The organism is Lentzea albida, from assembly GCF_900111005.1.
GTDB lineage: Bacteria > Actinomycetota > Actinomycetes > Mycobacteriales > Pseudonocardiaceae > Lentzea > Lentzea albida.
In genome coordinates this window covers 285,931-343,601 of record NZ_FOFV01000009.1, presented here as the reverse complement: position 1 = coordinate 343,601, position 57,671 = coordinate 285,931, and the positions used below count along the sequence as shown (strand labels likewise).

At 71.8% G+C, this 57,671-nt stretch carries 18 protein-coding genes (2 of these 18 only partly in view); 17 read left to right on the top strand and 1 reads right to left on the bottom strand.

What is annotated here, in order from left to right:
* The 3 genes from BMY74_RS23885 to BMY74_RS23875 form a co-directional block, all read left to right on the top strand.
* Positions 1-23,191 carry the 3' portion of a hypothetical protein gene (locus BMY74_RS23885; protein ID WP_177229887.1) on the top strand. The gene continues 8,942 nt to the left of window position 1, outside the view, so the window shows 23,191 of its 32,133 coding nt (coding positions 8,943-32,133); its start codon lies off the left edge, out of view; the stop codon is at positions 23,189-23,191.
* Positions 23,192-23,259: 68 nt separating this feature from the next.
* A complete protein-coding gene (locus BMY74_RS23880) occupies positions 23,260-23,964 on the top strand; it encodes a type VII secretion system-associated protein (RefSeq protein WP_245786321.1) in 705 nt (234 codons plus the stop codon).
* Positions 23,965-24,298: 334 nt separating this feature from the next.
* The gene (locus BMY74_RS23875; protein ID WP_143091684.1) at positions 24,299-24,799 is read left to right on the top strand and encodes a hypothetical protein; all 501 of its coding nucleotides are present in this window, start codon (positions 24,299-24,301) and stop codon (positions 24,797-24,799) included.
* Between the two features lie 33 nt (positions 24,800-24,832).
* On the opposite strand, the gene BMY74_RS23870 is transcribed toward BMY74_RS23875, so the two are convergent.
* A complete protein-coding gene (locus BMY74_RS23870) occupies positions 24,833-25,492 on the bottom strand; it encodes a helix-turn-helix transcriptional regulator (protein WP_089919718.1) in 660 nt (219 codons plus the stop codon).
* A gap of 366 nt (positions 25,493-25,858) precedes the next feature.
* Between BMY74_RS23870 and BMY74_RS23865 the strand changes: the two genes are divergently transcribed.
* The 14 genes from BMY74_RS23865 to eccB form a co-directional block, all read left to right on the top strand.
* The gene (locus BMY74_RS23865) at positions 25,859-26,272 is read left to right on the top strand and encodes a YbaB/EbfC family nucleoid-associated protein (protein WP_177229886.1); all 414 of its coding nucleotides are present in this window, start codon (positions 25,859-25,861) and stop codon (positions 26,270-26,272) included.
* Positions 26,273-26,277: 5 nt separating this feature from the next.
* Positions 26,278-26,751, top strand: coding sequence for a hypothetical protein (locus BMY74_RS23860; RefSeq protein ID WP_089919649.1), 474 nt, complete (start codon positions 26,278-26,280; stop codon positions 26,749-26,751).
* A 43-nt stretch (positions 26,752-26,794) separates the two neighbouring features.
* Positions 26,795-40,504 (top strand): protein-glutamine glutaminase family protein, encoded by a 13,710-nt coding sequence (locus tag BMY74_RS23855; protein WP_089919646.1) that lies wholly within the window; start codon positions 26,795-26,797, stop codon positions 40,502-40,504.
* Between the two features lie 149 nt (positions 40,505-40,653).
* The gene (locus BMY74_RS46680; protein ID WP_281244999.1) at positions 40,654-40,776 is read left to right on the top strand and encodes a hypothetical protein; all 123 of its coding nucleotides are present in this window, start codon (positions 40,654-40,656) and stop codon (positions 40,774-40,776) included.
* Positions 40,776-43,070, top strand: coding sequence for an XRE family transcriptional regulator (locus tag BMY74_RS23850; protein ID WP_089919644.1), 2,295 nt, complete (start codon positions 40,776-40,778; stop codon positions 43,068-43,070). Before BMY74_RS46680 ends, BMY74_RS23850 begins: the two co-directional genes overlap by 1 nt.
* Positions 43,071-43,120: 50 nt before the next feature.
* On the top strand, positions 43,121-45,352 hold the full coding sequence (locus tag BMY74_RS23845; RefSeq protein ID WP_089919643.1) for an ATP-binding protein: 2,232 nt from the start codon (positions 43,121-43,123) through the stop codon (positions 45,350-45,352).
* 105 nt (positions 45,353-45,457) lie between these two features.
* Positions 45,458-46,114 carry an ESX secretion-associated protein EspG gene (locus tag BMY74_RS23840; RefSeq protein WP_089919641.1) on the top strand — a complete coding sequence of 219 codons (657 nt, stop codon included), beginning with the start codon at positions 45,458-45,460 and terminating at the stop codon, positions 46,112-46,114.
* A 349-nt stretch (positions 46,115-46,463) separates the two neighbouring features.
* Positions 46,464-46,784: a WXG100 family type VII secretion target gene (locus BMY74_RS23835; protein WP_089919639.1), complete on the top strand. Its 321-nt coding sequence runs from the start codon at positions 46,464-46,466 to the stop codon at positions 46,782-46,784.
* Between the two features lie 45 nt (positions 46,785-46,829).
* Positions 46,830-47,132: a WXG100 family type VII secretion target gene (locus tag BMY74_RS23830; protein ID WP_143091682.1), complete on the top strand. Its 303-nt coding sequence runs from the start codon at positions 46,830-46,832 to the stop codon at positions 47,130-47,132.
* Between the two features lie 71 nt (positions 47,133-47,203).
* Positions 47,204-47,806, top strand: a complete 603-nt coding sequence (locus BMY74_RS23825; protein WP_089919636.1) for a hypothetical protein — start codon at positions 47,204-47,206, stop codon at positions 47,804-47,806.
* 90 nt (positions 47,807-47,896) lie between these two features.
* Positions 47,897-51,475: a WXG100 family type VII secretion target gene (locus tag BMY74_RS23820; protein ID WP_089919633.1), complete on the top strand. Its 3,579-nt coding sequence runs from the start codon at positions 47,897-47,899 to the stop codon at positions 51,473-51,475.
* Positions 51,472-55,503 carry a type VII secretion protein EccCa gene (gene eccCa, locus BMY74_RS23815; RefSeq protein ID WP_089919630.1) on the top strand — a complete coding sequence of 1,344 codons (4,032 nt, stop codon included), beginning with the start codon at positions 51,472-51,474 and terminating at the stop codon, positions 55,501-55,503. The genes BMY74_RS23820 and eccCa overlap by 4 nt, the downstream gene beginning before the upstream one ends.
* On the top strand, positions 55,500-56,903 hold the full coding sequence (gene eccD / locus BMY74_RS23810) for a type VII secretion integral membrane protein EccD (RefSeq protein WP_089919627.1): 1,404 nt from the start codon (positions 55,500-55,502) through the stop codon (positions 56,901-56,903). Before eccCa ends, eccD begins: the two co-directional genes overlap by 4 nt.
* 3 nt (positions 56,904-56,906) lie before the next feature.
* Positions 56,907-57,671 carry the 5' portion of a type VII secretion protein EccB gene (eccB, locus tag BMY74_RS23805; protein ID WP_089919626.1) on the top strand. Its footprint extends 609 nt past the window's final position, so the window shows 765 of its 1,374 coding nt (coding positions 1-765); the start codon lies at positions 56,907-56,909; its stop codon lies off the right edge, out of view.

Genomic DNA, 57,671 nt, shown 5'->3' with positions numbered 1-57,671 from the left:
GCCGGTGTTCGTCCTCGTGCGCACCGGTCCGGCCGGCTACCGCGCCTCCTCGCGAGGAGCGCTGGACCTCGACGTCACCCCGCAGGTGCTGATGACGGTGCTGCGGAACGACCTGAAGCTGCGGTTCGTCCTCGGCAGGGGGACCAGTGCCGCCGAGGACACGGGCGTGAGGGAACCGTCGGTCGTGTTCGCCGCGGTCGACGGTCCCGTGGTGGGGCAGGACGACCTGACGACGGGCCTCGCCGGAGGCGGCTACTCACGCAGGATCCACTGGTCCGGTGGGCGGACGCGGTTCTCACCCGACGGTGTGGTCGTCGTGGAGGTGCCCCGGTTCGGCAGCGAGGCCACGCCGCCGCTCGCGGCTTCCAGCCTCGTGTCCCACCCCAAGGTGAACGACCTCCAGGGCCTGCACGGTGTGATGTTCCCGTCGTCGGACTTCGACCTGGTCGACGACGTGGACGACGCGCACAGGGCGGGCGCCGGCCACCGCGACTTCTACTTCTCCCGCCGCGAGGTCCCGGGTTCGCCGGGCACCGGCACGACGACCCTGGTGCCGAAGCTCAGTCCCTTCTTCGGGCTCGAGACCTGGTACGCCGGAGCACACGGGTCCTGGTCGGCCATGTACGCGGCGCTGGCGGGGAACCGGCCCTACCTGCTGGGTGACGAGGTCAAGCTGGACCCGCACAAGGCGGCTGCCGTCCTCAGCGGCCACCACCTGTTCGCACAGGCGCATCCGAACACCACTCCGGCCCTGATGCTCGAGATGTGCTACCTGGGCGGGGTCGAACCCGGTCACAGCGGTGAGAGCGTGGCCGGCGCGATCCAGCGGGCGTGGCGGTCGGTCGCGCCGCAGCCAGCGGTCCCGAGGGTGTTCGCGGCCACCCGCGAACTGCTGGTGGGCAACGGCGACAACTACGTGGTCTACGACGGTGGCGACATCGTCGAGGTCGTCGCTCCCGGCAGCCGCATCCGCCCGCCCGTCGAACTGCGGGAACTGGCGGCCAACGACGTTCCCGCGGTCACCGCCGCGTTCGACCCGGCCGGAACGGACGTCCTCGCCGGTTCGGACGCCGACATCGAGACGACCGCTCGTGCCGTGGTGCGGGCCGCCGCGTGGCGGCAGCTGAGGCTTGCGCAGGAGCACTGGGTCACGGCGATGCCGGCCGTGACCATCGTGGGCGGCGGAACGAACCGCGGTCCGGTGCACCCGCGGACCGGCGGGCTGCTCTCGTCCGCGCGGGTGGTCGAGGTCGAGCGCCGGTTCCGCGCGGCGCTGGCCGACGAGGCGCAGGACATGGCCCACCGCGGTATGCCCGTGGACGTCGACCACGTCCGGATCACGATCCGGGGGCCGCAGGGCGACCACGGCGTCGGGCCGCACGAGGTCAGGATCGAGGTGGCGCTGGAGGCACGACCCGATTCGGACGTCGTCGGCACCGGGAACCAGGAGAGCATCCGGGAGCTGTTCCGCGACCGGCGGGGTACCGCGGTCGGCGCGGCCTTCCCCGCGGTGAGCGGCTCCGGCAGCGGACACACCCGAGCGGCGGTCTCGCGCGCGGCCTTCGACAGTCCACAGAGGATGGTGGACCGCTCGTTCCGCGCCGTCGAGGCGGACGGTGTCCGCACGACGCGCGGAGGTGACACCGCACCGCCGGTCGCCCTCTTGCCCCGGCCTGCGACGCCGATTCCCGGTGTGGAGGACGACGACTCCGGTTCGGACACCGCGAGCGAAGCGGGCTCCATCCCGGCCGGGTTCGAACTGGTGCAGCCACCGGTCACGCCCGCGCTGCGCGACGTCGTCGAAGAGCAGCTGGCGCAGGCGAGCATCCTCCACGTCGATCCGGTGTCGAACCAGCTCTCCGACCCCGCCGAGCAGGCGGACCTGGCCGTGCTCAGGTCCAGGCTGGCCACCGCCGTGACGCTCCAGCAGGACTCCGGTCTGGCGATGCCGGTCGTCCTGATCTCCGGCCGGTCCGAGCAGACGGCGGTCGTCGCGGCCATGCTGCGGGACGGCCAGGCGGTGGACCCCTCCCAGCCGGCGCCGGACGTGCTGCAGCTGGCGGTTCCGTCGGCCGCGGTCAGCGTCGTCGTGGACCTGCCGGACTGGCCTCTGGGCCACGAGCACGCACCGACCACGGCCGCGGCAGGAGGCCTGAGCTTCGGTTCCAGCTTGCCGGACGAGCCGCCCTGGGTGTTCCTGCACGCGCGGCAGCCGGTGATCCCGCGAGCGCGCAAGTCGTTCTACGTCTACGCGACGCTCGAAGGGGACCGGTTCCTCGTCCGGGGCGTGCCGGTCACGCCGGCGACCCTCGCGTCCCGCGTCCGGAACTCGCCCGCCTACCGGCGCTGGGTCACCCCCACCACGCCGATCCGGCTCGTCGGTACCGACCCCGACCGTCCCGAGGCGTCCCGGCGCGCGGCGCAGGAGTTCGCGGAAGCGTTGTGGCACGCCGGATCGCGTCACCTCGTGAGCGCGGCCACCGATCCGCTCGGGCTCGGCCCGTCCAACAGCACCGTGGTGCTCAACGACGGTTACTACGAGCCCGTCTCCCAGATCCGGCCGGGCGATGTCGACTGGGTTCCGCTCACGAGGAACGACGGCGGCCTGGTGGGCATCGGGTTCGCCACCCCCGATGTCCTCGACGGGGACGTGCTGCGGTCGATGGCCCTGTCCACCGACCAGTCCCAGCGACTGGTGGCCGAGGAGTTCGAGGACGCGGACGGTCACGTGGTGCACCACTACCGCGCCGGGAAGTGGGCTCCCGCGACGACGGGTGCCCGGACCCGTCCGGTGACGCTGGTGGGCGAACACGGCCAGAACGGGTACACCCTGCCCCTGGTGGACGGTTCCACCCTGCCCGTGGACGCCGAGGTGGCGGCGCACATGTTGGCGGGATCGGCGTTGTTCCGCCAGGCGACCGCCGGTCCGGTGCGCCCGCAGTTGCTGCTGTTCACCCATGACGAGTCACTGCCGACCGGCTCGGCGAGCGGAGCGAACGAGAAGCTGCTGGCCACCCTCCGCAACCTCACCGGACCCGTGCAGGGCCACGACTTCGCGGGCGAGCTCGGTTTCTCCGACGTGGGCGCGCTGGTGGTCCCCCGTGACGCACGGGTCGAGGAGAGCGGGACACCGACCGCCGCCGACGTGGTGAGTGTCGCGGGCGGTCCGGTGACCGGGTTCCCCGTGCCGGGCCTGGACGCCGCGACGATCCAGGACTTCGCCGACGCCGTGCGGACGGGCCGCACGGAAGGCCCGACGGGTCCGTGGGCACCCGACTCGCCCCTGGTCGTCGTGGTGGACTCTCCCGACGGCACGTTCGCGCGCGTGCGGTCCAGGGCCGGGGCGGTGCTGGAGCTCGGAGGCGGGGACCTGGGCCGGTTGTGGCTGTCCGACAGCGGTTCCCGGGCCGCGCTGGAGGCCGATCCGAGCCGTCCCGTGGTGCTGCTCGCGAACTTCGCCGGCACCGAGGCGAACTTCGGCCAGCTGGGGTTCGACTTCGCCGGAGCGTTGCACGAGGCGGGTTTCTTCACCGACGTCTACGCCCCCGACGGTGCGGTCGAGATCAGGGACGACGCGGTCAGCCACGACCCCGCCACCGAGTTCCCCCTCGTGTCCCCGCTGCGCGCCGGTGATCTCCAATCGGTGGTGCTGCGCAACCGCGACGAGGTCGCTGTGGCCGTCTACCTCAGAGCTCCCGGCGACGAGGCCGAGTTCGAACGGGCGAGCCAGTGGGCGGAGAACGTCACCGCGGACATCGTGCAGTCGTTCCACGGGGCCCGGGGCAGCGAGCAGTCACCGTGGCTGGACAGGTTCCCGGTCTTCCTGATCGCGAGCTCCGGCAGGCGCGGGGTCCAGGCGGTGCGCCGTGACAACGCGGCTGTGGACCTGACCCCCGCGGCTCTGGCCGAGGTGATGCGCGCGGACGACGAGCTGCGCGCCGCGCTGAACACCGAGACCGGCGAGCAGAACGGCCGCGGTGTCGTGCTGATCGCGCTGAACGGCGTGGCCGGTGACTTCGACGCGTTCTCCATCGTCTTCGCGGCCGGTGGGTACTCCAGGTGGACGTACTCGCCCAGCGGTGTCACCACGCTGCACCAGGACGGCACGATCTCCCTGCAGGACGGGGAGTTCCTCTCCTCTCCGCCTTCGAAGGCGTCCTCCGCCGACGTGATCACCCGTCCCCTGGTGAGCGACCGGCTGGGCGAGCACGGCCAGTACTTCCCGCTCACCCTGACCGACGACCACCACATGTCCGCCGCCGCGCGGCACAGCGACGAGGTGGAGCTGCAGTACTACCTCCGCGAGCTCATGACCGGACCGGGCGGCACCGCCGTGATGAAGGCCTACGTCGCACCGTGGGCGGGCTCCAGGCGTGTCCCGTGGCTCGTCGACGGGCACGGTGGGCGCCGTGGGCTCATGTTCGGTCTTCGGACCGATCGTCCTTTCGTCTTCGGTGACACGCAGACGTTGAACGGAATCGACAGCGCCGCGGTGGTGGCGGGGACAACGCTCTTCGCCGAGGCGGCGCCGGATTCGGACACGCCGGTCGCGCTGGTGCAGTGCTGGCTCAACTCCTCGAACTCGACCACGACCCCCACCGCCGCGGAGCTGTTCCAGCGGGAGTTGGACCGGAACCACGAATCCCAGGTCTTCGCCGCCACGAACGTCGTCAGCGTGCACACGACCAACGCGGTCAGGGCCGTCAAGGACGAGGGGAGCTTCGCCGCGGCCGACCCGCGGGCACCGGTCCCCGAGGTACCGCTGTCCGACCTCGTGGCGTACCGGATCGACGACACCACCGTGCAGTTCGACCCTGGCCAGACCTACCTGTCGTACCTGCAGGACGCGGACGTGCGGGAGACGGCGCGCCTGGCGACGCGCGCGGCCGCGTGGCGGGCTCTCAAGCAGGCCGGTCTCCCCACGGTGGAGATCATCGTGCACGAGACGCCCCTCACCGGTGTGGACCGCGCGCTGGCGGAAACGCGCGCAGAGGGCATCGAGCGGGTGGTCCGCGCGGCGGTGGCGGCGGAGAGCGCGCAGCTCGACCGGCTCGGCCTGGGCGTTGACCCCGGCGTCATCGGGGTCAGCGTGACCGTCGACGTCGCGGCACCCGGCTCGGAGCCGCCCGCCCGCGTCGTCGTGACCCTTCCCCCGGAGATCCTCGGCGCGCGGCAGCTGGCCGAGGTGGAGGCGAACCCCGGCTCCCTGCGGGCGATCCACGACATGAACGAGGCGTTCGCGCCGCTCGCCCGCCGCGGTTCGGCGACCGCCCCGTCACCGCAGCCGGTCGAGCTCGACGCCGGTGCCCAGTCGCAGCCCGTCGGGCGCGGTCCGGCGGTGGACGAGAACCCGTCCGGCGTCGAACCCACCCTCCGGCGTCCGGTGGTCGAGGACGAGCGCTGGCGGCATTCCGCTGCCGCCCGCGCGCCCTGGTTCGACCCCCAGGACGTGCCACTGCGCCCGGCGGACTGGGAGCACCTGCGAGCGGGTGCCGAAGTCCGCACCGTCGACACCGAGCTGTTCGACCCCGCGCGGTCGCGTTCCGGACCGGCGGGGTACGTCCAGCGCGTGCGGTACGACGTGCGCCGGATCGAGGTGGGGGACCGGCACGTCCGCGAGCTCACGGTCCGGCTGCGGCCGGTCGGTGACATCACCCCGGACCTCCGGCTGGAGGTGGAGGCCGATGTCCAGCGCGGCCTCGACGCCATCGCGAACGCGGGGTACCGGCTTCCCGGCGGCGACCAGCTGCACGTGCGGGTCGAGTTCGCGGGGCCGCACGAGCTCGCGCACTCCGACGTCGAGCTCCGGCCGCGTGGCGACGACGACGCCAGTCGCCAGACGCGGTGGCGTTCCGACGACCGCGAGGCGCTGGCCCACGAGGTCCTGCACTTCGTCGGGCTGGTGGACGAGCACGTCGACCAGCACCGGGTGTTCCTCGCCGACGACTCGCGCAGCCGCGTCGTGGCCGACGACGGCCCGATGGGACCGGCCGTCCACAACGGACTGTCGGCGCTCAAGCCGCGGCACGCCTGGATGATCGAGCGGACGATGGTCAGCCAGCTCGGGTCCGTCGAGGGCTGGAACCCCGTGCGGCCCGACCGGACCTCGCCGCTGGTGGACTCGGCCGCGCGGACCGCGGACGTATCGCTGCCAAGGGACAGGTCGGTGCCCGAGCTGCTCCGGTCGATCTCCGACGGGCTCGCCCAGCTGGACCGGCACCTGACCGCGTTGCCCGGCGCGTTCGGTACCGAGCTGCGCGACCGGGCCGCGCACTGGCGGCAGGTCGTGGCCCGGCCGGCGGAGACGTTCCCCCCGACGGCGGCCGAAGCGTTGCAGGACCGGCTGGACGCCCTCGGCGCCCTGCTCGTCCGTGCCCGAGCCGTGCGGCTGCGCCACATCACCGGCATCTACGACCGCGCGCGAGCCGTCGTCGAGCGGGGCGGCAACCCGCTCGGCTTCCACCCCGCCGGCATCCCAGGCGGCCTGACCGCGGCGCCGGAGGCCAGGTTCGGGCTGGAGGTCGAGTTCGAGACGAGTGTGCCGGGGAAGATCGGTCACCGCCTGGAGGAGCAGGGCTTCCTGAGGTGGGACGACGGCGCCCGCTTCTACGACGACGTCCCCTCCGCGTCCGACGGGCTCTACCGGTTGGTGGCGGAACACTCGGAGGACGACGGTGCCGAGCTGGTGTCACCGGTGCTGCGCGGTGGCAGGGAAGCGTGGGAGGGCCTTCGCGCCGTGCTCAGCACCGTGCGGCGGCAGACCGACGCGGACGGTGACACGCCCGACGCGAGCGCGATGGGCGGCCACGTCAACGTCAGCCTTCCCGGCGGTCTCACCGCGGAGCAGGCGGTGCGGCTCGCCCAGCTGGCCAAGGCCAACGAGGAAGTCCTGTTCTGGCTGGGGAACCGCGTCGAGGCGGACGGCCGGGACCGCAGGATCGACCTGCTGGGACCGAACCCGATGCCACCGCACTCCGTCGACGAGTACGCGGACGGTGCTCGTGCGGAGACCCACGACCAGCGCGTCGTGTGGTCGTTGAACGCGAACAGGAACGAGGCCGTCAACTTCGAGCACCTCGGGGAGTCCGACGAGGCGCTGCGCCGCGTCGAGTTCCGGTTCTGGACGGGCAGCCTCGACCCGGCGACGTGGCAGGTCCAGGCGGAGATCAGCGCGGCCATGTACCGGGCGGCGACGGACGCGAGCACGCACGACCGGATCGCCGCGATGATGCGCGAACCGCTCCTCCTCGCGCCGGGCGGCCGGGTGGAGAACCGCGAGTTCTGGCTGGACCGCCTGCTGTCCTTCGCGGAGCTCCTGCCGCTGAGCCCGGTGGCGCAGCAGGAGCTGGTCAAGCGCGCGGCGATGAGCGGACCGTGGCACTTCAGCCCCGAGGTCGACGCCACGCTGCGTTCGCAGGAGGTGGGCAGGAAGGACGCGATCGTCTTCCCCGCGCCCGAAACCGATCTGAGCCAGGTGCTCGCCCTGCTGGACCGGTTGCCCCGCCGCCGCGACGACCTGCTGCTGTCCGTGAGCCTCACACCGGACGGCCGGCACGTGCGGCTGTGGAACGGTCAGACCCGGACGGTCGAGGACTTCGCGGCCGCTGCCGAGGAACGCGGGATCGGTGAGCGGCAAAGCGTCGACTGGCAGGGAGGGACGGCCGCCGGTCGAGTCGTTCTGCTGACCTCGGGAGGAACCGAGCTCGCGCGGCACATGGCGAACCTGATCGGCGCGCCGGTGCTCGCCACTCCGGGGGACGTGCGGTTCGACTCGACCGGTGAACTGGTGGCGGTGGGGGAGAACGGCCCCGTCGAGTGGGTCGAGTTCACCCTCGCGAACGAGCCGTCCGGCACCGGCACGGACCGCCTGGAGGTCGCGCTGCGCGTCGGCGATGGCTCCCTGGACGACGAGGCCCTGCCCGCGACGTCCTTCGTGCCGATGCCGCCGAAGCCCTTCACCGGCGACGTGGTGGCCGACGCGGTGCACGGACGCGAGGCCGAGCCGGATCTGAGCGGCACGCGGGAGGACGCGACCTCGCTGCTGCCCGACCCCGAGGCCGAGGAGATTCCGCTCGCCACCCTGGCCAGGTCCGAAGTGGACAGTGTCGCCGTCGAGGACGGAGCACCCTCCACGGAGGAGTCCTCGACCGCCGGAGGCCTCGACCTCCCCGACGACCGGTCCTCGGGGCTCTTCACCCAGCGCGGTGAGCTCACGGGCGGCGCGGCGGTGGACGCCGCGATCGACGCGCTGCTGCCCGAAGGCGAGCGCACGGGTGTCGAGCACTTCGTGACGGCGTTGAAGACCGGTGGCGGCGGTTTCCTCGGCGACGGGCGGTCGGAGGACGTCGAGATCGGCGGCAAGCACTACGAACTGCACGCCAGGGCTCACTACCGCTGGGACAACGCGACGGAGAGCGGAACGGCGTCGCGGTCGGTCAGGCTCGACGGTCCCACCGGCAGTGCGACGCTCTCCGCGGCGTCGAGCGCGGCCCAGGCCAACTCCGCGCTGGCGCTGGTCCTCATCCCCGCCACCCCGGGCTTCACCGCGGTCGGCACTGTCGGGGCCTCCACCGACGCCAGCAACTCGGTCGCGGTGGGCGCCAGTGCGACGGCGAGCGGTGGCCGGCAGCTGGCCGTGGCGTTCCCGACGCGGGACGTGTCGGTGCCGGTGTGGATCGAGCTGACCCTGCGCGACGCTCGAGGCCGGGTCGTCGGCGACCCCGTCCAGGTCGGGGAGGCCGGGGACATCGTCGTCGACCTCTCGGTGCCCGACCTGCCAGGCGGGGAGCCGGGAGGCGTTCTCGCGGACGGCCCCGTCTTCGTCGAGTCGGTCCACATCGGACGAACTGGGGCGGGCAGCTACCGGGGCAGGCCGTTGCCGCCGGACGCGGACGGCGAGCACCGGCTGTTCGACAAGGTCGTCTCCGCGCTGCCGGGCTCGCTGGTGAAGCCGGGCCGTCCCGGACGCAGGAACCTGCGGGAGTTCCTCGACGACAGCACGTTCAAGAAGCGCTACCAGGACATGGCCGTGACCGCCGAGCAGGCCGAACGCGGGCGCGGCTGGGTCCGGTCCGAGATGCTGTTCACCGGAAAGCACCCGTTCGCCGCGTGGCTGCACACGCCCAGCGCCGTCGAGATGCGCCTGGTCGAGCGCGTGGAACCGGTGGTGCTCCGCACGGTCGACCACGTCACGTTCACCGACGTCGAGTCGATCGGTGCGGAGGTCTCCGACTCGGGCGACGCGAGCCGCGGTGCCAACTCGAAGATGATGGCCGGCCCCGGGTTCGACCTCGGCGTCGCCGGCCTGGTCGCCGGTCCTGTGGTCATGGGCGGGGTGGAGAGCGCGCACAAGCAGTCCACCAGCCGGTCCGGCGAGGTCAAGCACACGAGCACCCGGCGCGGGCGGGCCCAGCAGGTCGAGCACGTCTTCGACCTCGAGGTGCGGGTGCCGGGCAAGCCCGCGATGACCTTCGCCGGCGACGTGCGCGCGGTGGAGTGGCGAGAGGTAAGGGCCGAAGTCGCGCCGGAGGCGGAAGTCGTGCCGCCGCGCCGCCTCTACGGGCCCGAGGCGCTGGAGTCCGGCCGGGCGCTCGCGGGAGCGTCGCTGGAGGTGTCGCGGGTCGCGTCCCAGGTCCTCGACCTGATCGAGAACTCGGTCCGCACCGTTCCCGGTCACAAGCGGTGGTACCTCAGCAGCGACCGGTTCCTGTCCCAGTTCGACGACCCCTCCGCGGGCAGGACGATCGGCCGCAAGCTCCAGGAGGCGCTGGGCCGCAGGGACGCCCTGCGCCGCCTGCTCACGGACCGCGAACTCGGTCTGCTCGCGGACCGGGCGTTGTCCGCGGACGGTCTGCGCATCCCGTTGCTGCCCAAGCACGGCTGGGGTCACGACTACCACGTGTCGTTCACGCTCAAGGCGTCGCTGTCGGACCTGCGCGACACCGGGGAGGTGCGCACCGCCGCCGACCCCGCCGTGGTCACCACCTCCGACACGCAGGCGACCCAGCACACCAAGTCGCGCACCAGGTCCACCGGCGTCGGTGCGGCGGGCCGCGTCACCGCCACGATCACCGAACGCGCCGTCGTCGTCGTGGCCTCGCTCTACAGCGCCTTCGGCTGGACCAGGTCCGGGCTCTCCGGCGTCACCGCGAAGCGGGGCGAGGAACGGCGCGAGGGCGGCGCGCTCGACGACACCGGCGCCGTCGTGGCCGAGCCGAAGCACCGCTTCACCGCCACGGTCGACTGGACGCTCAGCGGCCAGACCTACAAGCGCCACAACGCGATGGTGCGCGGCCTGAGCATCGGCCGGCCCGGCCTGCACGTGCCGTGGACGGAGCCGGTCACCCTGGTCGACCCGGAATCGGGCGCCACGTCGGAGGAGACGACGTTCCGGGTCGAAGCCGACGTGTGGGTTCCCGAGGCACACGTGTCGCGCATGCGACCTGATCCGGTCGTCGTGGAGCGCACCGCCGGGCGCCAGGACCAGCCGCACATCACGTTGCGACCGGAACCGGACGCCCCGGTGTCCGCCGACCCGTTGCGCCGCGGTCTCTCCCGGGACCTCGACGGCATCAGGGTGCTGAGCTTCGAGGGGCTGGCGCACGTGCGCGCCGCCGTGCGGGACGCCCTCACCCGCGCCTCGGGCGACCCGGCCTTCTCCTTCGCGGAGTCGGACAACAGCGTGCTGGTCGACACCGTGCTGTCGCCCGACGCGGTCATGGCCGACCAGCGCGTCTTCAGCCGCACCACCGGTGTCCGCGGGCTGCAGTGGGCGCGGCGCCGGGTCAAGCGGTTCGCGGCGGCCGAGGTCTCCTTCCAGCCCCGCGACGTCGAGGTGCTGGGCGAGGGCTGGCGGCAGGCGGTGACGTCCGCCGCGGTCGAGACGGGTGTCGGTGCCGGCAAGGAGTTCACCGCGGCGGTGACCGCCGCGGCCGACCTGACGGCGTTCGCCTTCTACAAGGACGTCACGACCGACGGCAAGGAGGGCGCGACCGTCAAACCCGGCGCGCTGCTGGTGATCGAGGGCGACCCGATGGTGCTGGAGAAGTCCAGCACCGAGGACGTCGCCACGGACGTCGTGACCGGCACCTCCGCCGCGCGGCAGCCCGAGCGCCTGCACCTCGTGCGGTTCGGCGTGCGGACCACGGTCGTCGCGGAGGTGCGGTCGCGCCGGTGGCGCAACGCCTGGGGCGTGCTGCGGCCCGCCGCACCGGCGACGGCCAACGAGCAGTTCGACCTCCCGCGTGCCGTCACGGCCTGGGTGACCACCGCGCAGCTGGACGCCATCCGCACGAAGCAGGCCGAGGAGGACGCCCGCGTCCGCGACCTGGCCACGAGAACCGATCCCGCCTCGTCCGCGCTCGCGGCGCTCGCGGTCACCACGCTGGCCGGCACGGCACCGGCCGCGCCTTCCGCCGTCGCCGACGCGCTCGCGGACGACCCGGTCGCAACCGTGGACGACGAGACCGGGGATACGGCAGGGGACCGGGTCGTCGCACCTCCCGCGTTCCTGCGTCCCGGTGAACCGCTGTCGGTGGGCCTGGGTGTGGTGGACGGCGTGGTCGACATGCGGTCCGTGCTGCCTGAGCTGCGCCGTGACCTCGAACGCTCGCTCGGTCCCAAGCGCGCCCGCCGGCTCATCCCGCTCTCACCGTTGAGCACGGGTCACGACAACTACGCGGCCATCAGCTCGTGGCTCTCCGACGCGCAGACCACGTTGGAGGACTCCGCACGCGGCGGAGTTCCCCGGCCGCTGCGCCTGGAGGACCGGACCACCGGTGAGACCTACGACGTCGTCATGACCAACGAGGTGCTGGACCGGCCGGTGTTCGCCGGCCTCGAACACGGTGACGTCAAGCAGACCAGGGGCACGACGACGCTCGGCTCCCGCGTCCGCACCTTCGCCAGGACGGTGCTGCGGCTGGAGCCGGTGGTGCTGCCCGCGCTCCAGGCAGGTGGCCCCGCGCCGGACGAGAACGTCTCGCGCAGCAACCCGTACGCGATGATGGGCGGCGGCGTCATCGGTGACGTCCTGCTGGGGCGCAAGAAGAGGACGACGAAGAAGACGCACAAGGTCGTGCGCGAGAGCAGCGCCGAGACCTCCGGGACGTTCGCCAGGTTCCAGGTTCCCGTCGGGTTCACCGTCGCGGTCGAACGCCACGGCCGGCGGGTGGCGGAGGCCGGTGCCGCGCACGACGTCTCGATCCTGCACCTGCCGGAGGACACGGTCCACGCACGCCCCGCCGCGGTCACGGCCCCCGTCGTGCGGCCGGAGGAGGAAGCCGAGCCGGACGCCCTCACGCGCTGGCGCGGCGACGCCGGCCTGGGCCGCGGCTGGGCCGGGCACCTCAGGTTCGGCGCCGACGACCTGGTCGCCGCGGCCGAGCTCGCCTACCGCGAGGCGACGGGGCAGCGCGAGGTCCCCGCGGACGTCCGCCGCGCCCTGCGCACGACGCTCACCGGGTCGCGCTTCAAGGCGTTGCTGCCGCTGCACGCCACGACCGGGACGCCCCTGGAGATCCCGCTCGCCGGTGGTCAGTCGCTCGAGCTGCACGTGCGCAGGACCGGCACCCCGACGCTGACCGGCGTCTCGGCGCGCACCACCGTCTCCACGCACGGCAACAGCTCCGGCACCGAGACCGTGGCGGAGGAGTCGGCCGCGGAGTTCGGCATGGCCGCCGGCCCCCTGCTCGGTCCCGGCGGTACGCAGCCGCCGGGCCACGAGAAGTTCGGCGAGCAGAAGACCCTGGGAGGCGGTGCCGCGTTCGCGGTGCCGCTGCGGGTGGTGGGCGGCATCGGCTCCGAAGGCGAGGCCGAGGCCGAGCACCACCACGACGGCGAGTCCGTTCCCGCGTCGAGCTCGACGGGCCCGGCGGGACTGTGGCTCAACGACATCGAGGTGCGGTTCGTCGCCAGGACCAAGGGCCGCAGGAGGAACCACGACCGTGCCGCGGTCGTGGACTTCGAGGTCCGCGACGCGGTGGTGCTCGTCGACGACGACCACCGGGACCGGATCCCCGCCGACCTCGCCGACACCGCACGCGCCCTCGCGGCGGCCGACACGACGCTCGTGGCCGCGGTGTCCGCACTCGCGGGAGCCCTCGACGCCGCCCAGCGCGGCGTCGAGGGTTCGGCGGAAGCGTTGGCACGGGCGGAGAACGCCCACGCCGACGCGCTCGACGCCTGGTGGGACGCCCTGCACGCGCACGAGGCGCAGGTCGGCACCATCACCGAACCCGCTGACGAGCACCTGTTGCCGCCGCTCGACTTCGGCCCCCGTGACACACCGGCCGAGCTGCGGGACCTCGTCGACGGCACGACAGAGGCTCCCGTTGTCGTGGACGAGTCCGGTGCACGGGTGCCCGCACCGCGCCCCGAGTCGCGTCCGAGCCCGAACCGGAACACCGAGCTCCGCCTGTCCCCGGCAACGCCCGGGCTGACCCCCGCAGACCGGGTCCGCGTCGGCCGGGTCCTCGGGTGGGCGGGTGAGGACGAGTTCGCCGGTCTGGAGGTCGTCGCCCACGGCGACCTCACCGGTCCGGCACCGGCCACCGCGGTGTCGGCGGTGATGGCGGAGATCACGCGCTCTGCCCGGCGCGGTGCGGGAACGACGCCGCGCCCGCCCGTCCAGGTGGAGATGAGGCACGTCGCGGAGGCCGGGGACGTCCGGGTCGAGCTGAGGGCTGTGTTCGCTGAGGACGACGCACCGCCTGTCTCCGGTGACGTGCCGCCGAGCCCGGAGGAGGTGCGGCCGGCTTCGGTGGAGCTGCCACCGGTGCCGGAGGAGGTGCCGCCCGTCTCGGACGACGTGTCGTCGTTGTCGTCGGAGGACGTGCTGCCGGTACCGGACGACGTGTCGTCGCTGTCGTCGACGGATTTGTCGCCGGTGTCGGGAGATGTGTCGCCGTTGTCGGAGGATCTGCCGCCGGTGTCAGGTGACGTGTCGCCTCTCTCGGCGGACTTGCCGCTGGTGCTGGACGACGTGTCGTCGCTGTCGTCAGGGGATTTTTCACCGGTGTCGGGTGACGTGTCGCCGCTGTCGGAGGACGCACCGCCGGTCCCGGAGGACGCGCCACCCGGCTCGCACGAGGACGTCTCCACCTCGGCCGGGCCTGAACAACGGCCGGAGTGGACGGACCCGCAGCAGCCGGCTCCGGTGTGGTGGCAGAAGATGCCCGCCCACGCGTTGAGCGCGTTCCACGACCAGGCGCGCAAGATCGTGGGACGCCACTCGGTGCCGCCCATGTCCCTGGGAGAGCCCAGTGCGCAGCAGGTGGAGCAGCGGAACAAGCACGAGCTCGCCGTGGAGGTGGTCGCCCACCACCTCTACACCACGGACCAGGGGGTGTCGGCGGTTCCGGCCCTGAGCCCGGACGACCTGGCGCGCACACTGGCCGGGGACCTGGATCTGGCGAGCCCGCGCGGGCCCCGCGGTGGAGCGCCCGGCGATCAGGACCTCCCGGTACGACCCGGTGCCTCCTCGTCGAGCGCGCAGGACTCCGCTGCCAGGGGGCTCAGCGACGAGGAAGTCGAGAACCTGATCCGGCTGCGACGTGCAGAGCATCCCGATGAATCGAAGAAGGACACCATCGACGCTGTGCGCCGGCAGGGTGCCAGGCGCAGGGACGCGCGGTTCCTGGAGCTCTACAACAAGACCACGGGTGCCGTCCCCAGGTCGGAACGGGCCTGGGCGGACGAGCAGATCGAGGAGCTGATCCGGAAGCACCTCCCCGGTCGGAGCACCGTCGAAGGGGTTCGTGATGCACTTCGCGCGGAGGGCGTCCACGTCGGGAACAAGCGGTTCCTGAACCTGTACCACGAGGTCACGGACACCGATGCCCGGCCTTATCGGGTCGGGCAAGACGAGGAAAAGATCGAGTTCATGCGGAGGCAGATCCTCCTGGGCAAGAACATGACAGACACCATCAACGCGGCGCGCAACACGGGCATGACCGGTGGGAGGAAGAGGTGGCGGGACCTCTACTACCTGGCCCAGGGAAGGGCTGTCCAGGACTTCAGGAGAGCGCGGCACGAGTCGGGAACGGCCGGGGAGCAGGGCGCCGGGTCGAAGCGCCCGGCGGCTTCCGTCGAAGGTGTGGTGACCTCACAGCACAAGCGGAGCAGGCCATCGGTCGCCGGCGCGGTGGCGAACGAGCTGGTGGCCCTGTCCCTGGAGGAGAACAGCTCCGCTGCCACTGCCGCCGCACTGGGGTTGCGCGTCGTCGGCATCGCACCCGACGGCGACCACTTCTACGCCGCCGTGCTCGCGTCCGTGCCTGAGTCGGTGTGGTCGGACCGGCTCGACGAGCTCGGCGTGGACGCGTCCGTGGCGGGGTTGCGCCAGGCCACGGCGGACGCCTACCGCCGCGTGAAGCTGCCCGAGCTGGGTGGACGGAGCCTGGAGGGCATGGGGCGCCCGGCGGACGCGGTCGAAGACGGTCTGCGCACCCCAGGGGAGTGGGACGGCGAGAGCGTTGCCGTCGCTGCGCAGTTGGTGCCCGGGGTGTTGAAGATCAACCTCAAGACGATCACCCACGACGGCCGACTGTCGACCAACGGCGTCGCCGTCGACGACAGCCTCGACACGTATTACGTGGTCCACGACGGTGTAAACCACTACCAGGCAACCGCATCGGACGTCCCCGCCCAGGAGAGGCCGGACGACGAGCAGGACCTCGAACTCGTCCGTGCACGCATCGCCGGTCATCCCGATGACGACGACAGCGCGATCCTCACGATGGTTCGTGCATGGGGCGCCACCAGTTCCGACCACCGGCTGCGCGAGCTGATCGGCGAGGTGCGGAAAGAACGCTTGCAGCGTCTGATGCGCGTTGTCAGGCAACGGGCGGACGAGTCGAGGGCGGTCGCGGAGCACGGCACCATCGAGCGTTCGATCCACGAGCACCTCGTCGAGGATCCTCTCGCCGACAACGAGTCGATCGTTCAGGCCCTTCGTGACCGGGGTGTCGTCCTCGAAGGCTCGGAACTGACGGAACTGGTCAACGACACCAGGCTGTCCACCGTCGCGAGCGACCTCGGGCTGCGCGTCGTCGACGTCGTCCCTGGCAGGGACTCCTTCTACGAAGCCGTGCTCAGGTCCGTGCCCGGCGATGTGCTGTCCGCCAAGCTCGGCCGGGAAGGGTCCGTGACCGCGTTGCGCCACGCCGCGGCGGATGCCTACCGTCAGCTGAAGGCGCGCGAGCTCGGCGTGCACCACCCGGACGAACTGGAGCCGGACGAGGTCGAGAACGGACTGCGCACGTCGAGGCACCAGAACGAGCAGAGCACCCAATGGGCTCCGCAGCTGGTGGTCGACGTGCTGGGCGTCAACCTCAAGACGATCCGCGAGAACGGCTGGGTCTCAACGCATCCCGGCTTCGACGACGGGCTTCCCACCTACTACGTCGTCCACCGGGACGGCGACGACTACCAGGCGACCGAGCGCGCGACTCTGCCTGACGAGGTGCGTGAGCGGATTGCCGCTTTCGCGCCGGCCGCTCCCAGCAAGGACACGCTGCTCGACGCGTTGAAGCGCGTTCAAGCCCGCGAGTACCCCGCCCTGAACTTGACGAGGGAGCCCGGTGGCGTCCCGGTCAGTCCCGTCACCCGGGAGCTGGTCGGTGAATGGGTGTCGGCCATGCGGGAGAACCGGCCTGCGCTCACGCCGGCGGAGATCGCGCGGCTCTCCGGCGGCCTGGTCACCGCGGAGGCGGTCGAGCGCGTCCACCGTGCTGCTCGCGACACCACGCCTGCCGCACCCGCTGCGCCTGCGGTGCCGGGGGATGCGGACCTGCCGGGTGACGACCGGCTCAAGGACCTGGTCAAGGAATACCGCGACAGTCACCCCGACAGCAGTCCGGAAGACGTGAAGAACGCGGTCGTCGACCTGGGCGTCGTCATGGACGACGAGCGCCTGCGCGCCTTGGTCTACCAGGTCGTGGCGGAGTCGTTCGAGCGTCGCGCCCAGGTCGGCGACGGCCGGGTCAAGGACTTCGTCCGCCGGCACCTCGACCAGTACCCCCACGACACCAAACGAACGGTTGAACTGGCTGTTCGTGCGCACGGCTTCGCCATCAAGACATCGCGGTTCGCGGACATGATCCGCGATGTCAAGCAGTCCGCCACCGCCGCCGCACTCGGGCTGGGCATCGTCGACGTCCCACCCGACGGGGACTCCTTCTTCGCGGCCGTGCTCAGGTCCGTACCCGAAGACGTCCTGACGGCCCGGCTCGGTCGGGGAACGTCCGTGATGGTGCTGCGCCACGCCGCGGCGGATGCCTACCACCGCGCGAGGCTGCGCGGGCTGGGAAAGGAGCCGGGGGACGACGTCGAGCCGAACGAGATCGAAACCGACCTGCGCACTCCAGGGCGCCTGCCCGAGCACAACGAACTGTGGCTCCCGCGGTTGATGGCCGAACTGCTGAACGTCAACCTCACGGTGATCCGCAAAGGCGGCCAGCAGTCGCTCGACGGCGCCGTCGATGACAGCCTTCGCACCTACCACGTCGTCCACATGGGTGGCGAACACTACCGAGCGGCTGTTCCGCTCACTGCCGTCCAGGACGTCCACGGCGGAAGTGACGACCAGCTCAAGGCTGTGATCGAGGACTACCGCGACAGTCACCCCGGCAGCAGTCCCGAGGACATCGTGAGAGCAGTCGTCGACCGTGGAGTCGCGACCGCCGGCGACCGGCTGCGCGCCTTGGTCCACGACGTCATGGCGGACTCGTCACAGCGTCGTGAACTGCCCAGGGACGACCGGCTCAAAGCTTTTGTCCGCAAGCACCTCGCCGAGTATCCGAACGACAACCGCGACATGATCGCTCGCGCTGGCCGTGCCCGCGGCATCCGCATCGGGAAGTCGCAGTTGGCAGATGCGATCCACGAGGCGAAGCGGTCTGCCGCTGCCGCCAGGCTCGGGCTGCGCATCGTCGACGTCGCGCTCGACGGGGATTCCTTCTACGCGGCCGTGCTCAGGTCCGTGCCTCAGGACGTGTGGTCGGACCGGCTCAGGGAACTGGGCAGGGAAGCGTCCGCGGCGGGTTTGCGCCAGGCCGTCGCGGACGCCTACCGCGCGTGGAGGTTGCGCCAGCTCGACGAGCCGCGCCCAGGCGAGCTGGAGGCGGATGCCGTCGAGATCGCTCTGCGCACTCCGGGGCACCGAGCCGGGCGACACGACCTCTGGGCTCCACAGTTGGTGGCCGAACTGCTGGGCATCAACCTCAAGACGATCGAGAAGGACGGCCGGCTGACGACCAGGGCTAGTTCCGATGACCACCTTGCCTCCCATTACGTCGTCCACGACGGTGACAACCGCTACCAGGCGACCGTTCCGCTCGGCGCCACCCCGCCCGCCGCGGTCCCCGTGCCGGCGCCTCGCAGGAAGCTCGACGACCCGCAGATCCTGGACCTGGTCCGCGACCACCTCGCCCAGCACCCGGCTGACAGCGACCAGGCCGTTGCCGACGCTGTTCGTGCGCAGGGTGTCGCCGGCAAGAACACGCGGTTGCGGCACCTGGTCCACATCGTCAGGCAGTCGGCCGTCGCTGCCGACCTCGGGCTGCGCATCGTCGACGTCCCACCCGACGGGGACTCCTTCTACGCGGCTGTGCTCAGGTCCGTGCCCGAGGACGTGTGGTCGCACCGGTTCGGCAGGGAACCGTCCGTGGCGGATCTGCGTGCGGCGACGGCGGACGCTTACCGGCTCCTGAAGCTGCGCGAGTCGGGTGGCCCGAGCCTGGACGAGCTGGAGGCGGACGCGGTCGAGAACGGCTTGCGCACTCCGCTGTACTGGGACAGCCGGAGCGGTGTCCTCGCTCCGCGGTTGGTGTCCGAAGTGCTGGGTGTCACCCTCATGACGATCTTGAGCGATGGTGGGCTGTCGGCCGACGGCGTCGTCATCGACGACCGCCCCGTCCACCACGTCGCTGTCGACGACGCCAACCGCTACCGGGCGACCGTGCCGCTCGGTCCTGGGACGTCGGACGACGGGCAGCTCCCGAACCTGCGCGAGGAGGCCCGCGCCCGGCACGCCGGCAACCGGGCGGTTGCCGGAAGTGCTCCTGCACGGCGCATCATCGTCGGCGGCGAGGGGGTGCGGCCTCGGAAGAGGCTCGATGAACACCAGATCACGGAACTGATCCGCGCGCACTTCGCCAAGCACCCCGACGACGGGGACGATGCGACCGCCGACGCTGTTCGGCTGCAGGGCGCTTCCCTCAACAACATGCTGTTCCGGGACCTGATCCACGGTGTCCGGCGGTCTGTCGCCGCTGCCGGCCTCGGGCTGCGCATCGTCGACGTCCCACCCGGCGGGAACTCCTTCTACGAAGCCGTGCTCAGGTCCGTGCCCGCGGAGGTGTGGTCGGACCGGCTCGGCCGGGAACCGTCCGTGACGGTGCTGCGCGAGGCGACGGCGGAGGCCTACCGGCTCCTGAGGCTGCGCGAGTCCGGTGGCCGGAGCCTGGACGAGCTGGAGGCGGACGCGGTCGAGACCGGTCTGCGCACTCCAGGGCACTGGGACCGCGACAGCGGTGAGCTCGCCCTGCGCTTGATGCCGGGGGTCCTCGGTGCCAACCTCGTGACGATCGCGAACGACGGCCGGCTGCGGACCAACGGCCTTGCCGTCAATGACGACCTCTCCATGTATTACGTCGCCCTGAACGGGGTCAACGGCTACCAAGCGACCGTTCCGCTCGCAGCCGCCCGCGACGCCGCGGCCCTCACCTCGCCGGGCACGACATCACCCGCCGTGCTGCCGGGTGTGGTGGAGTCGAACACCGAGCAGATCATGGCTTTGGTCAAGGAGCACCGCGCGGCGCATCCCCATGACAGCGTCAACGCGGTTGTGGAGGCTGTCGGTCGCGCACGGGGCACCACCGCCGGCAGCGCGCAGGTGCGCGACCTGCTCCACATGTCCGTGAACACCTCGAGCCGATCTCGCAGGAAGCTCGACGACCAGCAGATCATGGAACTGATCCGCGAACACCTCGCCGCGCACCCCCATGACGGCTACATGGCGGCCGGCGCCGCCGTCAGGGCGAAGGGAGGTGCCGTCAAGGACACGCGGATGCGACACCTGTTCTTCGCCGTCCGGCGATCCGTTGCCGCGGCTGACCTCGGGCTGCGCATCGTCGACGTCGCACCCGACGGGGACTGCTACTACTCGGCTGTGCTCAGGTCCGTGCCCGAACCGGTGCGCAGCGCCTGGAGCGAGCGGTCCGGCCGGGAGTGGTCCGTGAGGGGTTTGCGCGCGGCCACGGCGGCCGCCTACCGCCTCCACAGGCTGCGCGAGCTCGGCGTCCGGAACCCGGACGAGCTGGAGGCGGATGCGGTTGAGATCGGTCTGCGCACCGAGGGGCACTGGAACAGCGACAGCGGTGACTGGGCTCCGCAGCTGATGCCGGGGGTGCTGGGCGTCAACCTCATGACGATCACGAGGAACGGCCGGCTGTCCACCAACGGTGTCACCCTCTACCGCGAACTTCCGACCTACCACGTCGTCTTCGACGGGGTCGACCACTACCAGGCGACCGAGGCCGTCCAGCGCGAGGTCGCACCGGAGACCCGGACCCGGCGTCCTGAGAAGCTCACCCCCGACCAGATCAGGGGTGTGATCCGCGAGCACCTCGCCGCGGACCCCTTCGACGACAGCAGGTCGACTGCCGCGGCTGTCAGTGCGCGGGGTGTCGTCCTCGGCGACGTGGAGCTCGCGAACCTCATCACGGACGTCAAGCAGTCCCTCGCCGCCGAGCGGCTCGGGTTGCGCGTCGTCGACGTCGCGGCCGGTCCGGCCTCCTTCTACGAAGCCGTGCTCAGGTCCGTGCCGGAGGACGTGTGGTCTGCCCGGCTCGGGGAGCTCGGCCGGGAAGCGTCGGTGACGGGTTTGCGCCAGGCCACGGCGGATGCGTACCGCCGCGTGAAGCTGCCCGAGCTGGGCGAGCGGAGCCTGGAGGAGCTGGGGCTCCCGGCGGACGAGGTCGAGACGGGTCTGCGGACTTCGGAGCGCCCGATCCCGCGGAGCGGCTACTGGGCCCCGCAGCTGGTGGTCAAGGTGCTCGGGGTCAACCTGATGGCGATCCTCAAGGACGGCCGGTTGTCGACCAACGCCGCCTTCGACGACGACCTCCCCACCTACTACGTCGTTCACGACGGCAATCACGAGTACCGGGCGACCGAGCGCGCGGAGATGCCGGTCGTGGTGCGGGAGCGGGTGATCGCTTTCGTGCCGCCCGCGCACGGCCTCGGCACGTTGCTCGACGCGCTGGAGGACGTCAGGTCCAACGCGTACCCCACCTTGGACCTGGCGAGGGACTCGAACGGTGCCCCGACCGACCCCACCACCCGTGCGCTGGTGGGCGAGTGGGTGCTGACCATGCTGCGGCACCGGCCCGCGTTCACGCCCGCGCAGATCGCGGAGCTCTCCGGTGGCCTGGTGACCCGGGGAATCGTCGAACGCATCCACCACGCTTCTCAGGGCACCACCGCACCCGATGTCGCCGTTGCGCCTGCCGCGCCGGTGGACACGGCCCTGCCGGACGAGGTGCGCGACCGGATCGTCACCCTCGTGCCGCCCGCGCACGGCATGGCCACGTTGCGCGATGCGTTGGAGCACATCCAAGCCACCGTGCACCCCGCCCTGGACCTGACGAGGGACCCCAGCGGCATCCCGACCGACCCCACCACCAGGGAACTGATCGGCCAGTGGGCGTGGACCATGCTCAAGCGCCAGACCGGGTTCACACCCGCGCAGGTCGTGGATCTCTCCGGCGGCCTGGTCACCGAAGCCCTGGCCGAGCACGTCCACAACCTCCCGCACGAGACCCCGTCCGAGGTCGCACCCGCCGCACCGGTGCGTGCTGATCTGCCGGACGAGGTGCGCGACCGGATCGTCACCCTGGTGCCGCCCGCACACGGCCTGGCCACGCTGCTGGAGGCGTTGGAACACGTCCAAGCGAATGTGCACCCCGCCCTGGACCTGACGAGGGACTCCAGTGGTGCCCCGGTCGACCCCGTCACCCGCGGGGTGGTGGGCCAGTGGGCGCTGGCCATGCTGGAGCACCCGTCCGGGTTCACGCCCGCGCAGGTCGCGGAGCGCTCCGGCGGCCTGATCGCCGCACATCAGGTCGCGCACCTCTACAACATCGCCGACGACGCTCCACCCGACGTCGAGGGCATGACGTGGTTGGACCAGGGACGGCGAAAGCAGACCTTCGCGGTCGAGGAGGGCGCGCTGTCCCAGGACCTGTACGTCTCGCACGCGATCGCCCACGGCCTGCAGCCGGTCATGGGGATGGACGAGCAGTTCCCCTGGCGCGACCCGGCCAACCCGCTCTACGCGGTCACGCCGATGCTCGCCGGGCCCGACGGCGACATCCACCCCGTGATCCGCGCCGAGGTCGACCAGATCACCGTCCGGGTCGCCAGGGGCAAGAAGCTGGTCGAGCGCATCGCCAACGACCCCGACGACCACCGCCTGCCCCCGATGACCCCGCAACAGTTCCGCGCGCTGTGGAAGGAGCTCGAGTACAACCTGACCGAGCGCCTGCGCCACATCGTCGCCACCACGGTCAACCCGACTCCGGAGAGCATCACCATCGCAGCCCCGCGGCCCCAGCGCCCGACCGACCTCATCTACGTCGGCCGTGTGAAGCAGCGGCACGTCCGGCCCCGGGAGGAGGTCCTGGTCGGCCAGTACCAGCTCCTGCTCGCCAACCCACCCGGCAGCGTCCCGGTCGAGCAGCAGCCGCTGCTCAGCCAGGCGAAGTTCCTGGAGTTCTACCTCGGTGGCATGTTCGACTTCCGCAAGGACCACCACGGGCAGCTGGAGGAGGAAGCCCAGTGGAGGGGACTGCACCCGCACTACCCGGGATACCTGTTCCACGGAGGCTCGAGGACGAAGCAGAACCTCATCAGCGCCGAAGGAGCAGGTAACTCGACCGCCTTCGCGAACTCCGTCCTCACCCCTGACGGCAAGATCGACCACGATCGCGTCAACGTCGTGTTCCTCGGCATCGAAGCCCTGTTCCCGGACCCGAACAACCCCGACGGCCTCATCCAGGTCGGTGGCGGTGTCCAGGTCGCGTTCGACAACGCCGTCGACCCCGACGCGAACCCCTTCGGAATCCTGCTGGCCGACTACTCCGACGAGTACGAGTTCCCCAAGATCAAGGAAGAGCCGCAGGACCAGTGAGCACGAGCGCTTCCGGGAACAGGGCGTCGGCACCGCCGGCGGAGACGTGAGGGACGAGGATGGAGAACATGACCGACACCACCGAGGACACCGGGGACAGCGGACCGCTCGAGAACTGGTTCCTGCTCATGGACCCGGCGTGGGCTCCGTCCGAAGAGGACGAACTGCCGCCTGCGGAGGCCGTCGTCGGGCTGTGGCCGGTGGAGGCCGACGGCCGCGTCGGCCGGTTCCGCGCCAACCCGGACTACGTGCCCGCCGACGAGCACTCGCCGACGGACCCGCTGGACGCCGTGCTGAGACTGGTCCTGCACGGTGGCGCCGAGGTGGAGCACATCCAGCTGATGCTGCGCGACTGCCTGTTCGACATCGCGATGAACGGGGACGGCAAGCCGCTGGTCGTGCAGTCGCCGGACGACATCGCCTGCGTCGTCGTGGCCACCGCGGAGCCGCACCGCAGGAGGGTCAGCTCTCCGCAGTGGCGGCGCATCGACCTCGACGAGCTCGTGATGCTGCTGGCCGACGGCGTGGATGTGCTGTTCAACCCCGGCGGCCCGGCCTCCGTCCGGCTCACCGGCGACTTCATGCGCGAGACGTTCATGATGAGCGACGACGAGGTGTCCGCCGTCCACGAGCGGTTCCGGCAGGAGTCGGGCGTGCGCGTCGTTCCCTGGGGGCCGGGGCAGGACGAGACACCGGCCGCGCAGGACTCCGCCGCACCGCGGTTCAGCACGGAGACGGAGGCACCGACCGCTCCGGAGGCGCGGCGGTCGTGACCGGGGTGCGGGAGGACCGGTCCCCGCTCGTCAGTTCCGCCGCCGGCTCGCCCTGGAGTACCGATCGCGGGCCCTTCTGCTGCTCCGCGGCGCAGCGCAGGAGCAGCCGGGGGTCGATTCCGCTGGGCGACACGGTGTCTCCGTCCACTGACGAGCCTCTCCTCGCGTGCCCCGCGGTGCAGCTTTCGGAGACTGGAGGGGCCGATCACGACTTCGGGTCTCGTTTGGTCGTTCGCCGCCCGTTAGCTTGATCTTTCCGCGCCCCGGCAGACCCCGGTCCGCCCGTGCGGCGGAGGGAAGAGGCAGAGAGCACGCGCTGCGAGGAGACGAAGCGGTGAACCGTTGGGGCCGATGTGGCGACGAAGGCATGATCGGTGTGCTGTCCGGGGGTGAGGCCGAACTGCTGCGGTCCCACGCGGACGGCCTCGTCCTGCTGGCGGAGCGGTGGCTGGCCCGGTGCCGGTGGGTGGACGGCAGCACCCGCGGATCGGGTCGCCTGGTCGCCGGCGAACCGGTGGACGACGAGCGCATCACCGCGATCGTGCGCGAGCACGTGCCCGCGGGTGCCGCCGACTGGGAGATCTCGTGGTGGGCGCCGGTGCACCTGGCGGAGACCGCGGAGGCGGCACGGCGCGTCCTGCGCACGCTGCCGGAGTCCGGCGGCGTGGTGCTGCTCGAGACCGCGCGGGACGTCGACGCCTGGTGCCGGCTGATCGGCGACGTGCTCGCCGCCCTCCACCCGTGCGGTGACTGCTGCGAGGACGGGCACACGAGCGCTCAGACGTGGCTCGAGTCGTTGCTGGGGCCACTGCTGGTCGGCGTCACGGCGCTGTGACCGCGGACGGCGGGAGGCCGTCCGCGGCCGGTCTCAGATGAGGCCGTGGCGCAACGCGTAGGCGACCGCGTGGGCGCGGTTGCGCAGGTTGAGCCTGCTGAGCAGGTTGTGCAGGACGTTCTTCACGGTGCGCTCGGAGTAGATGAGCCGCTCCGCGATCTCGGCGGTGTCGAGGCCGTCCGCGAGGAGCCTGATCACCTCGGTCTCGCGCAGCGACAGACCGGCGAGGGTGAGGTCGCGCGGCCCGAGGGTCGTCTCCTGCAGCTGCTTGAGCCCTCGCAGAACGTTGCCCAGTTGCTCGGCGGGCAGATCGCCTCGTCCCTCGCGGGCGTCGGTGATGGCGCGCAGCAGCCTGGTCCTGGCCGTGGCCTCCGCACGCGGCACCAGCACGACCAGTCCGTGCTCGATGGCCGTCCACAGCTCCGCCTGGCGGAGCTCGTCCGCGATGAGGACGAGACGGGACGTACCGGGCTGGAACGCCTCCTGCAGGCAGTCGTCCGCGACGGCCACGGTGACGTCGGCGTTCTGCGGGTCCGTGACGATCTCGATGCCGGGCGTCGGCCGCAGCATCGCGAGCAGGCCCGATGCGATCAGCGGGTCTGAGGCGTGGACCAAGACCCGGATGGCCGTGCGGCTTGCGTGCCCTGGTGCCAGGGGGCGCCGGCCGTCCGGCCAGGCGGTCTGCGAAGTCATGTTCACAGGAGACCGTGCGAGCCGCGCGGAAGGCCAGCGAGAACGGGGGGCAGGTTTGCGAAACGACAAAGCTGCCTGTCGGCCGCCGGTGCCCGAACGCGGCTGCCGGGACGCTCGAACCTACCCCTGGTCCACCAGGTTCGGACACGGCTGTTCGGAGCCGTACCGCCCGGCGGTAATCGATTTCCCGCTTCGAACTCTGCCCTCTCGCCGGTCGCGTCTCAATCGGTACGGCGGTATCGGGTGCGTTTGGGCACCATGCGGTTCCTTTCAGGTTCGGAACCTGTCAGTTCGTCTCGGACGCTGTGTTTTTGCCCGTTTACTGCTGGTGTCCGGTCACGGCGAGCAGGCCGAGGGAGGCGTGCGGTGTCCCATCCCCAGTCCGAACAGATCGAGCAGCTGAAGAGCCAGTACGAGCAGCAGTTCGCCGAGCTGCGCGAGACGCAGCGACGGCTCAGCGAGCTGTCGTGCACCGTCACCGCTCCCCGCCGGGTCGTGGCGGTGACCGTCGGGCACGGCGGCGTGGTGAAGGACGTGAAGTTCCCGAGCGGCGCCTACAAGCGCATGACACCGGCAGAACTGGAGTCCGCGGTCCTGAAGACCATCACGGACGCGCAGCAGCAAGTGGCGGACGAGGCCGCGGACGTGATCGCGCCGACGCTCCCTCCCGGGGTCGACGCGCGCAAGCTCTTCTCCGGGGACGTGGACCTGCAGTCGCTGCTGCCCGCCACGCCCGAGCTGCGCCCCACCACCCGTGACGTCATGAACATCAGGGACTGAGCGCGATGATCAAGTCAGAGAACCCCGGCGAGGACGCTTCCGGCGATGACCGGAGTCAAGGTGGCAGCAGGCCGGCCCCGTTCAACCTCGGGGACGGTTCCGGGCGGATCTCCGTCGACACCGACCAGCTGAACCGGGGTGCGGCGGGCTTCGAGTCGGCCGCGGACCGGTTCCGCCACTACGCGAACAGCAACAGGGAGCTCGCCTCCTACGCGCCGTTGCCGTCCGGTGAGGGCGACGAGAGCTGGAACGCGTTCGCCCCCAAGTACTACAAGCGCTCGGAGGAGTACCTGAACGGCCTCGCCGGGCTGGCGAAGGCCATGGGCATCATCACCACCAGCGTGAAGCAGTTCAGCGCGTACTGCGCGGGCGTCGAGGCGAACGCCACGGACATCGCCCTGAAAGCGCTGAACCTCGAGGGCACCCCTGACCCCGGGAACGTGCCCGGCCGGCAGGCGGACGGTGACGGCCGCCGCTGACACTGCTGCTGCGAGGGTTTCGACGGACGTCTGTTGAGGAACGGTGAGTCTGCACTTCGATCCGTCGTTCGACTGGCTCTGGGTCCTCGTGGCCGGGCAGCAGGCACCGAAGGTCGACGTGGCGGCCACGCGTGCGCTCGCGCAGAACTGGCTGGACAGCGGCCGGACGTTGCAAGAACTGGCGGACGGCGTCGCGCAGCTGGTGGGGTCGGTCGAGCACGCCATCGGTGGCCGCGCCGGGCGCGCGTTCCGCGAACAGGTCACCCGCGTGCTCGGCCAGGTGCCCCGGATCGCGCAGATCACCGGGGCGCAGTCGAGCAGCCTGCTCGACCTCGCGTTGAACGTCGAGCACTCCGTCTACGCGATGATGGTGGAGATCGCCTTCTTCGCCGCGTCGATCCTGTGGGCGCTGTCGAGCCCTTTCACCGCGCCGCTCGTCCCGTCGTTCATCACCTCCGCGCGCATCGCCGTGCAGCAGATCTCGATGCGGCTGCACTGGACCATCAGGTTGATCGGCGAGGCCGTCGAGGGCGGCGTGGAGGAGGTCGCGCAGGACGCGATCGCGCAGCTCTCCCAGGTCGCCGAGGGCAACCGCCACCGCTGGGACGGCACCAGCTCGTTGATCAGCTTCGTGGCCGGTGGCGCGGCGGAGGGCCTCGCCGGCGGCATGCACCTGGGTGCGAGCCGGTGGAAACCGCGCGTCGAGGACACGGCGGCGTTCCACGGTGCGGCGGAAGCGGTCGCCGACGTCGTGGTGGGCGCCGGCACCGCGGGGGTCCTCGGCGGCAGCCTGAACGGCCTGTGGGCCGGTGCGGTGGGTGGTGCTTTCAGCGGTGCGGCCGAGAAGAAGGCGCACGACGCCGGGGACGCGATCGACCGGCTGGTCAACGGGGACGCGGTGAAGGTGCCCGTGCTGGGGGCGATCGGCGATCCCGGAGCAGCGTCGGCAAACGGGTCTGTTGCCGATGAGGGCGGAACAGGGGCATCTGGTTCTGTTGTGGTGGAAGGAAATCCATCGGCGACCGGTGGAGCCGGGACGTGGGCGGGTAGTGGTGGCGCCGCTCGTGGTGCGGTTCCGTCGGGTCGAGGGAACGGGACGTCTGCCGGGGGAGGCGTCCACGCGGACGGAGGCGCGCGAGCGTCCGGAGGTGGTGGTTCCGGTGCCGTGACGGGTTCGGGGTCCGGGCCGGGGCGGAACGGTGGCGTCGACGCGCCGTCCGGTGGGCGGGTGACGCCTGTGCGAGGCGGCGTTCCCGCTGCGGTCGAGGTTCCACGGGATGTTCCCGCCGGTGGGCCTCCCGCTGTGCGGGGGACCGGGGACGGGCTGCGGGTCGGACCTGTCACCGGATCGTCTCCCGGGGTGGTGGCTCCGGTGGCCGGGTCGTCTCCGGCAGTGGTCCATCCGGCGGCCGGTTCCTCTCCAGCGATCGTGCCTCCGGCGGCCGAGTCCTCCGCCGCGGACGTGCCGGCTGCCGGACAGGTCACCCCGCCGACTTCGCCCACCTTGCGGAACGAGGTGCAGACGGCACCGATCAGCGGCGGGCAGGACGCTCCACCGGCGACGCAGCCGCGTGCCGAGCACGGGCTCACCGCCTCCCCGCCGTCCGGGCAGACGGCTCCGGAGTCCTCCGCCGCTCACCCGGCGGCCGTGAACGACCCGCGGTCCGCGCCGTCGGCTCAGCAGACCGGCGACGACCGGGCCAGCGGACGCGACGTCGCCGCGGTAGGCGCCGACCTCTCCCGGCAGCACAGCGATGAGGCGCACGTGGGCGACGACCACCGCATCGACGCGAGGCAAGTCTCCGCAGACGAGACGCGACCCGTCGAGACCGGGGGAACGTCCACTGGTTCCGGCGGCCGGGTCACCGCCGCACTGCCGCCGAGCACCGAGGTGCCACAGGCGCCGGGCCAGGCCCCGGACGCCGTCAGCCAGGTCGTACGCGCCCAGACGCCCGTGGCACCGGAGCAGGCCACGGACATCGCACACCGGTCCGTCGTCTCCACGCTGGAGCAGCCCGCCGTCAACGGCAGGCGGTTGCTGATCGAGTTGCACCGGCTCATGGAGGTGCCGGGCGCGCAGGAGAGGTCGTACCAGCTGGCGCAGGCGCTGTCCGCCGCGCACGAGGACGGGCGGCTGTCCGGCGTCGACTACGAGCGCGCGTTGCAGGTCATGGGACGGGTGACCACGTTCCACGCCGACCCCGCCGACGAGAGGCCCATCGGCTCGATCGCGGTGGCCCCGGACGCCGACCCGGCCGAGCTGCCGTCGGTGCGGGAGCTGGTGCGGGAGGTCGATGCCCACGTCCGGCGCCACGACTTCGAGGGCGCGGTGACGTTGCTGGACGGTCTGGGCAGGGACCCCCAGGCGGTCAGAGTCGTCGAGGACGCCTACTGGGACGAGTTCCGCGAGGACCTCGGCACCGAGCTGCGCCGGCTGCGGCCGGACGAGTCCGCCTACGTCGACCACCTGCTGGGCGACGTGATCACGGATCCCGTGTCGCGGGAGCAGGCGGACGCGTGGTTCGCGCAGCTGCGCGAGCTGACCTTCGACGACCACCTCTTCGGTGAGCGGCGCCTGCCCTACGACTACGCGGACGACGGCTGCACCTACCGGGCTCACCGGATGGCCGTCGCGCTCCAACAGCGGGGTGCCGACCCGCGGAAGGTCGTCATCGGGGGACCGGGGCTGGGCACGGCCGAAGTCGAGTGGGACTTCCACATCGCCGTCGCCGTCGCCGTGGTGACGCCGAGCAGTCGCGAGTGGATCGTGTTCGACCCGTCCGTGAACGCCGAACGGCCGTTGAGCATCGACGACTGGGCTCGTGCCGCGGGCGCCGACGAGGTACGGCGGTACCAGGGCACCGCCGAGGTGGTGCAGCAGCAGCTGATGGACGACCAGCGGAACTTCCCGATGCGGTGGGACGACGGCTATCCCGTCGACGTGCCGGTGCTGGTGCTCACCGACTCGCACGTGTACGGCTTCCCCGACCTGGTGGGCCCGCACGACACCTCGTGGGCACACGCCGACGCGGAGTCGCGGGCCGCCATCGTCGAGATGCGCGAGTTCTACGCCCTTGCCGCCGAACGACGGGTGGACCGCGCGCTCGCCGACATCGCCGCATGCGTCGACCTGGAGACAGCCTCCGGTGCCGACGTGTCCATCGACCTGGTCCACGACGCCCTGTCCACCCTCGCGGAACGGGATCCCGCCGGCGTGAACGGTCTGTTCGACCGGGAACCCGAGCCGCTGCGGCGACTGCTCCGCCTCCTGCCCGACCACGCCGACGCCATCGAGGACGCGGTGACGCCCGGCGGGGCGCTCGCAGCCGGAGCGCAGCCGGAGCGCACGGGTGTGGTGCAGCGGGGCCGGATCCGCGCGCTGCCCGGCCACGACGCGGTCGAGAGGTCGGCGTTCGAGGTGCGCCGGTTCGCGACCGGGGACGGGCCGATCACCGAGGTCACCGTCCGCGTCGCGCTCGACCCCGAGGGGCGCCACGACGAGGCGACGCGGGAGGCGTTGCTGCGCAGCGCCCAGGCCGGTGTGGACCGCTACTTCAACAGCGGACGCGAAGGGGGGCCGCTGCGCAGACCGGACGGTGAGCCGCTGTGGTTCCGCCTCCTGCCCGCCGACGGGACGTCCGCGGTCCACCACGTGGTGACGATGGACCCCGGCCGCCTCATCGACCAGACGAACTGGCACCCCGGTCAGTCGCAGGAGCACAGCGCACACGAGTTCGGCCACATGCTGGGGCTCGTCGACGAGACCACGAACCAGGGCGGCGGGCTCGACGTCAGCGGAACGCTGATGGGCCGGTGGAGCCCGGACGCGGTGCCCGCGCAGGGCTTGAGCATGCCGCGGCGGTTCACCGACGTGCTCGACCTGTTCATCGGTGACGTGCCGCTGGACGACTTCGCCACGGTGTTCCCCGGCCGCCCCGTCGCCGGCCTGCCGCAGCACACCGTCGTCCCGGCAGCGCCGCGGCTGCGGGAGCCGGCGGACCTCCGGCTGGCGGGTGACGGCACCCTCGCGGTCAAAGCCCTCCACTCCGCCGAGGTGGACCACACGCCCGAGTTCTTCGCCACCACCGACGTGCTCGACCGCGCGCGGGAAGTGCTGCGCGGCCTCGGCAGCGGCGTGGCGCTGGACGTCGGGAGCACGACGGTCGCCGTGGGTGATCCCGGCCGCGAACAGGTGCTGCACCGCGTCGTTCCGCTCGTGCCGCCGGACGTCGCCGACGTCAGCAGCGACTTCGCGGGCGTGGTCCACGGTGCCGGCTTCGACACGGTGCTGTTCACCGGGCCGGACGGCACCACGGCGACGGCGCCGATCAACGCGGACGACGGCTTGGAACTCACCGCACTGCTGCGCCTGGCGGACAGCCTGACGGTGAGCGCGGAGTCCGGTGAGGTGTCCGATGTGGACGTCCGGATGGCGGTGTTGTTCACCGGCCGTCATCACGCCGCGGCACCGGGGCTCACCGGCCACACACCGGAATCCGCCGGGCGGATGGACGACCTCGCACGCCGGGTCGGGGTGAACCGGTACGCGTGGGCGCGGCCAGGACAGGCGTACGTCAACGTGACCATGAGTGGAGGAGCGGACGGACGGCACTTCGGCTACCACTTCGCCGCGGTCGTCGCCGAGAGCGCGGACGGCCAGAGCCAGATCACGCTGGAAAGCCACGCGCGTGCGGGAAAGCACGGCACGGCGGCGAGGCGCCGGCACTTCCGCATGTACGGCAAGGGGCCGGGGGAGACCTTCCACGACCAGCGGCCGGAGGGCGCGCTCACCGTCGTCGTGCTGGGAGGTGTGCAGCCGCCGTCCCCGGCGTCCGTGTGGTTCGACGAAGGGGCGCGTACCGCACCGGCGGACGCACTCGCTCCAGTCCGGGCGGTCGCGCGCCAGGTCGCCCGGACCGCACTGCTGCGCGCAGAACACGGCCTCACGCCGCCGACGGCGGTGATCACGGGCCGGGGCAACGGCCGGTCAGGACCCTTCGGGGTGCCGGTGCCCACCACGGCGGCACGAGCGAGAGCGGAGCTCGTGCGGGACGAGTTCCTCGCGGCGGTGCAACGGGAACTGGTCGTCCTGCGGGGTGAGGACGCACCGGGCTCCACAGCCGAGGTCGAGGTCCGGCTCGTCACCGAGATCGGCACGGCCGACGATGGTGTTCCCGCGGAGGAGATGCGCCGCGCCACCGTCGAGATCGACCACGACGGCTCGCGGGCCGCACCGCAGCGGGCCGAGGCCGAGTACGACCGGGCCGTGCACGGCCTGACCGCGCTGGAGGTGCCGCGGACCGAGGTGCGTGCCGTGGCCGCCGAGTACGCCGCGCTCGCGGCCGGCGGGAGGCTGGAGCACCTGGCCCTGCCGCCGGGCACCCGTGAGCGGCTCGTCTCGCTGAACGCCGCGCTGACCACCTCGGTCGAGCCGGTCGAGGCGGCGCAGGTCCGCGCCTTCGTCACCGAGGCGTTGCTCGCCGCGGCACTGGTGCCGACGCGGGAGGTTCCGCTCGGGCCGAAGCTCACGGGCCGCGGACGCGCCGTTGACCCGAAGGAGATCCGGCCCATCACCGCGGACCGGTTGACCGCGGTGCTGGACGACCTCACCGCAGTGGTGTCCCGCGGCGAGAACCCCTTCACCGCCGCGAGGTCCTCGCTGCGGGGACTCCACCTGCACGCGGGGACGACGTTGCCGGTCCGCCTCGCCGCGCTGGGACTGGTGAACCTCAGCGCCGCGGCCAGGACCGCCGTCGTCGCCTCTCCGCTGTTCGCCGCGTTGCGGGACAACCCGTCCGCGCTGGCCGAGTCGCTGTTCGCGGGTGCCGGCCACGAGGAGCAGTACTTCATCACGACGTGTGTCGCGGCCGCGATGAACGCGGCCGTGCGCAACCGCGTCCCCGGCACCGCCGCGCTGCTGCACCTCGGCCGTTCCGCCGCGGACTCCGCGGAGCTGGTCATCAGCAGGACCGCCGCAGAGGTCCGGTCGGCCGCGGACCGCCCGTTCGGCCGTTCCCTGGAGGACATGGCACGCGGGCGGATCGCAGCGGCGCGATCCGAGTTCGACGCCATCGAACGCCGGGCCTTGCAGCTGGTGGCCGCCGACCAGGCCGATCCGGGCGTGCGCCACGACTGGCGTGCGCTGACGGTGCGCTGGAGCCGGACGATGCAGAAGCTCGCCGCGGCCGACCTGAGCCAGGACGTCGTGCCGGTGCTGACGAAGAAGGTCGTGGCGGGCCACTGGTGGAGCAGCGCGCTGCTGGCCGCACCGGCGCTCGTGGACCGAGGTCCTCGGCGGCTCTCCGGTGTCGCGCCCAACCGGTACCCGGCCCTGTTCCAGCACGGGCTCGCACCGGAACCGGACGCCACCCTCTTCGGCGCGGAGTCCGCGACCACCTCGCGCGTGCCCTTGGCGGAGTACCTCGCCCTTCCCGCACAGCGGGCGGAGTTCTGGAGTCGGCTCGCCTCCTCACCCGGCCATGTGGTCCTGACACCGGACCACGCGGTCCACCTCCGCGCAGGTGTGGTGGGGGGACGCCGCGTGTTCGTGCTGAGCGACCCGATGAGGAGCCACCCGTCGGTGCTCACAGCGGCGGAGCTCGTCACCTGGGCAGCGGACTGGGGAGCCGAGAGCCCGGCCTTGCTGCTGCCGGGGGACCACCCCGGCTCCCGGCCGGTGTCCGCCGAACGGACGGAGTCCAGGCCGCCGCAGCCCGTCTCGTCGTTGCCGGAGCTGTCGAGCGTCGCGGAGGTAGGCCGGTTGCCGCAGCAGTGGCGGCAGCTGTCACCGGAACGGGTCGCGTCGCTGCGGACACTGGCGACGCTGACGGTGAACCAGTTCGCGGTGCCGGGGTCGCGGTTCCAGCGGGCTCACGACGACGTGGTGGAGCTGGTCGCGTACCGGTTGTACCAACTGGAGGAGGGCCGGCCCCCGGGACAACCGGTCCGGGCACTCGCCGAGCAGCTGGCGCGCGAGGCCGGGCTGAAACCCGCGCTGAGAGGGGGAGCGTCGAGGCCCCGGCGGGGTACGAGCCTGCTCAGTCCCCTGGAAGTGCACCGGACACCCGGTGGTCCGAGCAGTCCGAGGCCGGGCAGGCGGAGGTCGGGCCCGCACCGGCGCAACGCGAGCCTGTCGACGACCGGCTCCTGGGTGACGGCCGCGGAGGAGGCGCGGGCCTGGCGGGCACAGGTCGACCAGCCGCAGGTCGACGGGGAACCGGACTTCGCCCACCTGCGCAGCACGCTGCGGGACCAGCTGCGGGAGCTCGGCGAGGACTCCGCGGAACTGGGCCGGTGGGTCGACGTGACGTTCGCCGACGCGAAGCTCAAGCAGCTGGACCGCTCGCTCGAAGGCATCCGCGAGGTGTGGGAGGACTTCGAGGTCGAGGTGCACGCGCTCGGCATCGGAGCACCCCACCACCACGCCGTCAGCACGACCGCGGACCTGACGAGGTCGGAGACGGTCCGGGAGGCGGAGGACGGCACGTCGGCCGAGGTGGTCTCGACGCCGGTGAACCCGGTGCAGGGGTCGGTGCCGGCCGGGCCGGTGACCGTGTCGTTCTCGGTGCAGGGCCTGCTGGGCACCGCGTCGGAGCGGCGCACCTCGGCGACCGGGACGACGCGGGAGACCGTGGAGATCACCCAGGCGGGCGCCAAGGTGACCCGGACGTCGCACGACGTGCACCACCGCCTGCGGATCCAGCCACCGAAGCGGCACCTCCACCGCGAGCGGCCGGAGCCGGTGGAGTGGAAGCAGTCGGTCACGATGACGTTGACGTGGCCGCAGTTCGGCGCCACCGCGAGCGAGCCGGGCGACCCGCTGCCGGAGACCCCGCTGACGGCGGGTCCCGCGCTGAGCTACCCGGACCTCGCCGCCACCCCCGACGCCCTCGCGAGGGCGCGCAGCCACGCCGGTTTCGAGCGTGCGCGCGAAGCGCTCGAACACGTCCGGTTCGTCGGCATCGACACGGTCTTCAGCGCGGTCAAGTCCACGCTGCGGCTGTCCGGGTCGCACCAGGAGATCACCCGGCTGGAGAGGTGGCTCGACGACCTCGGGCCGAAGCAGGGCAAGCGCCTCGTCACCGGCGAGCAGGTCGAGGAGACGTTCCGCTTCCCGGGGCACAAGCCCGTGAAGGTCGTGGTGCGCCAGGGGAAAGCGCTGGAGGGGCAGTCGTTCGCACCCGGTCTGGCGCAGGCGGCCGCGCGGTCGCTGGGACGCACCGTGGCGGCGAGCCACCGGCACTCGCTGGGCGCGGCGGGCACCCACGAGACCGGGTTCGAGCTGGGGGTGAGCGCCGGTGAGGAGCTCGCGGGCCTGGTCGGGGTGAAGATCGGGGCCGGTGTGTCCTTCAGCAGGGTGAACCAGAACCTCTCCGAGCGGGTGTCGCAGGTGCGGCACGAGCTGACCGAGCGGATCAAGGGTGACTTCGTCGACGACACGATCAGCTTCCCGTTCCTGGTGGTGATGGCGGAGGAGGGCAAGACGTACCGGCTGGCAACGTTGTCGTCCGACGATGCGCACCGTTCGTTCGGGTTCCTCCGACGTGAGGACAAACCGTTGGTGGCGTTGCACGTCGAAGCCGCAGCGGTGCTGCTGTTCTCCCCTGTGGACAATGACAGCGGCGACGACGCCGGTGTCCGTGACGAGTCGGCGCCCATGGTGCCGGCTCGGGCCGCCGGCGCGCGGGACCGGTCCGGGCTGCGCGCGGACGAGGTCGCCGGCTACGCGCGGAGCCGGTGGAAGCTCAGCGACGTGTCCCGTGAGGCGGTCATCGGCCGGGTCGTGCGGAAGCTCTACGCCGACGGGCTGGTCTCCGGCGCGCAGGACGCGCAGGCCGTCCAGCGGAGTCTGCGCGACGCCCTGGGCGACGACCCGAGGGCGCTCTTCGGCGGCGACCCGAAGCGGATCTCCTTGCCGGGAGCGGAGAAGGACCTGTTCCTCGGCGGCGTGGTCACCCCGGGCGGTGGCGAGTACGTGAGGAAGGTGTCGACGAAGGAGCTGCAGGGGTTCGTCGCGACCAGCGAAACGACGAAGCTGACGGCGGAGCGGACGCGGTCGAAGGGCTTCAAGGTCGCGGTCGACGGCGACGCCGGGCCGGTCGAGCTCGGCGGCACGGCCGGCGTGACGCGGTCCGAGCAGCGGCGCGGCCGGATCAGCGAGACGACGGAGGAGGAACGCGCCTGGACCGGGAAGGACGTCCCGGTCCACCTCTACCGGCACCCGGTGGAGATCGAGGTGCGGACCGGCACCGACTGGTCGGACCTGGACCCGCCGATGACGTGGTCCGAGCGCCCGGACCCGGCGGCCGGCGCGGAGCTCCGCACGGGCATCGCGGCGGACCTGGAGATCGCGGTCGCCCAGCGACCGGGTCGTGCGGTGGACGCCGAGCCGGTCGAGCCCAGGACCGAGAGCGACTGGGTCGACGCCGGGACACGACCGAACGGTGCCACGGAGTTCGAGCGGGCCGCGGACCTGCCGAAACGGTTCGAGGTCGACTCGATGGCCGCGATCACCCGCCTGGGCGCCGAGACCGCCGGGCTGCTGGCGGTTCCCGAACCGGAGGGCCTCCGCGCCAGGGCCGAGGAGCTGGCGAAGCACCGGCTCGTCGGCGCGCGCCCGGCACAGCTGGGCAGCCCCGGCGAGGACGACGCGCAGGACGTGTCGCGCCGGGCGCTGGAGCAGTGGGTGAGCTGGCAGTCGCGGCAGGGCAGGCTGGGGCTCGCCGAGGGACCCGGCGACGAGCTGCGGCTGGAGAACTACACCAGCGAGAGCGGGTTCGCGCCGCCGGCGCTCGGCAGCCGCAGGATCACCGGCACGGCGACGTTGACGAGCACCTACGGCAACGCCCGGATCATCGGTGTGGACGAAGCCCATCAGTTCACCCGCTCCAACGCCACCCACACGACGCTCGAGTCGCACCGGCGGCGGCGCACCGGGCCGAACGCCGGGCTCACGGCGAAGGTGAAGCTGGGAGAGGTGGCCACGGCCGAGGCGAAGGCGGCGACCGCCTACCTGCGCGGTCCGGAGACCACCGAGACCACCACCGTGGACGCGCGCACGAAGGTCGCCTGGGTCGAGCGCGGCTACCTGGTCGAGTTCGACGCGCGACACCGGCTGACGACGTCGGCCCGGCACACGTGGACCGGTCCGTTCGGCGAGCAGCACGACGGTCCGGTGGTCGGCGGCGACCGGCGGAAGTACGTGCCGCGGGCCGTCACCCTGTGGATCCCGGCGAGCGAGGTGCCGAGGATCGGTGAGCTCAGCCGGCACGACCTCGACCACGTCCTGCTGCCCGACGACCTCCGGGCGTACGAGGCCGCGCACACGGCGGACGCGGTGACACCTCCGGCGACCGCGATGAGCGAGGCCGGCATCGAGCTGGGGATGCCGGAGCCGCTGCGCCCGGACCTGGCTCTGCGGATGATGCAGGACATCCGGGAGCTGTTGCGCGACTACGAGAAGACCATCACCGATCCCAAGGTGCGCAAGCAGTTCGCCGGGCTGCACGACGAGATGGTGCGGGCGTTCGGCAGGCGGCTGGAGCTCGGCGGGGACCAGGTGCTGGCCAACGTGCTCAACGGCGGTTCGCCGATCTTCGGCGAGCGGCTGGGGGAGTCGGGCAAGCTCGAACAGCTGGTCGTTGTGAGCGCGCAGCGCGTCGACGGCGCGGACCTGGGCGTGGAGGAGGACTTCCTGGTCGACTCCGAGGTCACGACGACGACCCGGAGCACGAGCCGGGGCGAGCGGTCGGAGTGGACCAGGTCCGCGGGCGTGGCCCTGCCGCCGGCCATCCCGACGTGGATCGGGTCGGCGCTGACCGGCGGCCTGGTCAACCCGGCGGCCGAGCTGGCCGCGGAGTCCCGCCGCGGTCAGGACGACCGGGTGCTGTTCCGCAGCACCGTCGGCTACCGGTGGTCCGGTAGGGCGCGGCGGCACGGCCACGGCATGCGGGTGACCGTGCAGGTGCGGCCCTGGGCGCGTTCGGGCGTCTACCGCAGGCACCTGCCAGGGCTGCGGCAGACACCGGTGCGGGACATGCAGGTGCTGCCGGGCTTCACGGTGGGGTCGGCGATCCAGACACCGGTGCCGTCCGTCCTGGACCCCGCCAGGACGCCGCTGGAAACGGTGGACACGCCGTTGAGCGACCTGACGCACGGCACCGGCCTGCCCGTCGACGCCACCATCAGCGCCACGCCGTTCCACGCGGAGGGGCTGCACGCCCGGCTCGCGGAGCTGTGGCCGGAGCTGAACGCGGGCCGGGCGAACGGGCTGCTCGTGTCCACGACCGCGACCCAGCTGGCCGGCCGCGTCGTGGCGGCCCTGTCGCCCGACGGCTACCAGGTCGACGTCGGCAGCAGGACCGTGTCCACGGCGACGATCACCTTCGACCTGGGCCGGCGGCAGCTGTTCGGCCCGATCCCCGGCGCGTCGCTGCGCAAGACGACGGCGGAGGGGTCCGGCCCGGTCGTCACGACGGAGGAGAACGTGACCGCGAAGGCCGCCCTGCTCGACGGTCCGATCGCGGAGAACCTCATCGGAAAGGGAGAGGTCGAGCGGACGCTGGCCGCCTCGCGGTACACCTCCCGCGACGCCGAGCCGGTTCCCGCCGGGGTGCAGCGGGACAACGTCCACCTCGTGCTGGCGGAGCTGCGTCCCACGCTCACGCTCGAGTACCGGGACGGGAGGACCGCCGCCGTCGCGACCGGGCAGAACGGCGTGGACGGCGAAGTGTGGCTGCAGGTCGACCTGGCGGGAGCGCGCGCACTCGGCTTCACATCGCTCGACACCGACACCGGCCAGAGCGCTCCGCCGACCACTCAGGGACCGCCGGCCGGCCAGGACTCGCCCGCGACCGATCGCCCGCAGCCCGTCGCGGACCCGCGGCAGCGCAGCAGGCTGACCTCGGCGTACCGCGGCGTGACCCGCGGACGTGCCCAGCTGCCCCTGTCCGAGACCGACCTGGCGCACTGGGTGGACGAGGCGGTCGCACTGTCGTCCGGCGCGGTCGAGCAGCACGACCTCGCGGACGGCACGGCGGAACTCCTGCGGAACCTGGACGACGCGCTGGGGGCCGTGCCCGGCGTGGCTCTGCGCGACCAGGTGCGCGCGGTGCTCAACGACGCCGTGCTCGCCGCAACGGTCGTACCGGTCCGTGACGCCGACGGGCAGTCCGGTGATCACCAGGCCGTCCGGCCGCTCAGCCCCGACCGGCTCGTCCACCTGCTGACCGACGTGGCCCGGCACCTCGAACGGGGACATGACCCCTTCACCACCGAGGGGTCCCTCCTGCACGGGATCTCCTACCCCGTGGGCGCCCCGTTGCAGTCGCGGCTGGCGGTGCTCGCGACCGTGAACCTCACCGGCCCGGCTCGCGCGAAGGTGCTCGGTGACCCGCTGTTCACCGCGTTGCTCGGCAGCCCGGACGCGCTCGCGGAGTCGCTGTTCGCCTCGGCCGGGCACGAGTCCCGGTACTTCCAGACGACCGGTGGTGCGGCTGCGGTGAACATCGCCGTGCGGGACCGGGCGCTGACGATCGTGACGATGCTGCACGCCGGCGACGCCGTCGTGAGCGCCATGGCAGCCGCGCTGCCCACCACGTCCGCCGGCTTCCGCACACACCGGGACAGGCCACTGGGCCGCGTGCAGGGCAGCCGCGTGCGCGACCGGATCGCCTTCGCGCGAGAGGAGTTCGCGGAGCTCCGCACGAGTGCCGGGGAACTGGCCGCCGCCGCGGACCGGAACCCGGCGGCCTGGCGCGACCTGACCGACCGGTGGTCGAGGACGATGCAGAAGCTCGCGGCCACGGACCTCACCCGGCCCCGGCTGCCCGTGCTCACCCCCATCACCGCACCCGGTCGTCTGCACGTCAGCGGGCTCGTCGCCGCGCTGAAGCTCGTCGACATGCCGGTGCGCCGCAGGCAGAACCCGGAGCTGACCGGGTACCTCACCGCACTGGGCGCCGTGTTCGCGCCCGAGCCGGACGGAACGGCCTTCGGGAGCGGGTTCGCCGAGGTCGCGGGGGAGCCCCTGGTCCCGGTCTCGACGAAGCTCACGACCGCTCGGTCGCAGTACGGCTTCTGGTCGTGGCTCGCCGCGGGACCGGGGCAGGTGCTGCACGGCGGGAGCACCGCCGTGCACGTCAGGGCGGTCCGGCACGACGGCAGGAACCTGGTCGCGCTCGGCGACCCGCGGCGGACGGGGCAGCGCCTGCACGCGTTGCCCGAGTTCCGCGACCTCGCCCACCGCCACGGCTGGTCCGCGCCGGAGTCGCTGTTCGCCGACGACGCCGCGTTCCACCGGCACGAGCGGCTCGGCGTCGACCTGCCCGCGGCGAGCGCGGTCCGCGTCGACGCGGGCGTGTTCGTCGGGGCCGACCCGGATGGTCCGCTCTCTACCGCGGCCCGCTACCTGCCCGACGAGGACGACGTGGTGGCGCTGGTGCTCGACCACGGCGTCGCGCTCGACGCGGACGACGCGCGGCGCGTGCTGCTGGCCGCCGGGTGGAACGGAGCCGAGGCGGTCCGGCTCTTCACCGCGCACGACGCGAACCCCGGCGCCGATGCCGCCGCCCTCGCCGCGTGGCTGGGCGTCGCGGTGATCCGGCCCACCGCCGACGGCTGGCGCTGGTACTGGCCGGACGGGAAGCAGAGGGCAGGCTCGTACGCGCTGGAGGTGCCGGAAGAGGTCGCGGAGCGGCTCGGTCTCCCCGCACCGCAGGAGCCGGCTGTACCGGTTCAGCCGCCCAGGCGGTGACCGGAGAACGGCGGAAGAGATTCCGTGGAGCCTTCCGGAGAATTCACTGAAAGGGAGTAATGCGGCGCCGGAGGGTGTGTACGAACGTACATCGATCATGGTGTGGACGTGCAGAGTGAATTCACCCCACAAGGCGCCACGGTGCCCTCGTGGAACTGATGGCACGAGTATTTTACCTGGTTGAAGGCTCTGTCCGCGTCGATGCCGATCTTCTCGGCAGTCATCATCCGGGCGAACATCAAGGAATTATCAAGCCGCTGTTCTATGTCTAATGCTGACCGTGAGCGTCCCGGATGATGCGATTCCCGCCTTCGGTCAGATGCTGCTCGGACTCCGGCGGGCGTCCGGTTTGTCCCAGGCCGATCTCGCCCGTTCGTCGGGGATGAGCGTGCGCGCCCTGCGGGACCTGGAACGGGGCAGGGCGAGCTCGGCCCAGGAGCGCTCGGCCGCGGTGCTGGCGGACGCCCTCGACCTGACCGGCGAGGACCGGGAGGTCTTCCTGACGCTCGCCAGGGAGGGTCGTCGCCGCACGGCCAAGCCCGTCGACCCCACCATGCTCCACTCGCTGCCCGCGGTCACCGAGCTCGTCGGCAGGGAACGGGAGCTGTGCGAGCTGATCGGGCTCGGCACCGCGGAACCCGCCGGCGTCGTCGTGGTCACCGGGCCGCCCGGTGTCGGCAAGACCTCGCTCGCCGTCGCGGCGGCGCACCGGCTGGCCGCCCACTTCCCCGATGGCTGTCTCGCGGTCGACCTGGGCGGTTCCGGTGACCGGCCGAGGGCGGCGGACGAGGCGCTGGAGCGGATGCTGCGGGCCCTCGGCGTGCCCGCCAGGGGTGTTCCCGAGTCCGCGGCGGACCGCGTCGAGCTGTTCCGTGCACTGCTGCGCGACCGGCGGGTGCTCGTGCTGCTGGACAACGCCGTCGACGAGGCGCACGTGCGGCCGCTGCTCGGCACGGGCAACCGCGGCGTGACCCTGGTGACGTGCCGCCGCGTCCTGGCCGGCCTGACGAGCGCGAGCTGGGTCTCGCTCTCGCCGCTGACGACGGAGAGCGGGGTGGCCCTGCTCGCCTCCATCGCGGGCCACGACGTCGTGTGCGGGGAACCGGGTGCGGCCGCCGAGCTGGTGACGCTGTGCGGGAACCTGCCGCTGGCGATCCGCATCGCGGGCAACCGGCTGGCTACGCGGCCGCACTGGTCGCTGTCCTACCTCGTGTCGCAGCTGCGCGACGAGCGGATGCGGCTCAGCTCCCTGTCGGCGGGCGACCTCCAGCTGCGCTCCGCGTTCGAGGTGTCGTTCAGGCGGCTGTCCCCGATCGCCCGCCGGGTGCTCCGGCGCCTCGCGGTGATCCCCGGCGAGCACTTCGACGAGGCGCTCGCCGCGGTGGCCACGGGTGCGCCGCAGCCGGAGGTCGGCGCACTGCTCGACGAACTGGTCGAGGCGTCCCTGCTGGACACCGCGCGGGCGCCGGGACGCCTGCGGTTCCACAACCTGCTGCGGCTCTTCGCCGGCGAGCGGCTGGCCCAGGAGGAAGCGGAGGACGTGCGCGAGCAGCTGCGCGACCGTACCCTCCGGCACCTGCTGGGCATGGCGACGGCCGCGGGTGCGTCCGTGTTCCAAGGCCCGCCTGACGCGGACGGTTCGCCGTTCTCCTCGCAGGCGAACGCGGGGGACTGGTTGGTGCGGGAGGGCACGAACTGGTCGGCCGCGCAGCGCGAGGCGGCGGCGCTGGGCTGGCACGCCGAGGTGCTCGGTCTGGCGCGGGCCATGCACTGGTTCGCGGACAGCCAGGAGTTCGACTACCGCTGGGACGAGGTCTACCGGCTCGGTCTCGAGGCCGCGCGGCGGCTCGGTGACCAGGTGGCCGAGGTGGACATGCTCAACCAGCTCGGCTGGGCGCAGTACATGTGCCGCAACGACAACGAGCTCGCCCTCTGCACCAGCTCGCGTGCGCTGGCGCTCGCGGAGGAGATCGGCGACCAGCGCGGGAAGGTGTTCGCGCACTGCTACCTCGGCGTCGAGCTGACCCGGCTCGGGAAGGTCGAGGAGGGCATGGCCCACCTGCGCGTGGCCCACGAGATGTCGGCGGAGTACGGCTTCTTCGAGATGCGGTACTGGATGCGCAGCACCCTCGGTGTCGCTCTCCAGGAGGCTGGCCGCTACGAGGACGCGCTGGCGGTGCACCAGGCCCTGCTCACCGAGGCGCACGAGCACCGGCACGAGGCCGACCAGGAAATGGTGCGCTGGGTGATGATGCTGTTGACGGAGAACATCGGTCTCTGCCTCACCGGTCTCGGCCGGTGGCGGGAGGCGGCCGAGAGCCACCACGAGGCGCGCCGGCTGTCCGCCGAGAACGAGTCGACCCACCACGAGGCGGACCAGGCGGTCAGGGAGGGACTCGCGTGGCGCGCGGCAGGGGAACCGGACCGCGCCCGGCGCTGCCTGCTCTCCGCCCGTGCGCTGCTGGACGGCCCGGTCTCCCGCGCCGATCGGGACCGGGTGGACGCCGAGCTGACCGCGCTGGTGGAGCACCACGAATCCGGGTGTGATGGAAACGGACTGGTCTGAACGGGTGTAGGTGTCTCGATCGGCTCAGAGCGGGCGGCTACGTTCACCTCGTGCGCGACTCGGGTGGCCAGACGACTTTTGGTGAGCTGTTGCTGGGGTACCGGCGTGCCGCTGGGCTGAGCCAGCTGGGTTTGGCGGAGCGGTCGGGCATCAGCGTGCGGGCGTTGCGGGAGCTGGAGCAGGGGCGGGCCCGTGCGGCGCAGCGCCGGTCGGCCGAGGTGCTGGCGGACGCTTTCGGGCTGGGCGCCGAGGAGCGTGAGGAGTTCCTGCGGGTCGCGGAACACGGACGCAGGCGGCGGTCTTCGCTGCCGGCCGCCGGCTCGGCCGAGATGCCGCCGCTGCCCTCCCACCCGGTCGGGCGGGTAGCGGACCTCGAAGAGCTGCAACGGCTGTTGCAGGCGAACCCGACGGTGGCGATCGTGGGGCAGCCCGGCGTGGGCAAGACCGTCCTGGCGGCGTACGCGGCGCACCTCAGGCGCGAGGACTTCCCCGACGGCTGCCTGGCCGTCGACCTGCGCGGGATGGACGAGCGGCCGCTGTCCGCGGAGGTCGTGTTCGACCGGTTGCTCCAGGCGCTGGGCGTGGGACCGGGAAACGTCCCCGCGATGGTGGACGAGCAGTCGAGCCGGTACCGGGCGCTGCTGGAGAAGCGGAAGGTGCTGGTGCTGCTGGACAACGCCGCCTCGGAGGCCCAGGTCCGGCCGTTCCTCGCGGCGGCTCCGGGCTGCCGGACGCTCGTGACGTGCCGCCGGACGCTGGCGGGGCTCGAGGGTGTGCGGTGGTTGCACCTGGAACCGTTCGACGACGGGGACGCGGAGGCGTTGCTGCAGGCCGTCGTCGGGGTGGACCGGGTGCGGGCAGAGCCCGGTGTGGCGGGCGAGCTGATCGAGCTGTGCGGGAACCTGCCGCTGGCGTTGCGGATCGCGGCGAACCGGCTGGCGAGCCGGCCGCACTGGACGTTGAGGTACCTCGTGGGCCAGTTGCGTGACGAGCGGACGAGGCTGTCGTCGTTGTCCGCAGGCGACCTGCAGGTGCGGTCGGCGTTCGAGGTGTCCTACCGGGGGCTGTCACCGGAGGGCCGGACGTTGTTCCGGCGGCTGGCGGCGGTGCCGGGCGCGGACTTCGGCGTGGAGCTGACCCAGGTCGTCGGAAGCCTGACGGAGTCGGAGGCCTTCGGCCAGCTCGACGAGCTGGTGGACGCGAGCATGGTGCTGGCCGGTCCGGCGGAGGGCCGGTTCCGGTTCCACGACCTCCTGCGGCTGTTCGCGCGTGAGCGCTGGGAGGCTGAGCACGACGAGGCCGACCGCGCGCTGACGACCGAAGCGGTGGTGGAGCACCTGCTGGACATGGCGACCGCGGCGGGGAGGAGGTTCTCGCCGGAGGAACCCGCGAACGAGGTCTTCGACACGCTGGACGAGGCGCGGTCGTGGCTGGAGCAGGAGCGGTCGAGCTGGCTGGCCGCGTTCCGGCAAGCGGTGCGCACGGGCTGGCACAGCGAGGTGCTGACGCTCGCGCAGGCGATGCACTGGTACTCCGACGACCGCTGGCAGGTGGTCGAGTGGGTCGAGGTCTTCGGCGCCGGTGTCGAGGCGGCACGGGCGCTGGGCGACGTGACCGCCGAGGCGCAGCAGCTCAACTTCCTGGGGTGGGCGCATTCCATGGTGGCCGACACCAAGGCCGCGCTGGAACAGCACCTGCTCGCCCTGGGCCGCGCCGAGGTGGCCGGCGACCGGCTGGAACGGATGTGGGCGCTGGCCTACGCCTCCTACTTCGAGTACTCCCAGGTCGACCGCGCCACGGCGATGGAGCACGCACGGGAGTCCGTGGAACTCGCCGCCTCCTACGACTTCTGGGCCGTGCAGCTGCCGGTCCGATACCGGTTCGGTGCGCTGCTGTTGCTCGACGGACAGCACGAGCAGGCGCTTGCTCTCATGGAGGCGCTGCACGAGGAAGCGGTGCGCCGCGGCCAGGCGGGCGAGGAGACGAAGTCCCGCAACCGCCTGACGGCCATTCTCGTCGAGGGGATGGCCCGCTGCCTGCACGCGATGGGCCGGTGCGACCAGGCCGTGCCGCTGTTCGCGCGGTCCCGCGTCATGCAGCAGGAGGTGGGGGCCACGGGGCTTGCGGCCGATGCGGCGCTGTGGGAGGGCCGGTGCTGCATCGACGCGGGTGCGCTCGACGAGGCGCGCGAGCTGCTCGAGTACGCGTGGACCGTCTTCGACGAGATGGCGATGCCGACCCGCTGCGCCAACGTGGAGATGGAGCTGGCCCGGATCTCTTGACCTCATCGCCCGTTTTCTGACCGGGTGGGAAGGACCGGGCGATCGAACGGGCTCAAACACGGGCGGCGGACTGCACGGCGGCCCGTCGCGGTGTTGACTCGTGGGATGCGCATGCCGCAGTTCCCGCTGTCGACGTACGACTTCGAGGTGCTGTGGGCGGACGTCTGCCCCGGCCCGATGCCGTACCCCCTGATGGTCCCGAAGACCGGGGGGTGGTCCCAGTGCGGTGCCGTGCTGGTCGAAGAGGTCTACCGGGAGCTGGTCAACCGGGGCCTGGCCGACCGCGGGCACCGCGCGGACGCCCGCCTCACCCGGATGCTGCACCTGCTCGGGGACTACCGCGAGGCCGTCGACCTGGTCGCCTTCGTGGGGTACCCGCTGCAGGCGCTCGCCGCTCGCGGTGCGGACGACGCCGTTCTCGCCGTGCTCGCCGGCGGTGAGCTGTGGCTGTCCTCGATCAGGCCCGACGAGCTGGCCGAGGCGATCACCGACCTGTTGTCGGAGAGCCGCTGGTCCGCTGCTCGCTCGGGTGCCGCGGACGGACCTCCCGCGACCGGCCGGATCGGGTTCTCCGGTCGTGGCCTGCCCTCTGCCCTCCCCGCTCTCACGTGGTGCGGCACGGACGGCGAGCACTACCTCGTGGCGGAGACCGGGTCGAGCGAAGCCGAGCTGATGGCGCACGACCACGTCACGCGCAGGGTCGGCGAACTGCTCGCGTCATGCGACGTCGGCGAACCGGCACCGGTGACGTCCTGGGTGTGATGTCCTGGGCGTCCGGTGGGAAGAGCGCCGGATTCGGTCTTTCGCCCGTGCGCGATCTTTCGCTGTTCTCATTGCTTTTCGCGCATTCACATCGGTGTCCCCGGTGAATGGTGAAGTGGCGCCGGTCGGTTGACTGCAAACGCTTTTGTCCGGATCCGGACAAGCCCGTCACCTGCGGTTCACCGAAGGTGAGGGCGAACGCGCCACCAAAGGTGTGTGGAAGGGAAAGAACGTCCGCAGAGTGCTGATCGGCCCGGCGAGTGGGAGCAAGCTCGTCTGCGGCGGGGCGCTGCTTGAGCAAGCTTCGTTTGTCAGCGACCACTAGCTCGTTCACATAGGGAGACAGCCAATGGCCGGAGTGTCAACTACTACCCCGGGAATGCAGGCGGCGGCAGGCCACCTCGGCAACACGCAGAACGTGGCCAAGAGCGGTGTCCAGACCGTCGGCGACGCGCTCGGTGCCCTGAAGTCGACGTGGAGCGGTGACGCCTCCACGGCCTTCGACACCTCGATGCGGGCCTGGATGGACGACTGCACGTTCATCGTGAACAAGCTCGGCGAGATGATCGAGGTCATGAACGGCAACCGGCAGGTCATCACCGCCGGTGAGAGCTCCAACACCGAGACCGCGTCGAACATCCCCGTCGGTCCGGGTCTGGCCGGCCTCTGATCGCCGCCCCACCCCACCCCGCTCAGCCACTGAAAGGACAGTGCTTTGCCCACTTACACCTTTGACCGCGGCATGGCGGACTCGGTCCGCGACCAGATGGCCGCGGTCACCAAGCGCCTGCAGACCGAGCTGGAGAGCATGCACCAGCAGATCCTCCAGAGCCTGGGGGACTGGCAGGACGGCGCCAAGGACCAGTACATGGTCGCGAAGTCCCAGTGGGACGCCGCCGCCGCGCGCATGCCGCACAGCCTGAACTCGGCCGAGGTCGCCCTCAACAACATCACCGGCGGCTACCTCAAGATCGAGCACACCGGCATGAACGCCTGGGGCGGCTACAGCGTGAAGTAAGCCCCCGGGGCGTCGCCGGACGTCCCGGCGACGCCCCCGTTCCGCTGTGACACCGATCGAAGAGAAGGGCTGTGACCATGCCGGGTACCACGCGGCAGCTGACCGAGGACGAGAAGAAGACGGTCGTGGACCGCATCGAGAAGAAGGAGTCGTACGAGGAGGCCAAGAAGAACCCCGAGGAGTACGACGCCAAGGGGCCCAGGGACGGTCTCGGCGACTGGGGCGGTCCCGAGGGGGAGCACTTCGCGAACAAGTACCCGCCGCCCAAGGTGCCGCGCAACAAGGACCACTCCGGCCGCGGCATCCGCGTCAGCACCGAGGCGCTGAAGACGTTCGCCACCAACATCCGCTCCCTGATCCCGACCCTCAAGACCGCGCTGGAGCAGATCGAGAAGGTCAAGGTCGCTCCCGGCATCTTCTACGACGCGCACCAGCTGCAGGTGAAGGTCATCAGCGGCGGTGAGGGCACGGCGATCCAGCCCACGACCCGCGAGTTCCTCCGCAGGAGCATCGACGCGATCACGACGGTCGCCGACGAGCTCGAGAAGCTCGCGCGCGCCTACGACACCGCCGAGGAGCTCAACGCCGCCACCGGCAAGGACCTCAACGAGCACATCGCGGGTGCGAGGGCCGAGGTCAGCAAGGCGATCAGCGGAGCAACCCCCGCCTCCTAGGGCGTCGTCCGAGCAACGGCCTCCCCGGCGTCGCGTCCCACCCCTGTCGGCCCTGCGGGCAGTGCACCCGCGCAACACGAAGGCACCACCATGGCTGAAGATCCGCCCAAGCCCGGCGGCCAGGAAGTCGAAGTCAAGGACAACGGTGCCGTGGTGGCGACCGGTGACGGGTCTGGTTCGTCCACATCGGACTACGACTCGTGGGGCTGGAAAGAGATCATGGCCCGCATCACCGGGTCGGCCGCGATCGGTGCCGAGGAGCGCACCGAGCTGGGGACGAGCGCCGCCTCGGACCCGCAGACGCTGTGGGACGCCGCGCTGAGCTTCCGCATGGTCAAGGAGATCCTCGCCTCCACGGGCAGGAGCATCGCCGAGCAGGCCAAGGCGCTGGGCGGAGAGGGCGGCCCGTGGCAGGGCGAGGCGTCCAAGGCCTTCATGGGCCTGATGGAGGAGTTCTCCAAGTCGTTCACCGCCCACGCCACGCAGATCGACGGCGGCTCGGCCCGGCTCTCCCCGGTGCCCGAACAGCTGTGGGCGGCGGGCAACCACCTCGCGTGGGCGATCAAGACGGTCCACGACATCGACCAGTTCTACGCCCGTGAGGCGCAGCGCATCGCCGCGATCAAGGGCGAGGACGTCATCATCGAGAGCGACAAGGGAAACCTCGTCCACATCAGCAAGTTCCCCGAGATCGTCAAGCTGCTCGACCGCGACATGCGGCAGGTGCTGAAGACCCTCGCGGCGGAGTACGAGAAGCAGTCCTACGACACCACGCTGACCACCATCCCGAAGCCGGACCCGTTGGGTGGTGGGCCCGACTCGAAGCCCCCGAAGATCAAGGTCCCGCCGCCACCCGAGATCAAGATCCCGCCGCCGCCCAAGATCAAGACTCCGCCACCGGCCAAGATCGAGGTCCCGCCGCCACCGAAGTCCGAGATCCCGCCGCCGCCCAGGGGCAAGGGCCCGGACGTACCCGAGATCAAGACGCCGGAGATCCCCGAGGTCAAGTCCCCGGAGATCCCCAAGGCGAACATGCCGGAGATCCCGGGCTTCAAGCCGTCGGACATGCCCGGCGGCAACGCCTTCGGCGGTGCCGGTGGTCCCGGGGACTTCTCCGCCGTGCCGCCGCCGGGCGAGTTCGACCCGAGCGGCCTGGGCGGTCCCGGTTCCGGGCCCGGTGGCTCCGGCGCGGAGATGCCCAAGCCCGGCGAGTTCACCCCCGGGTCGGGACCCGGCGGTCTCGACAACGGCCTCATGCCGCCGGGGTCGGGCGGTGGGGGCGTGCCCTCACCGAACTCGTTCAAGCCGGGTGACTTCAACGCTGCCCAGCTCCCCGGTGGCAAGTCCGCCGGCGGGAACGTGCCGCCGCCCGACTTCAAGCCGGGCGAGTTCAAGCCCGGTACCGGTCCCGGCGGGGGTGGCCTGCCCGGCGGTCAGGGGGCGGTTCCGCCTCCCGGTTCGTTCGTGAGCTCCAGGCCGCCGGCGTCCGGTCGTGGCGGGAACACGCCTGTTCCCAACGTGCCCAAGCCCGGTGAGTTCAAGCCGGGGGACTTCAAGCCGAGTGAGTTCCCCGGTGGGAAGACGCCGCCCGGTGGCGAGGTCGCGCCTCCCGGCGGCTTCAAGCCGGGTGAGTTCAAACCCGGCGACTTCACGCCGGGTGAGTTCAAGCCGAGCGAATTCCCCGGCGGCAAGGTGTCGCCCGGTGCTGGTCAAGGTGCGCCTCCGGCTGACTTCACGCCGGGCGAGTTCAAGCCGGGCGAGGTACCGAGCCCGCAGGACTGGACCGCGGGCAAGGGTTCGGGCGCGTCGAACGACGACCGCAACGGCCTCGGCGGCGGCGGGATGCCGATGATGCCGCCCGGCGCGCCTGGCGCGGGTACCGGCGGCGGCTCGGGTGGCGGGGAACGTCCGGACGCCTCCGGTCTGATCGGTGGCGAGGTCAAGCCGTGGGAGGGCTCGAAGACCCCCGGCCTGGGCGACCCGCACGGCAATGTCCCCGAGCTCCCGTCGACTCCGGAGGAATGGGCTTCGTCCCAGCGCAACACCCCCTCGCTACCCGGCAGCATGACCGGTGGCGGGATGCCCGGTGGGATGCCGATGATGCCGCCTGGTGCGGGTACCGGTGGTGGTGCGGGTGCTGCGGAGCGTCCGGATGCCGCTGGTCTGATCGGCGGAGAGGTCAAGCCGTGGGAGGGCGTTGACGCTCCTGGTCTGGGTGAGCCGCAGGCGATCGGCCAGGTCGGCGGTAAGCCGGAGGAGTGGGCTTCATCGCAGGGCAACGGCTCTGAAATGCCCGGTGTCGGCATGCCCGGCGGTGGGATGCCGGGTGGGATGCCGATGATGCCGCCGGGTGCGCCTGGTGCGGGTACCGGTGGTGGTGCGGGTGCTGCGGAGCGCCCGGATGCCGCCGGCTTGATCGGCGGGGAGGCCAAGCCCTGGGAGGGCGTCGAGTTGCCCGGTGTCGGTGACCCGGACACGGCCGGCCAGGAGAAGAGCACGCCGGAGCAGTGGAGCGCGGCACCGCAGAGCGCCGTTCAGCCTGGTGCCGGCTCGCCGATGATGCCGCCCATGCCGATGGCGCCCGGACAGGGCGGCGGTGCGGGTGGTGCCGGCGCGGCCGAACGCTCGGACGCGTCCGGACTCGTGGACGGTGAGACGGCTCCGTGGGAGCACGCGTCCGCGGTGCCCACCGGTGATCCGGGTGGTGCGGAGGCGCCGCGTGGGCGGCCGGAGCCGTGGACGCAGGACGGGCCGTGGACGCAGGCGCCCGGAGTTCCCGCAGCCCACGTTCCGGGGTCGGAGGTCCTGGTGCCACAGGTTCCGACGGCCGGAGTCGTGGTGCCGCAGGTTCCCGCGGCCCACGGTCCGGCGCCCGAGGTCCTGGTCCCACAGGTTCCCGCGCCCGAAGTTCCCGCGGCTCACGCTCCGGGGCAGGAGGTCCTGGTGCCACAGGCACCTGTCCCCGAGCACCCGGTGGCCCACCCTGCCGCGCCTCAGGCGTCGGCGCCCCCGGTTCCGGTGCTGCCGATCATCCCGGCGATCCCGCCGGTGCCGGCAGCTCCGCTCACCGCGGCGACCCCGCAGACTCCGGTCACCCCAGCGGCTCCGGCAACCCCGGCAGCCCCGGCGGGTCCGGGCGAGAGGCGCCGCGAAGAGGCCCTCGTAGGCGAGCCACTGCCCATCACCGAAATCCCGACCGGACCACCACCGGCCGAGCCGCTGATCACCCCCTTCGACGATGACCGCGTGGCGCTCGTCCACGCCGGCGGGGAAGAGGACTTCAGCGCGTGGGACGCCGGGGCGTCGGGTGGTCTGCCCTGGCTGCCCACCGCCGCCGCACTGCGCGAGGAGAGCGCGCCGGAGAAGCCCGACTACACGCTGCGCGACTCGGCGGCATGGGGCCATAGCGCCGGACGTGAGGGGGTTGTGCGGTTGCAGGCGGAGACGACTGCCCGGCCGATCGAGATGTCGTCCTACCTGCCCCGGTTCGACCCGAACGTGTCGGGCCTGGGGTGCGCCGGCCTCGACGCCCCCGAGGACGAGGAGCCGGTGAACGACGACGAGCAGGACGAGGAGGACGAGCGCACGTCGGCTGACCTGCTCAAGCAGGACACCGGGGTGTGGGCGGACAGCGGCAGGACGAAGGCGGCGCCGGGGGTGATCGAATGAGCACCGTCACGGCGAAGCGGGCGCCGCGCGCCGAGGGGCCCCCGATGCCGGAGGGCCAGGAGGAGCTCCAGGAACCGCCGGTGATGCCCGAACCCGCCGTGCGCGACTTCAGCTCGGTGCTGATGTTCCTGCCCATGGCGCTCGGGCCGATCGCCATGATCCTGATCTTCTCGTCCATGGGCTCCGGCGGCGGATCGCCGTTCATCTTCATCATGGCCGGCGCGATGTCGATCGGCATGGTCGCGATGGCGATCAACCAGCTCTTCCGCAACGCGGGGGAGCGCAAGCGCAAGCTCGACGCGGAACGCCGCGACTACCTGCGCTACATCGGGCAGTTGCGGCGCCGGGCCAGGGAGACGAGCAACGAGCAGCGCGCGGCCGTCGCGTGGGACAACCCCGACCCGGCGTGGCTGTGGTCGGTCGCCACCGGGCCGCGGCTGTGGGAACGGCGGGGCAGCCACGACGACTTCGCCCGCGTGCGGATCGGGCTCGGCACCCAGCAGGCTGCCATGGAGTTCCTGCCGCCGTCGACCAAGCCGATCGAGGACCTCGAACCGCTGTCGGCGATCTCGCTGCGGCGCTTCAGCGAGACCTACCGGACCGTCACCGGCATCCCGATCTCGGTGGGGCTGCGCAGCTTCACGAGCGTCGAGCTCGCCGGCGAACCGGACGCCGTCGTCGGCCTGGTGCGCGCGATGGTCGGTCAGCTGGTCACCTTCCACGCGCCGGACGAGCTGCGGATCGCCGTGCTGACCGCGCCCTCGAACCAGGCGGACTGGGACTGGGTGAAGTGGCTGCCGCACCTCGCGCACCCCACCGCCCGCGACGCCGCCGGCCCGTTGCGGATGCTCACCTGCGACCACGACGAGCTGGTCGACCTGCTCGGCAAGGACGTCACGGACCGCGGCGACCACGACAAGTCCGTCCTGCCCGGTGTGGTGGAACCGTTCGTGGTGGTCGTCGCGCACCTGGCGTCGATCCCGGAGCACTCCCCGCTGCTCGGTCCCGGCCTGCGCAACACGGTGTTGCTCGACGCCACCGGTGCGCTGCCCGGTGGTGCGAAGGTGCTGCGGCTCACCTGCCGCGACGGCGAGGTCACGTACCCGGTCGGAGAGGAGACCGGTACGGCACAGCACGACTCGTTCGGCGTGGTGCAGGCCGACGCGCTCGCCCGGTTGATCGCGCCGAAGCGCACCAGCGGCACGGTCGACGTCGTGGACCGTCCTTTCGAGACGGACTTCGAGCTGCCCTCGCTGCTGGGCATCCGAGACCTGCATACGTTCGACGTCAACGCGATGTGGCGGCAGAAGACGCCGCAGCGCGCCCGCCTCCAGGTGCCGATCGGCGTCACCGAGGACGGCGAGGTCGTGGAGATCGACCTCAAGGAGTCGGCGCAGGGCGGCATGGGACCGCACGGCATGCTGATCGGCGCCACCGGTTCCGGCAAGAGCGAGCTGCTGCGCACCCTGGTGTGCGGGCTCGCGGCCACGCACTCGTCGGAGACCCTGAACTTCGTCCTGGTGGACTTCAAGGGCGGCGCGACGTTCCTCAACATGGAGAAGCTGCCGCACACCTCCGCGGTGATCACCAACCTCGCCGACGAGCTCCCGCTGGTCGACCGCATGCAGGACTCGATCAACGGTGAGATGACGCGGCGCCAGGAGATCCTGCGCGAGAGCGGGTACTCGTCGCTGTTCGAGTACGAGAAGGCCCGCATGACCGGTGGTCAGCTGCCGCCGCTGCCGACGCTGCTCGTGATCGTCGACGAGTTCTCCGAGCTGCTGAGCGCCAAGCCGGAGTTCATGGACCTGTTCGTCTCGATCGGACGGTTGGGCCGCAGCCTCGGCGTGCACCTGCTGCTGGCTTCGCAACGCCTCGACGAGGGGCGCATCCACCGCGTCGAGGGCCACCTGTCCTACCGCATCGCGTTGCGCACCTTCTCCTCCATGGAGTCGCGCAGCGTCATCGGTGTCGCCGACGCCTACGAGCTGCCCCCCGGTCCGGGAAACGGGTACCTCAAGTTCGACACGACCACGTTGACGCGCTTCAAGGGCGCGTACGTGTCCGGCCCCTGCCTCACGACCGCGCCCGAGCAGGGTGCGATCAGCGGTGAGGACCGCGCGGCGGGCGAGATCGTGCCGTTCTACACCCAGCCCAGCCCGCGCGCGCACGAGCTGCGGCAGAGCGAGCCCGCGGAACCGGAGGCCAGGCAGGAGAAGGCGGAGACGCCCGCGGAGGACGCCCCGAGCGTGGTGGAGGTGCTGATCGGCAGGCTCGCCGGTGCGGGACCCGCCGCCCGCCAGGTGTGGCTGCCGCCGCTGTCCGCGTCGCCGAGCCTCGATGCCCTGCTGCCCAGCGTGGTGCCGCACCCCGAGCTCGGCATGTGCGTGGACGACCCCGGCACCCGAGGACGCCTGCGGGTGCCCGTCGGCGTGGTCGACCTGCCCTACGAGCAGCTGCGCGAGCTGCTGGTGGCCGACCTGTCCGGAGCCGACGGCCACGTCGGTGTCGTCGGCGCCCCCATGAGCGGCAAGTCCGCGTTGCTGCGCACGCTGGTCCTCGGCCTGGCGCTGACCCACACCCCGGAGGAGGTCCAGTTCTACGGGCTCGACTTCGGTGGCGGCGGCATCATGTCGATCAGCGGTCTGCCGCACGTCGGCTCGGTCGCCACCCGCATGGAACGCGACCGCGTGGTGCGCACGCTCGAAGAGGTCGTGCAGGTCATGGAGCTGCGCGAGGCGGCGTTCGCCGAGCACGGCTTCGAGTCGATGGCGGATTACCGCGCCGCACGGCACGCCGGTCGCGTGGAGGACGCCCACGGTGAGGTGTTCCTGATCATCGACGGCTGGTTCACCCTGCGCCAGGACTTCGGCGACCTGGAGACGAAGCTGACCGAGATCGCCGCCCGCGGCCTCTCCTTCGGCGTGCACCTGGTGGTGTCCTCGACGCGCTGGTCGGAGATCCGGCCGTGGTTGCGCGACGTGCTGGGCACGCGGTTCGAGCTGCGACTCGGCGACTCGATGGAGTCGGAGGTGCAGAGCCGCAAGGCCGCCACCGTGCCGAACCAGCCGGGCCGCGGCCTGACCAGCTCCGGGTTCCACTTCCTCGCCGCCCTGCCGCGGCTGGACGGGTCCTCGGCGACCGAGGACCTGGCGAGCGCCACCAAGTCCTTCGTGGAGGAGGTCCGCACCTTCTGGCCGGGCCGCAGCGCGCCCGGTGTGCGGCTGCTGCCGACCCGGCTGCCGGTCGTCGACCTGCCGAAGCCGCAGAACGGCGGCCTGAAGGTGTGCCTGGGCCTCGACGAACAGCGCCTGAACCCGGTGTGGCACGACTTCAACGCCATCCCGCACCTGTTCGTGATGGGGGACGCGGAGACCGGCAAGACCAACGCGCTGCGGCTCGTGATCCGGTCGATCGTCGAGGGTTTCCGGCCGGGTGAGGCCAAGATCCTCGTCGCCGACTCGCGCCGCGACCTCGACGACATGGTGCCGGACGAGTACAAGATCGGCCACGTGGTCAGCTCGGACGCGCTGACCGACCTCGCGACCAAGGCGGCCGTGTCGCTGCACAAGCGGGTACCGGGCCCGGACATCTCGTCCGAGCAGCTGCGCCGCCGTGACTGGTGGGAGGGGCCGCAGTTGTTCGTGGTCGTCGACGACTACGAACTGATGACCTCGGGCACCGGCATGGGCACCCCGCTCGACACGCTGCTGCCGTTGCTGGCGCAGGGCGTCCACATCGGATTCCACCTGATCGTCGCCCGCAGCAGCGCGAACGCCCTGCGCGGCATGATGGACCCGGTCATGCGCAGGCTGTGGGAGCTCGGTTCTCCCGCGCTGCTCTTCTCCTACCCCAAGGAGGAGGGCAAGTTCCTCGGCGAGGCCGCACCGCGCACCCTCCCACAGGGCCGCGCCCAGCTGGTGACGCGACGAGGCGTCAAGTTGATCCAGACCGGTCTGGTGCCGGTCGACAAGTCGCAGGACGAGCCGGCCGGTGCCGGCGCGTTCGCGCGGAACGAGGGCATGTGACGACGACCTCCGAACTCTGTCGCATCACCGTGCACGGTCCCAGCGGCAAGGCCGACCTCTCCGTGCCGGTCTCGACGACGGTGGCGGTGCTGCTGCCGACGCTGGTGCGGCACGTGGTGCGCGACCACGACCGGGGTCACGAGGGTGAGCTGTACGGCTCGTGGGTGCTGCAACGGCTCGGCGGCGCCCCGTTCGACCCGGAGGGCACGCCGGAGACGCTGGACTGGCTCGACGGCGAGCAGTTCCACCTCTCCCGCGCCGAGGACCCGTTGCCGGAGCTGGACTTCGACGACGTGGCCGAGGGAATGGCCACGGCGGTGAACCGGCAGGGCAACCGCTGGAACGAGGCGGTGAACCGGAAGCTGTTCCTCAGCCTGAGCGGGTTCGTGCTGCTCGCGATCGCCTTCTCGCTGTTCGAGAACGCGAGCGCGGTCGCGGCGACGACCACGGCCGGCGTCCTGGCGCTGGTGCTGTGCCTGGCCTCCGTGCTCGTCGCGCGCACGATCGAGGACGGCGTGCTCGCCGGGCTGGTCGGGGTGGCGGGCTGCGGGTACGCCGGACTGGCGGGCCTGATCGGTGTCGCCGGTGTGGACGGTGCGCTCGCCCTGGACCCGTACGGCGTGCTGATCTGTGGCGTCGCGCTCATGGCCACGTCGGTGGTGTTGCTGGTGGTGCAACGACTGCTCGCGCCGAAGCTGCCGATCGTCCCGTTCGGGTGTGCGGCGGTCGCGGGCGTGGCGATGGTGCTGGCGGTGTGGCTGCACCTCGGGCTGGAGCTGACCCGCCTGCAGATCGCGGCGTCGTTGATGAGCGCCTTCTTCGCGCTGCTGCTGTTCGCGCCGAAGCTCGCGACGAGGGTCGCCCGGTTGCGCGGCCCGCAGCTGCCCCGCAACGCCGACGAGATGAAGATCGACGTCGAGCCCATGCCCGCGGCGCAGGTGATCGAGCAGACCGGGACCGCCGACCGCTACCTGAGCGTGCTCGCGACGGGGGCGTCCGCCGTGCTCGCCGTCGGGTTCGTCTACCTGGTGGCGGACCCCGGCTGGCTCGACTACACGCTGAGCGGGCTCTTCGCGGCACTGGTGCTGCTGCGCTCACGCGAGTTCCTGAACGTCGGCCAGCGCACGTCCCTCGCGCTGGCCGGCACCTGGGGCGCGGTGCTGCCCGCACTGCACATGTTGTCCGGGATGAGCGACCTGGAGCGCCTCTTCGGCGTGCTGATGCTGTTCGCCGCCGCCCTGCTGCTCGTGCTGGCGGCGCTGCGCCCGTCCTACCGCCGGGTGCTGCCGATCTGGCCGCACCTGAGCGACGTCGTGGAGAACCTGCTCTGCCTCGCGCTGGTGCCGCTCGTCCTGCACGCACTGGGCCTCTTCGCCTGGGCCCGCGGACTGGCGGGGTGAGCGGTGCAGACCAAGAAGGACCACGTCCACGCCTACCAGACGCTCGTCGGCCGGATGAGCTCGGCGTTGCTGCTGGGGGACACCAACTACAGCGAGGCACCCGCGCGGCGCGCCCTGATGGGCCTGGTGTTCGGGATGGTGCTGGCGCTGCTGATCGGCGTTGCGTTCTGGGTGTACGGGCTGATCAACCCCGGCGGCAACATGGCGTGGAAGAAGCCCAACGCCATCCTCGTGGAGAAGGAGAGCGGCGCGCGGTTCGTGTACGAGCGGGGACAGCTCGTGCCCGTGCTCAACCACGCGTCCGCGATGCTGCTCAAGGGCGCCGGCGCCAAGGTCGAGTCCATCTCCCGGGCGTCGCTCGCCGCCCTGGAACGCGGCCAGCCGGTCGGCATCCCCGACGCGCCCGACCCGGTGCCCCCGGCCTCCTCGCTGGTGGCCGGGCACTGGCTGCTGTGCCTGCCGCGCAGCGCGGGCGTCGAGGTGGAGGGCACCGGTCTGATGAGCATGACCGTCGACCCCGACGTGCCCTCGGCTCCCGTCGCCGGGACCGAGTACCTGTGGGTGGCGTCCGCTGAAGGGCAGCAGTACGTGGTGTGGGGCAACCGGAAGCTGCGGCTCACCGACCCGGTCGTGCCCCTGGCACTCGGCCTCGGCGGGGGCAAGCCGCCCGTCGCGCCGCCCGTGTGGCTCTCCGCGCTGCCGGACGGCCCCGAGGTGGGACCGGCGGTCATTCCCCAGCAGGGCAGGAAGAACGTGGACGTCGGGGGT

What these genes read in the sequence shown, in the direction of transcription:
- BMY74_RS23880 (WP_245786321.1), top strand. Translation starts at nt 23,260, where the DNA reads ATGACCGACACCACCGAGGACACCGGGGACAGCGGACCGCTCGAGAAC.
- BMY74_RS23870 (WP_089919718.1), bottom strand. Translation starts at nt 25,492, where the DNA reads ATGACTTCGCAGACCGCCTGGCCGGACGGCCGGCGCCCCCTGGCACCA.
- BMY74_RS23860 (WP_089919649.1), top strand. Translation starts at nt 26,278, where the DNA reads ATGATCAAGTCAGAGAACCCCGGCGAGGACGCTTCCGGCGATGACCGG.
- BMY74_RS23850 (WP_089919644.1), top strand. Translation starts at nt 40,776, where the DNA reads ATGCTGACCGTGAGCGTCCCGGATGATGCGATTCCCGCCTTCGGTCAG.
- BMY74_RS23840 (WP_089919641.1), top strand. Translation starts at nt 45,458, where the DNA reads ATGCGCATGCCGCAGTTCCCGCTGTCGACGTACGACTTCGAGGTGCTG.
- BMY74_RS23835 (WP_089919639.1), top strand. Translation starts at nt 46,464, where the DNA reads ATGGCCGGAGTGTCAACTACTACCCCGGGAATGCAGGCGGCGGCAGGC.
- BMY74_RS23820 (WP_089919633.1), top strand. Translation starts at nt 47,897, where the DNA reads ATGGCTGAAGATCCGCCCAAGCCCGGCGGCCAGGAAGTCGAAGTCAAG.
- eccCa (WP_089919630.1), top strand. Translation starts at nt 51,472, where the DNA reads ATGAGCACCGTCACGGCGAAGCGGGCGCCGCGCGCCGAGGGGCCCCCG.